Origin of the sequence: Methylomonas sp. MK1, assembly GCF_000365425.1 — a bacterium.
GTDB lineage: Bacteria > Pseudomonadota > Gammaproteobacteria > Methylococcales > Methylomonadaceae > Methylomonas.
The window spans coordinates 1-57,671 of record NZ_AQOV01000001.1 but is presented as its reverse complement, the minus strand read 5'-3'; the positions used below and the strand labels follow the sequence as shown (position 1 = coordinate 57,671).

At 54.4% G+C, this 57,671-nt stretch carries 39 protein-coding genes and 1 pseudogene (1 of these 40 running past the window's edge); 14 read left to right on the top strand and 26 right to left on the bottom strand.

All coding sequences use genetic code 11. From position 1 onward, the window contains the following. The 5 genes from G006_RS0100210 to G006_RS0100190 form a co-directional block, all read left to right on the top strand. Window positions 1-1,519: the 3' portion of a nitrate ABC transporter ATP-binding protein gene (locus G006_RS0100210; RefSeq protein WP_020481132.1), read on the top strand. The gene continues 242 nt to the left of window position 1, outside the view; 1,519 of the gene's 1,761 nt are visible here — the last part of the coding sequence; its start codon lies beyond the left edge, outside the window; the stop codon is at window positions 1,517-1,519. A gap of 31 nt (window positions 1,520-1,550) precedes the next feature. Continuing rightward, complete coding sequence (locus tag G006_RS0100205) at window positions 1,551-2,873, top strand: alginate export family protein (RefSeq protein ID WP_020481131.1); 1,323 nt, start codon at window positions 1,551-1,553, stop codon at window positions 2,871-2,873. A gap of 77 nt (window positions 2,874-2,950) precedes the next feature. Continuing rightward, the gene (locus G006_RS24545; protein WP_020481130.1) at window positions 2,951-4,174 is read left to right on the top strand and encodes an NAD(P)/FAD-dependent oxidoreductase; all 1,224 of its coding nucleotides are present in this window, start codon (window positions 2,951-2,953) and stop codon (window positions 4,172-4,174) included. A gap of 12 nt (window positions 4,175-4,186) precedes the next feature. Then, window positions 4,187-6,865, top strand: a complete 2,679-nt coding sequence (locus G006_RS0100195) for a nitrate reductase (protein ID WP_020481129.1) — start codon at window positions 4,187-4,189, stop codon at window positions 6,863-6,865. A 19-nt stretch (window positions 6,866-6,884) separates the two neighbouring features. Next, window positions 6,885-8,057, top strand: a complete 1,173-nt coding sequence (locus G006_RS0100190; RefSeq protein ID WP_020481128.1) for an EAL domain-containing protein — start codon at window positions 6,885-6,887, stop codon at window positions 8,055-8,057. 1 nt (window position 8,058) lies between these two features. On the opposite strand, the gene G006_RS0100185 is transcribed toward G006_RS0100190, so the two are convergent. The 11 genes from G006_RS0100185 to G006_RS0100135 form a co-directional block, all read right to left on the bottom strand. Beyond that, window positions 8,059-8,991, bottom strand: a complete 933-nt coding sequence (locus tag G006_RS0100185) for a VWA domain-containing protein (protein ID WP_020481127.1) — start codon at window positions 8,989-8,991, stop codon at window positions 8,059-8,061. A gap of 36 nt (window positions 8,992-9,027) precedes the next feature. Next, window positions 9,028-9,591, bottom strand: a complete 564-nt coding sequence (locus G006_RS0100180; RefSeq protein WP_020481126.1) for a hypothetical protein — start codon at window positions 9,589-9,591, stop codon at window positions 9,028-9,030. Then, entirely contained in the window at window positions 9,588-10,571 is a 984-nt protein-coding gene (locus G006_RS0100175; protein WP_020481125.1) for a vWA domain-containing protein, read from the bottom strand. The genes G006_RS0100180 and G006_RS0100175 overlap by 4 nt, the downstream gene beginning before the upstream one ends. Then, entirely contained in the window at window positions 10,568-11,488 is a 921-nt protein-coding gene (locus tag G006_RS0100170; protein ID WP_020481124.1) for a hypothetical protein, read from the bottom strand. Before G006_RS0100170 ends, G006_RS0100175 begins: the two co-directional genes overlap by 4 nt. Continuing rightward, window positions 11,485-12,339 (bottom strand): DUF58 domain-containing protein, encoded by an 855-nt coding sequence (locus tag G006_RS0100165; RefSeq protein ID WP_026146735.1) that lies wholly within the window; start codon window positions 12,337-12,339, stop codon window positions 11,485-11,487. Before G006_RS0100165 ends, G006_RS0100170 begins: the two co-directional genes overlap by 4 nt. Window positions 12,340-12,355: 16 nt before the next feature. Further along, on the bottom strand, window positions 12,356-12,982 hold the full coding sequence (locus tag G006_RS0100160) for a hypothetical protein (protein ID WP_020481122.1): 627 nt from the start codon (window positions 12,980-12,982) through the stop codon (window positions 12,356-12,358). Window positions 12,983-12,987: 5 nt separating this feature from the next. After that, window positions 12,988-14,007 carry an AAA family ATPase gene (locus tag G006_RS0100155; RefSeq protein ID WP_026146734.1) on the bottom strand — a complete coding sequence of 340 codons (1,020 nt, stop codon included), beginning with the start codon at window positions 14,005-14,007 and terminating at the stop codon, window positions 12,988-12,990. A gap of 362 nt (window positions 14,008-14,369) precedes the next feature. After that, window positions 14,370-14,651 (bottom strand): methanol dehydrogenase, encoded by a 282-nt coding sequence (locus G006_RS0100150; RefSeq protein ID WP_020481120.1) that lies wholly within the window; start codon window positions 14,649-14,651, stop codon window positions 14,370-14,372. A gap of 158 nt (window positions 14,652-14,809) precedes the next feature. After that, on the bottom strand, window positions 14,810-15,286 hold the full coding sequence (gene moxG, locus G006_RS0100145; protein WP_020481119.1) for a cytochrome c(L), periplasmic: 477 nt from the start codon (window positions 15,284-15,286) through the stop codon (window positions 14,810-14,812). 14 nt (window positions 15,287-15,300) lie between these two features. Next, the gene (gene moxJ / locus G006_RS0100140) at window positions 15,301-16,137 is read right to left on the bottom strand and encodes a methanol oxidation system protein MoxJ (protein WP_020481118.1); all 837 of its coding nucleotides are present in this window, start codon (window positions 16,135-16,137) and stop codon (window positions 15,301-15,303) included. A 129-nt stretch (window positions 16,138-16,266) separates the two neighbouring features. Then, the gene (locus G006_RS0100135) at window positions 16,267-18,075 is read right to left on the bottom strand and encodes a methanol/ethanol family PQQ-dependent dehydrogenase (protein WP_020481117.1); all 1,809 of its coding nucleotides are present in this window, start codon (window positions 18,073-18,075) and stop codon (window positions 16,267-16,269) included. A 502-nt stretch (window positions 18,076-18,577) separates the two neighbouring features. Here G006_RS0100135 and G006_RS0100125 point away from each other — a divergent pair. Both G006_RS0100125 and G006_RS24540 read left to right on the top strand, forming a co-directional pair. Next, entirely contained in the window at window positions 18,578-19,249 is a 672-nt protein-coding gene (locus G006_RS0100125; protein ID WP_020481115.1) for a response regulator, read from the top strand. Window positions 19,250-19,695: 446 nt separating this feature from the next. Continuing rightward, window positions 19,696-21,897: an Ig-like domain-containing protein gene (locus tag G006_RS24540; protein WP_020481114.1), complete on the top strand. Its 2,202-nt coding sequence runs from the start codon at window positions 19,696-19,698 to the stop codon at window positions 21,895-21,897. A 216-nt stretch (window positions 21,898-22,113) separates the two neighbouring features. Here G006_RS24540 and G006_RS0100115 read toward each other — a convergent pair whose 3' ends face one another. The 4 genes from G006_RS0100115 to G006_RS0100100 all read right to left on the bottom strand — a co-directional run bounded on the left by G006_RS0100115 (window position 22,114) and on the right by G006_RS0100100 (window position 35,010). Then, the gene (locus G006_RS0100115) at window positions 22,114-22,641 is read right to left on the bottom strand and encodes an SRPBCC family protein (RefSeq protein WP_020481113.1); all 528 of its coding nucleotides are present in this window, start codon (window positions 22,639-22,641) and stop codon (window positions 22,114-22,116) included. Window positions 22,642-22,841: 200 nt separating this feature from the next. After that, the gene (locus tag G006_RS0100110; RefSeq protein WP_020481112.1) at window positions 22,842-32,486 is read right to left on the bottom strand and encodes a YDG domain-containing protein; all 9,645 of its coding nucleotides are present in this window, start codon (window positions 32,484-32,486) and stop codon (window positions 22,842-22,844) included. Window positions 32,487-32,503: 17 nt separating this feature from the next. Continuing rightward, the gene (locus tag G006_RS0100105) at window positions 32,504-33,241 is read right to left on the bottom strand and encodes a SapC family protein (protein ID WP_026146733.1); all 738 of its coding nucleotides are present in this window, start codon (window positions 33,239-33,241) and stop codon (window positions 32,504-32,506) included. A 47-nt stretch (window positions 33,242-33,288) separates the two neighbouring features. Further along, window positions 33,289-35,010, bottom strand: coding sequence for a ShlB/FhaC/HecB family hemolysin secretion/activation protein (locus G006_RS0100100; RefSeq protein ID WP_020481110.1), 1,722 nt, complete (start codon window positions 35,008-35,010; stop codon window positions 33,289-33,291). Between the two features lie 264 nt (window positions 35,011-35,274). Between G006_RS0100100 and G006_RS28725 the strand changes: the two are divergent. Continuing rightward, window positions 35,275-35,627 (top strand): annotated as a pseudogene (locus G006_RS28725) (DDE-type integrase/transposase/recombinase); the annotation flags it as partial. Between the two features lie 182 nt (window positions 35,628-35,809). Here G006_RS28725 and G006_RS0100090 read toward each other — a convergent pair. Next, complete coding sequence (locus G006_RS0100090) at window positions 35,810-36,427, bottom strand: TetR/AcrR family transcriptional regulator (RefSeq protein WP_026146732.1); 618 nt, start codon at window positions 36,425-36,427, stop codon at window positions 35,810-35,812. A 107-nt stretch (window positions 36,428-36,534) separates the two neighbouring features. Here G006_RS0100090 and G006_RS0100085 point away from each other — a divergent pair, with 107 nt between their 5' ends. The 3 genes from G006_RS0100085 to G006_RS0100075 are packed head-to-tail and all read left to right on the top strand — an operon-like array spanning window position 36,535 to window position 42,446. Continuing rightward, on the top strand, window positions 36,535-37,782 hold the full coding sequence (locus tag G006_RS0100085; protein WP_020481107.1) for an efflux RND transporter periplasmic adaptor subunit: 1,248 nt from the start codon (window positions 36,535-36,537) through the stop codon (window positions 37,780-37,782). Between the two features lie 3 nt (window positions 37,783-37,785). After that, complete coding sequence (locus G006_RS0100080) at window positions 37,786-40,977, top strand: efflux RND transporter permease subunit (protein WP_020481106.1); 3,192 nt, start codon at window positions 37,786-37,788, stop codon at window positions 40,975-40,977. After that, window positions 40,974-42,446 (top strand): efflux transporter outer membrane subunit, encoded by a 1,473-nt coding sequence (locus G006_RS0100075; RefSeq protein ID WP_020481105.1) that lies wholly within the window; start codon window positions 40,974-40,976, stop codon window positions 42,444-42,446. Before G006_RS0100080 ends, G006_RS0100075 begins: the two co-directional genes overlap by 4 nt. 285 nt (window positions 42,447-42,731) lie before the next feature. On the opposite strand, the gene G006_RS0100070 is transcribed toward G006_RS0100075, so the two are convergent. Together G006_RS0100070 and G006_RS0100065 are read right to left on the bottom strand one after the other, a co-directional pair. Next, a complete protein-coding gene (locus G006_RS0100070) occupies window positions 42,732-43,271 on the bottom strand; it encodes a hypothetical protein (RefSeq protein WP_020481104.1) in 540 nt (179 codons plus the stop codon). Beyond that, window positions 43,268-44,119 carry a ParA family protein gene (locus G006_RS0100065; protein WP_020481103.1) on the bottom strand — a complete coding sequence of 284 codons (852 nt, stop codon included), beginning with the start codon at window positions 44,117-44,119 and terminating at the stop codon, window positions 43,268-43,270. The genes G006_RS0100070 and G006_RS0100065 overlap by 4 nt, the downstream gene beginning before the upstream one ends. Before the next feature lie 614 nt (window positions 44,120-44,733). Here G006_RS0100065 and G006_RS0100060 point away from each other — a divergent pair. Continuing rightward, window positions 44,734-47,901 carry a hypothetical protein gene (locus G006_RS0100060; protein ID WP_020481102.1) on the top strand — a complete coding sequence of 1,056 codons (3,168 nt, stop codon included), beginning with the start codon at window positions 44,734-44,736 and terminating at the stop codon, window positions 47,899-47,901. Here the strand turns inward: G006_RS0100060 and G006_RS0100055 are convergent. Further along, window positions 47,882-49,276: a glycoside hydrolase family 30 protein gene (locus G006_RS0100055; RefSeq protein WP_020481101.1), complete on the bottom strand. Its 1,395-nt coding sequence runs from the start codon at window positions 49,274-49,276 to the stop codon at window positions 47,882-47,884. The two genes, G006_RS0100060 and G006_RS0100055, sit on opposite strands and share 20 nt — an antisense overlap. Before the next feature lie 243 nt (window positions 49,277-49,519). On the opposite strand from G006_RS0100055, the gene G006_RS0100050 reads away from it, so the two are divergent. After that, window positions 49,520-49,759 carry a hypothetical protein gene (locus tag G006_RS0100050; RefSeq protein WP_020481100.1) on the top strand — a complete coding sequence of 80 codons (240 nt, stop codon included), beginning with the start codon at window positions 49,520-49,522 and terminating at the stop codon, window positions 49,757-49,759. Between the two features lie 107 nt (window positions 49,760-49,866). On the opposite strand, the gene G006_RS0100045 is transcribed toward G006_RS0100050, so the two are convergent. Beyond that, window positions 49,867-50,151 (bottom strand): hypothetical protein, encoded by a 285-nt coding sequence (locus G006_RS0100045; RefSeq protein ID WP_020481099.1) that lies wholly within the window; start codon window positions 50,149-50,151, stop codon window positions 49,867-49,869. Between the two features lie 230 nt (window positions 50,152-50,381). Here G006_RS0100045 and G006_RS0100040 point away from each other — a divergent pair, with 230 nt between their 5' ends. Further along, window positions 50,382-50,693: a hypothetical protein gene (locus G006_RS0100040; protein WP_020481098.1), complete on the top strand. Its 312-nt coding sequence runs from the start codon at window positions 50,382-50,384 to the stop codon at window positions 50,691-50,693. A 467-nt stretch (window positions 50,694-51,160) separates the two neighbouring features. Here the strand turns inward: G006_RS0100040 and G006_RS0100035 are convergent, their stop codons facing one another. The 6 genes from G006_RS0100035 to G006_RS0100005 form a co-directional block, all read right to left on the bottom strand. Beyond that, the gene (locus G006_RS0100035; RefSeq protein WP_020481097.1) at window positions 51,161-52,810 is read right to left on the bottom strand and encodes a phage tail tape measure protein; all 1,650 of its coding nucleotides are present in this window, start codon (window positions 52,808-52,810) and stop codon (window positions 51,161-51,163) included. A 17-nt stretch (window positions 52,811-52,827) separates the two neighbouring features. Next, window positions 52,828-53,145 carry a hypothetical protein gene (locus G006_RS0100030; protein WP_020481096.1) on the bottom strand — a complete coding sequence of 106 codons (318 nt, stop codon included), beginning with the start codon at window positions 53,143-53,145 and terminating at the stop codon, window positions 52,828-52,830. A gap of 213 nt (window positions 53,146-53,358) precedes the next feature. Further along, window positions 53,359-53,856 carry a hypothetical protein gene (locus tag G006_RS0100020; RefSeq protein WP_020481094.1) on the bottom strand — a complete coding sequence of 166 codons (498 nt, stop codon included), beginning with the start codon at window positions 53,854-53,856 and terminating at the stop codon, window positions 53,359-53,361. Between the two features lie 62 nt (window positions 53,857-53,918). Continuing rightward, complete coding sequence (locus G006_RS0100015) at window positions 53,919-55,256, bottom strand: phage major capsid protein (protein WP_020481093.1); 1,338 nt, start codon at window positions 55,254-55,256, stop codon at window positions 53,919-53,921. 25 nt (window positions 55,257-55,281) lie between these two features. After that, window positions 55,282-56,067 (bottom strand): head maturation protease, ClpP-related, encoded by a 786-nt coding sequence (locus G006_RS26740; RefSeq protein ID WP_020481092.1) that lies wholly within the window; start codon window positions 56,065-56,067, stop codon window positions 55,282-55,284. 748 nt (window positions 56,068-56,815) lie between these two features. Then, the gene (locus tag G006_RS0100005) at window positions 56,816-57,607 is read right to left on the bottom strand and encodes a primase-helicase family protein (protein WP_268743553.1); all 792 of its coding nucleotides are present in this window, start codon (window positions 57,605-57,607) and stop codon (window positions 56,816-56,818) included. Between the last annotated feature and the right edge of the window lie 64 nt (window positions 57,608-57,671).

Sequence of the window (57,671 nt, the reverse complement as noted above, 5' to 3'; positions counted from 1 at the left end):
TGCCGGTCTTATCCATGCCGATAGCGGCGAACTATTGAAACAAGGCCAAGCCATCACCGAACCGGGACCGGATCGCGGCGTGGTATTTCAAAACTATTCCTTGATGCCTTGGCTAACGGTTTACGAAAACGTGGCTCTGGCGGTGGATGCGATCTTCAAAGATTGTACGTCGGAGCAACGCCGTGCGCATACCGAGAAATACGTAAAGATGGTGAATCTGGGCCGGGCGATGGATAAAAAGCCTGCTGAACTCTCCGGCGGCATGCGCCAACGCGTCAATGTCGCCCGGGCGTTGGCCGCCAACCCGGATATTTTGCTGCTCGACGAACCGCTCAGCGCCCTGGACGCGCTGACTCGCGGCAACTTGCAAGACGAAATCCTGCAAATCTGGGAACAGGATAAAAAGACCGTCATTTTGATTACCAACGACGTGGACGAAGCCATTTACATGGCCGACCGGGTTATTCCACTCAATCCCGGCCCGGATGCCAGCTTCGGCCCGGCGTTTACGGTCAATCTGGAGCGGCCGCGCGACCGAACCGCGCTGAACCATAACGAGGAATTCAAACGCCTGCGCGCCGAAATCACCCGCTATCTGATGAATATCGGCATGGAAAAGGCGCAAGCCGACGCTGGCGACAAGCTCAAACTTCCCGATGTACGTCCCAATACCAGCAACGATTGGAAGCTCGACACCTCGGCACTGAAACCCAGCACTCGCGATTTGGGCAAGGCCCGTTATCTGGAGTTTGCCAATCTTTCCAAAATCTACCCCACCCCGGACGGCAACAGCACCGTGAAAGTGGTTGACGGCTTTGACCTGAAAATGAAAAAAGGCGAATTCATTTCCATCATCGGCCACTCCGGTTGCGGTAAATCCACGGTGTTGTCGATGACCGCCGGTCTGAACGAAATTTCCGAAGGCGGCATTATTTTGGATAACCGGGAAATCAACGGCGCCGGCCCTGATCGCGGCGTGGTGTTTCAGGCTCCCAGCCTGTTTCCCTGGCTGACCGCCTTCCAAAACGTGATGTTGGGCGTCGATAAAGTGTACCCACATGCCTCGCAAGACGAACGCGAGGACATCGTCGAATACTACCTGACACGGGTCGGCCTGGCCGATTCGATGTTCAAAAAAGCCGGGGACATGTCCAACGGTATGCGCCAACGCGTCGGCATCGCCCGCGCCTTTGCCCTGTCGCCAAAATTGCTACTGCTCGACGAACCGTTCGGTATGCTGGACTCGTTGACCCGTTGGGAGTTGCAGGAAGTGTTGATGGAGGTTTGGGAGCGCACCCACGTCACCGCAATTGTGGTGACGCACGATGTCGACGAAGCCATTCTGTTGGCCGACCGTGTGGTGATGATGACCAACGGCCCGCATGCCAAAATCGGCAAAATTCAAGAAATCGACCTGCCGCGCCCACGCACCCGCAAGGCCCTACTGGAGCATCCCGATTACTACAAATACCGGGAGAGCCTGCTGACCTTCCTGTCCGAATGCGATCACACCCATTAATTTATAACTGCTTGTTTCCCTAGGGGGCCTTATGCCGCAAACACTCAAACGTCCAACCGGCAAGTTACCGGTGACACTATTATCACTAACCTTCTTCAGCCTGCCGGCCGCCGCCGACATTACCAAAGAAGTGGAAGACGCCTTAAATTTCTACCATTACGGCAGTAACGGCGCAGTAAAAATGGATTTGAACTACCGCTGGGAGAATGTCGATAAAGACAACTCTGTCCGTAAACCCGCCAATATGGGCGGCCAGCCTGTGGAAACCGCCAACGCCAATACGGTGCGCCTGCGGCTGGGTTTCCTGACTCCGGTTTTTCACGATTTTCAAGGTTACGCGGAATACGAAGGCCTCTACGCGGCGCAAGCAGACTACGACCGCGCCGGCACTACCACGAACCGTGACCGCAACTATGCCGTTATCGCCGATCCGGCGCGCAACGAACTCAATCAATTCTGGTTAAGCTACAAAGGTATCGCCGACACCCTGATCAAAGTTGGTCGGCAGCGCATCAAGTTGGATGACGACCGTTTTATCGGTAACGTCGGTTGGCGGCAGATGGAAATGACCTATGATTCGATTCTGATCACGCACAACAATCAGACCTTGTTCGGGCTGACGGCAAACGTCGGCTATTTGGATCACGTGCAAAACATTTTCGGGGAAACCGATAACATCAACGCACCGATCTTGAATTTGAATTATAAAGTCGGCGATTGGGGCAACCTGATCGGCTACGGCTATTGGCTGGACTATCGGGAACGTGCCAACTACTTTAAATCTTCGCAAACCTACGGCTTGCGTTTCGACGGTAAATCGCCGCAGTTTTGGGATACCGTCAATTTCCTGTACACCGCTGAATGGGGCAAGCAGTCCGATTATGGCGACAATCCCAATCATTACCAAGCTGATCGTATCAATTTGATGGGCGGATTGACTGCGTTCAACGTCACCTTGCAAGGCGCCATGGAACAGTTGAATGGCTATGGTCTAAATAAAACATTTAACACGCCACTAGGCACCAACCACGCTTTCCAAGGCTGGGCTGACCTGTTCATCAATCCGGTCGGCGCCGATTCCCCCGCCACCCGAGCCATGGGCCAAGGTATCCGCGACGTATTCGCCACCGCCAGTTACAAGGCGATGAACGACAGTCTGATCGTAACTGGCGTATTTCATGATTTCTCCGACGATACTGGTGGAGTCAAATTTGGCACGGAATGGGATTTCTCGGCGCTGAAAAAATTTGGTAAACATTATTCCTTGTTGGCCAAATACGCAGATTTTAATTCCAATCACCCGGCGTTCCCTGACACCCAAGTGATTTGGATGCAAGGCAACGTCAGCTTCTAGGCAACAGCGACGCAAACTGTTTTGAACAGTTTGCGTCTGATTTCCCACCGATCTTCGCAATAACCACCGACAACATCATGAAACTCAAATTGGTAGTGATAGGCAACGGCATGGCCGGCATGCGCACCGTTGACGAATTGATTCAAACCGTACCGGATCGCTACGACATCACCGTGTTCGGCGCGGAACCGCACGGCAATTACAATCGCATCATGCTGACGCCGGTGCTGTTCGGCGCGAAAAGCGTTGCCGACATCATGATTCACGATTTTGATTGGTATCTGAAAAATCGGGTGACCTTGTATTGCGGACCGGACAAAGCGGTTGTGAATGTCGACCGCGAACGTCGCTGTGTAATTGCCCACGACGGCACCTGCGCGTTTTACGACAAACTGCTAATCGCTACCGGCTCTTTGCCGTTGATGCTGGATATACCCGGCCGCGACGTCGAGGGCGTATTGGGCTTTAGAGACATCGCCGACGTGGAAACCATGATAGAAAAAGCCGCCAGCAAACGCCATGCGGTGATTCTGGGCGGCGGTTTACTGGGTCTTGAAGCCGCCAACGGCTTGTTGCAACGCGGTATGCAAGTCAGCGTCATCAATCGTGCCGACCATTTGCTGAACCGGCAATTGGATCGTAAGGCAGCGGCGTTTTTACAGCGGCAATTGGCGGATAAAGGTATACAGTTTCATCTCGGCACGACTATCCAACGTGTAGACAGCCGGGACAGGCATATCAGCGCGGTAGAACTGAGTAACGGCGAGGTCTTACCGGCCGACATGCTGATCATGTCCACCGGCATCAAGCCTAATATCAGTCTGGCTAAACGCATTGGCCTGGATTGCCAGCATGGTATTGTGGTCGACGACCGCATGCGCAGCAGCGACCCGGCGATATTCTCGGTCGGCGAATGCGTGCAACACCGGGGCGAACTATTCGGTTTGGTCGCACCGGTCTACGAACAGGCTAAAGTTTGCGCGCAACAGCTGGCCGGCAAAGCCGACAGCCAATTTAAAACCTTATCGTCCGCCACCATGCTGAAAGTCACCGGCATTGATTTATTTTCGGTGGGCGATTTCGAAGGCGACGGCGAATGTCAGATTTTGCAACTGATCGATCACGGGCTGGGCATCTATAAAAAAATCGTGCTGCGCGGTGACATCGTCGTCGGCGTTATTTTGTACGGGGACACCAGCGACAGCGCCTGGTATCTGAATTTGGTTAAAGACAAAACCCCAATCTCCGCGATCCGCGACCGCTTGATGTTCGGCCAAATCCCGTTAGCACGCGCGGCTTAAATTCATCGACACATGAACACCATCAAAACCACTTGTCCTTATTGCGGCGTCGGCTGCGGCATCGAAGCCACGGTAGAAGACCGCGCGGCGCACCGGGTCAGCATCAAGGGCGACAGCAATCACCCGGCCAATTTAGGCAAACTTTGCTCGAAAGGCGCGACGCTGGGCGATACCGTGTCTCTGGAAAACCGCCTGCTCTACCCCAGCATCCACGGCCAACGTGTGGATTGGGATAACGCGCTGAACCATGTCGCAGAAAGCTTTAACGCAATTATCGCGCAACACGGACCGGAAGCCGTGGCATTTTATGTCTCGGGCCAATTGCTGACCGAGGATTACTACGTCGCCAATAAGCTGATGAAAGGCTTCATCGGCACGGCAAATATCGACACCAATTCCCGTTTGTGCATGTCGTCGGCGGTAGTCGGTTACAAACGCGCCTTCGGCGCCGATACTGTGCCCTGCAATTACGAAGACCTGGAACTGGCCGAATTGATTTTACTGGTCGGCTCCAATGCCGCCTGGTGCCATCCGATCGCCTTCCAGCGGATCCGCAAGGCCAAGGAAAACAATCCGAATTTAAAAATCGTGGTGATCGATCCGCGCGCCACCGCCAGTTGCGACATTGCCGATTTACACCTGCCGGTCAAGCCAGGCATGGATGGGCTATTGTTCAACGGTATTCTGGCTTATTTACAGCAAAACAACCGGATTGATCGGACTTATGTCGATACGCATACCGATGGTTTCGAACTGGCGTTAAGCGAGGCGATGAAAACCGCCGGTAGCATCGAGCAAGTCGCCGCCGGCTGCGGCTTGACTAACGAAGCAGTCGCCACCTTGTTCGATTGGTTTGCCAGCATCGAAAAAACCGTCACGGTCTATTCGCAAGGCATCAACCAATCCAGCTCCGGTTCGGATAAATGCAACGCCATCATCAATTGCCACCTGGCCACCGGCCGCATCGGCAAGCCGGGCATGGGACCTTTTTCCTTCACAGGTCAACCTAACGCAATGGGCGGCCGCGAGGTGGGTGGCTTGGCTAACACCCTGGCTGCGCATATGGATTTGGAAAACCCCGAACACGTCGATAGAGTCGGCCGCTTTTGGGGCAGTGACAAAGTCGCCGACAAACAAGGCTTGAAGGCCGTGGCCATGTTCGACGCCATCGCCGCCGGCCAAATCAAGGCCGTGTGGATCATGGCGACCAATCCGGTGGTCTCGATGCCGGATGCCGACAAAGTTAAATGTGCCTTGCAACAATGCGAATTGGTGGTGGTATCCGATTGCATCGCCAACACTGATACCGCCAAGCTGGCTCACGTGCTGCTGCCGGCTACCGGCTGGAGCGAAAAGGATGGCACCGTCACCAACTTGGAACGACGCATCTCCCGGCAACGGCCCTTGTTTCCGGCATCCGGCGAAGCCAAACACGACTGGTGGATCATCAGCCAAGTTGCTCAGCGCATGGGTTTTAGCGACGCGTTTAATTACCAATCCAGCGCCGATATTTTTCGTGAACACGCCGCGCTGTCGGCCTTCGAAAACGATGCCGAGCATCAGTTACGCGATTTTAATTTATCGGCCTTTGCCCACTTGGATAGGTCAGGCTACGACGCGCTGCAACCGGTGCAATGGCCGGTCACCAACGAGCAAACCGCAGGTGCAGCCAGAATGTTTACTGACGGCCAGTACTACACAAGCAATTGTAAAGCCCGCTTCATCCCGATTACCCCGCGTCCGCCGGTTAACGCGCCGGATACCGATTATCCATTTACGCTGAATACCGGCCGTTTGCGCGATCAATGGCACACGATGACCCGCACCAGCCTGGCCGCCAAATTAAACGCGCATCGCCCGGAACCCTTCGTCGAAATACACCCTGCCGACGCCGAACGCCTCGGTTTAGCCACGCGCAGTCTGACGCAGATAGAAAGCCGTTGGGGCTCTATGCTGGCCCGCGTCGAGATCAATCCGGGTCAACAAATCGGCAGTCTGTTCGTGCCTATGCACTGGACCGATCTAATCAGTAGTCATGGCCGTATGGGCGCTGTGGTCAATCCGGTGGTCGATCCGCATTCCGGGCAACCGGAAAGCAAGCAAACGCCGGTAAACATAAAAGCCTGGCCGGCGCGTTGGTATGCCACTATTTTGTCGCGCCGTTCCTTGCAAATCACTGGTGCCGAGTATCAAGTCAGCGTGCGCGGCGACCATTATTTTCGCTACGAATTGGCTTCCACCGATCCCGGGCAGGACTGGCGGGCATGGAGCCGTAGCCTGCTCGCAGCCGTCGAGCATCGCGACGAGGATAGCTGCTGGCTTGAGTACAGCGATCAGCAAGCCGGGCACTACCGCACGGCTTACTTACCGGACCACGAATTACAAGCCTGCCTGCTGGTCGGCCCGGATTGCGAATTGCCCGAGCCGGGCTGGCTGGGCAGTTTATTCGCTAAAAAGCAGCTAAGCCGAGCCGAGCGCCTGAGTTTGCTGAGCGGACTTCCGCCGAAAGGTGAAGCCGATATTGGCCGAATCGTCTGTTCGTGTTTCAATGTCGGCGAAAAAACCATCAGACACGCGGTGCAAGCCCAGCAATTGCAAAGCGTTGCCGACATCAGCGCCTGTTTGAGCGCCGGTAGCGGTTGCGGTTCCTGCGTCGCGGAGTTGAAGGAGTTTTTACCCAAACCCAGTTAAATTGATAGCCCAAGGGACGATGCAAGCTAAAACACAGTTATTTCCATATTTCCAACCCATCATTTCGGTGGCCAGCGGCAAAATCGTCGGTTACGAAGCCCTGGCCCGCCAATACGACGGCAAAGGCAAAGTCGTGTCCGCCGGCGCCCTATTCTCTTCAGCCGATGTCGATGCCAAAACCCGTATCGAACTGGACAGACAGGTGCGCTGGCAAGCCCTGGAAAAATTCTCGGCCTTAGCCGATACGCAAAGCTATCTGGCACTGAATATTTCCGCGGCCTGGATAGAAAATCTGCGCCAATTGAATACGCTGCCCACGTTGCGCATGTTGGACGAGCTGAATATCGACAGGCGGCGCATCATCGTGGAAATTTCCAACGCGCATGTCGATCCGCAGAAATTAAAACAAATCGTGCAGCGCTACCGCAAACACGGCTTGAGCGTGGCTATCGGCGATTTCGGCGCCGGCGCCTCGCAACTGGAACGGGTGATCGCCATTCAACCCGACATCATCAAAATCGACATGCGGCTGTTCAAGCTGGCCACCAAGGGCGGCATCGCCGGCGACATCATTCATATGATTTCGCGTCTGGGTAAACGCACCGGTTGCCGGATCATTTGCGAAGGCGTGGAATCGGATGAAGCGTTTTTATTCAGTTTGAACTGCGGCGCGCAATTCATGCAGGGGTTTTTGTTTGCCAAAGCCGAAGCCAATTTTCAGCCGGCAGAGCTATTCGAACAGCACATCGCCTCGTTACGCAATAAATTTCTGAAAAACACCCTAGCCAAGGTGCAAAAGAAAGTTAGCGCCATCAACACCACTAAAACCCTGATCTACAAGCTAGCCGAAACCCTGCAAGACGATTTCAACCTGAACGAACTGGTCAGCTGGAATTTTACCGATAGCGGCGTGATTCGTTTTTATCTGTGCAACAACCAGGGCGACCAGATTTCCCCTGACTTTAATTTCAAGGAAAATCAATGGTTTACCGATCCGCGCAAAATCGGCTTTAACTGGTCTTGGCGCCCGTATTTCTTTCAATTGCTGGCGCTGGAAAACTGCGATGATCGCGGCCGCATCGTTACGTCCGAACGCTATATGGATTTCGAAACCAGCTTGCTTTGCAAAACTTTGTCTCTGCGCCTGGACAGTGAGCGGATACTGCTCGTCGATACGGTGTCCGGCGATTGAGCTACTTTACGTACACCATCACCAGGAACAACAAGGCCAAACCGGCATAACGCCAACTGCTATCAACCGTGCGTGTGCCGGACTTGGCAAAAGCCGCTTGCTGCAAGGCTTGATCCAGGCTGTCTGCGTCAGTCAGCCGCCGATATTGCAAACCGCTTTCAGCGGCCAGCTGGCGCAGATAGCTTTCATGAAGCCGGCTCAAATGCTCGTCGCCGCTGGCCGCTTCGCTGCCGAACGGCGCGTTGCGGGCGTCGTAGCCCTGGATCTTCTCGGGATTCAAATCCGATTCGCCAAACGATGAGCGGTGCGGCACGTCTTCGGGTTTATAAAAACCCTGGCGTTGCCCCTTGGCGTCGAACTTGGGGATAGGCGCCAGTTGATCGCCGCCGACGCCGACGATAACACCTTTTACCTTATCTTTGACTGCCGACAGGTCGGGTTTATAACGCGGATTGGGCGGCGGTGCTTCCTGGCCGTCGCTGAAAAACACCAGGGTCTGGTCTTTACCTTGCAGCATCTCCAGCGTACTTAATAAGCCACTGGCGATACGGCTGTCGGCGGCCCAGGCCATGCGCCAATCCAGCGCCGCTAGCGCCGCGTCGATGTCGGCAAAGCCCGAGCACACCTCTATCGGTTCGAACAATAGCGTCGAACGCCGTTCGGTGAACACCCCCAAGCCCACTTGCGAACCGCAAGGCAATTTTAACAACTCCTGGCGTAGCGCTTGTTTGACAAACTGCAAGCGGCTGACCGGCTGCCGGTCCAGCTGATAATCTTCGGTATTCATGCTGCGGGTAATATCGACGATGAATGTCAAACGGTACAAGGCAGCTGGCGCAAGGCTTTGCGGATGGAAAAACACCACCGACAAGAACAATAAAGCCGCCGCCAGCAGCCAGAAACGGTAATCCTTGAAATGGGGCGTTATGCGCATGTAGTGAAGTTATGGATAGGAAACAAAGCCGTAGCGCTACGGCAAACCACGCGGAAACCCCGGCAAGGTAGTCCACAGCTGAGTCTTTTGGCTCAGATCGTCGGCATCGTCGCCGCTAGTGATTCTGTCCATCTCCGGCAGTAACCGCATCGCCACTTCCAGGTTGTATTTGGCATCCCAAAACTGATTATCCAGCGTCAAGGCTTCCCGATAAGCTTGCTTGGCTAGGCCAAGCAACGGCATCGCTTCGTTGAATTTGCCGGCTTGCGCTTTTTCCATGGCTTGGCGCAAATACAGATTACCCAGATTGTAACGGGTGTACGCCTGTGCTTCAGTACCGGTTTGTTGCAATAACAAATTCAGTGTCGCCAGGGCTTCGTCGTAGCGTTGGTGCTGGCTCAGATACACCGCCCTAGCCATGCGCACTTCCGGGGCCGATGTCGCCAATTCATCAGCACCGACATCCTTGCCGGCCAGCAACTGACTGACCAATCGATTTTGCCCGGCCAGCCCGTATAGTTGCAGCAGTTGCGTCAGCGTCGTTAATACGGCTACAGCCAGTGTGGCCCATAGCAACCCATGTTTTAGTGTGCGGATCACGGTCTGGCCTCGCAAAGTTTCACACCCAGCAAACACAGCAACATGGCCGTGGCCCAGGCATAACAGCGTGTCGATAAATCCTGCTTAGGAATCCGTTCGAAATAATGCAAGGGCCGGTTTTCCAGGCGGTTGATGTCGGCTATCGCCTGTTGCAAGGCACCCGGAGTTTCGGCTTCGTAGGCTTGATACGGAATATGCAGACTATTAAAAAACAGATGCAGATAGCGCTCCGGCATAGCCTGGGCGTTGTCGTCGCGCGGATCGTCCGGAATTTCGAACAAGCCGGGGCTGTTGGCGGTACGCAGGAATACCCAGTACAAACTGACTTGACGCTGTTTGAACAACTCGCGCAAGGCCGCTTCGCTGTCGGGATCGATCACCGCCGCACCGTCAGACACCAACAACACGATTCGCGAGCCGGTGACCGGTTGGCTATCGAAGAATTCCAAAGCCATGCTTAAACCCTTGCTGACGTTGGTGTAGGCCAAGGCCGGCAAGGCGGTGGCGTCTATCGCCGCATGAATGGCGGCTTTATTTTCGGTCAGCGGCAGCACGAATAGCGGCGACGTACTGTATTCGGCGATGCCGATCAAATCGTGCTCGCGGCGATCCACAAACTCATTCAATAAGCGGCGGGCAGCGCTGGCTTTCGATTCCTCGCCCTGGGTTTCCGGCGTCTTGCCGGCAAAAGTATTGTCCATGCTGTTACTTCGATCCAGCAGCATGACGATATGCGCACCGTGGCCGATGCGCTCCACCTGCTGTTCTTGCAGATAAGCCCCGGCCAAGCCCAGGATCAATCCGCCTATCGCTAAGCCCCCCAGCAAGCGAATCAAGGCGCTGAGAGCCAGCGATAGCGGATCGACAGGCAATATCGCCAGCCAGGGATAAGGATTGGCGACCGCCCCGATTCTCAACATTGGCAACAGGCATAAGCCCAAACCCAGCAAAACCCACGGATACTCGAAGCCCAAATTCATCGGCTGCCTCGCTCGATTTCCCGGCAATGCAGGCACAGAGTTTTGATTTTTTGCAGATCGTGTTCTTGCGGCATTGTCGAAGCATCACCGAAGAAGTAACGATTGGAATAATCAAAAAACCAGGACAATTCGGCGGCGATGCTGCGGTATTCCGGATGGCTTTGATAAAACTCGGTCAATTTGTGCAAAAACACCGGCTTGCCATGCAAACCGTTAAAAGCGGCATGCAGCGCACCCAGCGCCTGCGGCAATTGTGGCAGCCCAAGCGTTTGTAGTTGCCGCTGCGCGCGCTTAAACACCCGGCGTTGCGGTAGACCCGGCAGGTAACCGTACAGCCAAGCCAAGCGTAAAGCGATCCCGCATACCACGGCCAGCGCTATGCATAAGCGCCGGACAATGACAGCGTCGTCTAACAGCGGCGGCGCTTGGTCCGAGCGTAGGTATTCGCCGTGTTGATCCTGTCTGACCACCAGTTCCCGCAATGGCGCGGCCGTAAAAGTCCAGGCCGCGACCGGCTGTTCCAGAGTTTGCCCGTGTTGCTGAAAGCGCAAGGTGAAACCAGGTATGCTCAAGGCTTTCACTTCTAACGGTGCGTAAAATTGCTGATACAGCAGGTCGATTTGATAGCGCTTGCCGTCACCGCCGCCCCGTTCCTGCACAGTCACCGCGTTCAGTTGTAACCAGCGATTCAAGCGGCCCGGCGTCGGTAGACTGCTACGCTCCAACTCCATGCCGGCGCGGGTTTCAAGCACAATACGCTGCGGTAGGGTATCGCCGATCACATAACCGAACGGCCGCGGTGTTTGCATTTGAAAATCGCGGAGTGCTTGGTTGGACGTGCCGGCACACGCCACCAGCAGCAGCGTGACGAATGCCCAAGCCGAACCGCGAAAAAGCCGTTTCACGACCACTGTCACCCGGCTCTCCTTAAAAAATAATGCGCCAGCTGCTCTGCGCGGTAGCCGTTTTCGATAAACAGCGGCTCACAGCCCAAGGCGCGAAAATGCTGTTGCAATTGCGCCCGGCGCTGCGCAAATGCGTGTTCTATCTTGCGTTTCAAACCGGGACGCAGCCACAGCGTGCGGCGCTTGCCGGTTTCCAAATCCTGAACTTGAAACAGCCCCCAATCCGGTAAACGGCTGTATTCGGCTTGGTCCCACAACACCAGCGGTACCACATCATGGCGACGCAAGTTTTGTAAAAAGGCCTGCAACTGCGGCAACGGAAAATGAAAATCCGACGCCAAAAACACCAAGGCCCGATGCTTGGGTAGATAGCGTTGCGCTTGCTGCAAGCCGGCCGAGCCTGGTTGCAGGTCGATGTATTCCAGATGTTTTGCCATCGCTTGAATGCGGCCCAGGTGTTTACCGGCCGGCACATAGCACTCGGTGAGCACGCGTTGGTTAGCAGCAATAAACCCGACGTTATCGCCATACTCCAGGGCCGATGCGGCAATCGATAACAGCATATCGGCCAGCGAACGGCGCTTGTCATAGCCGCCAACGAAACGCATGGAAGCGGATAAATCGGCCAGCAAATACACGTCGATAGCACTGTGTTGCTGCTGCACCCGCACTTGATAATGGCCGAATGGATCGAGCAAGCTGGCCCGTAAATCGATACGCCTGGGGTCCGGACGGGCAATCAAGGTGTCATGGCGCTTGAACAACTGGCCGTTGCCGACCATTTGCCCAGGATGCGCGCCGGGGAACACGCCGACTGCCGGGCGCGGCAGGCGATATTGGAAAGGCTTTATCGTGTCCGACATCGTTTTAGCGCGTACCTTATTGACTGACAACCAAATTCGCCAGCACCGCCGTCACGACGAGGTAGCCGGGTAGCGAAAATCTCAACGGCACCCTCATCAATAAGGCCGCCACGCCTGAGTAAGACTGCGCATTGCGGCTATGGATGGCTTCGCCGAACAGCCACAGCAGCGAGTTAAGCAAGCATAAAGCCAGGATCGTGAAAAAGCCGACATCGCTGAACAAAAACGATTTGTTCGCCAACAGCGAGATACGCTCGCTGGTATCGATAAAATTGGCGGTCAAAATGCCTATCATCAAACCGCCTTCATCAAAGGCCACCAGGAAAAACGTGTAAGTGAACCGCCGCAAGCGCCGACTAAACCCGGTCAAGGCCGGATAGTGCAGCGCCAGATATAACACTGGCAAGCTCAGGCAAAACAGCAAGCTGCCGACGACCGCCAGCAAAATCCAAAATTTAAAACCCACCGCGTCGTTCAGAGCACTGGTGTAATACGCGGCATAGGGCACATCGGCATGCTTATCCAGCGTACTGGCGATAAACGCGCAGATAAAACCAACACCCGACCACGTGAGATAGGTTTCCACTAGGTGGCCGAGGCCGGCATGCGGCAGCATGGCGTGCAGAATCGATTTAATGTTCATGACTGTTACGGTGCGGCGATTTGATTGAGTATGCTGTCTATCAAGGCGGGAATAATGTCGTCTTGGCGATAGCTGTACATCGGGTTCAGAAATATCCGGTGCGACATGGTCACGGCGAAAACCGCCTGCAAATCTTCCGGCAACAGACTGTCGCGGTTTTCCAGCCATGCCCGGACTTTGGCGGCGCGAATCATATAGCTGATGCCGCGCGGACTAGCGCCGGCCTGCAGCAGGTTGTCCATTTTTACATCGGCTAAAGCGATGCCGAACGCGCCGGGATCGGCGGTGGCTTTCCATAAATCCAACGCGTATTGACGCAAAGCGGCGCTTGGCTGGATGCTGTTCTGAATCGCCACCGCCCAGTCGTTGAGCTGATAATAAGGAATCTGGCTGGCGGCCATTTCGCTGATCAAGACATCGACATCGTGGTAACGCGGATTGAACAGCAAATCGTCCAGCACGGTGTCGTCACTGGGTGTATTAATGTTGATTTCCATAAAAAACCGGTCGCGAGCGGCCGCCGGCAATTCAAAGGTTTCTTCTTTTTCCACCCGATTACGGTCGGCAAATACCTGAATGTGCGGCATCCGGTATTCGCTGTTGAACGCACCGATGCTGCGCTCGGCCATCACCCGCAACAGCAGCGAATGCACTTGCGGCCGGGCCCGGTTGATTTCGTTAAAGAAGAACACCGACAGCTGTTCGCCCTGCTTCAACAACGGGCCGGGGTCGACGCAGGGTCGGCCTTCGTTGTTTAAATAGGTGTAATAGATCAAGTCGGCCGGCATCAGGTCGATGGTGCCTTCGATACGCTGGTAGTGGCCTCCTAGCCCTTGGGCGATGGCCCGCAATAAGGTGGTTTTGCCCACCCCGACCTGGCCTTCCAGCAACACATGGCCACGGGCGAATACGGCTATCAGTAGATTGCGCACCGCCGCCTGCTGGCCGACGACGACATGATTGATTTGTTGTTCCAACTGCAACGCACTGGCGCGCCAGTCGCTGAGGGTTTGCTTGCTTGTCATAGCTAATTGAGCGCTGTTGATTAAAGCCAATACCGCAAAAAAAACTCCGGTGCTGGGTTGCAATACCGCCGAGTGTAGAAATTCGCACCGCTGACAACAGTCTGTAGCTGCGGATGACTGATCTAACCGGCATAGCAACGGCCCGGAGCCGTGAGGTTTCGTTTAGAAGCTGCTTAAACGCTACTGCACTCGCGCCGTATTTAAACAGCTTGCATGGGTTGAGCGTGCCGCTGCCCTGGGCATTCCCTGGTCTCCGATTCGCTCCGCGTTGTTAGTTACCGCCATCCCTGGCGGCGTCCTAAGGGTTCGATCTTCAGGGTAACTGTCAGGTAGCGCGATGCGCACCCTTACCTAACCCGTCTTTATTGGCCTTCGACGTCGTAAACAAACTTGCCGGTTTTCGCCATGAGCTCGGTGCGTTTAGCGTTGCGGGCTTCCATGTCCTTGATCGACTGCGCTTGTTTGTTCAGCTCGTTGGGATCGTGTTTCGGATCGTATTTGCTACCCGCCACTTGTGCCGGATAACCCGGTTTCGGTTCCCAGCAGTTGCCGGCTTCTTTGCATTTGGTGCCGTCATAAGCTTTTGCCGCGCCGGACAGGCCCAAAGCCAGTAGTACCGCGCCTAACATTACTAATTTGTTCATGTTGATCTCCTAATAAATTGTTGGATAACCCTCACCCTGCCCTCTCCCCAGGGGAGAGGGTTCAATACCTACTTCCAAGGCAAACTCAAGCCGCCTGGAGTTAGCTGTATAGTGGCTTTATTCCCTCTCCCTCCGGGAGAGGGCTAGGGTGAGGGCGTTTATTTCAACCACTCCGCTTTCTTCGGATCGCCTTTGTAAATGCTGCGCAAGAAAGCCATGATGTGCAGCATGTCGTCAGTGCTGAAGTTGACGTATTGCGGACCCATCATGCCGTTGGCACCGCCGAACAGGATTTCGAACAAGCCCTGGTCGCTCAGGCCGCGCGGATAAGTCCAGTAGTCGTCGGCCAAACCGGGGCCAAGCTTGCCTTCCGCTTCATGGCCGTGGCAGCCCGAGCAACCCGTCATGTAAAGACTCTCGCCTTTTTTTGCCGCTTCGGCATCGCCGTTGTAAGGGTTTTTGCCGGTTTGCATGAATTGCTTGAATTTGTCGGTGTTGCCGCCTTTTTTGGCAAAACTCAAATCCAGTGCTTCACCGGTCAAGGCATGGCGCAAGGTGATGTCGGCCTGGACAGTACTTGCCGCCACCGCTGACATCGACAGCACGGCGCCAGTCAAAAATGTTTTCAATTTCATTCAAGGTTTCCTGTTTAGTTCATGGACACGGCGGTTTCGGGTTGCTCCAGCAACGGAATGCCTTCCGCTTCCAGCAACTCTTCGATATTGTCCTGCCCGTCTTTGATGATTTTGTTCAATTGCGCCAGCAAAGCGCTGTCGTCCTTACGCACGCCGATGGAGGTGCTGTAGTGGAAACCTACCTTCTCGCCGTCGGCACGCTTGGCGTTGTCCGGAATAACCGTCATCGTCAGCGGCGTGGCCGATGCCTTCACATAGCGGGCCGCCGCCGGCCCCCACAAGATGGCAATTTCCGCTTTGCCGGAAGCCACTTCGTTGACCAGTTTGTCGTTGTCGTACTTAACGTACTGGTTACGCTTGGACTTGAAGCCCGCCAACTCTTGTTGGTAATTGAACATATCGTTGTAACGGCCGATGGCCCGTAGCATGGTTTCGGCGGGCGAACCCGGTGCGAAAGCAATCCGCTTGGCTTGCTTCAAGGCCGGGCTATCCCAGTTCTGTAGATCAAATCCGTCCTTCGCGCGGCTGATAAAGACATAGCCGGACCGGTAGTACGGTGCCGTGGTCAACAAGCGCGGATCGCCGGCATCAACGCCCATCACTACGTCGCACAAGCCTTTGTCCAGGTAATCGCGGATGAAGTAGCGCGGGTCAGTCCAACCTACGGTTTCCAGCTTTCGCCCCAATTGCTCCGCAACATACTGCGCCAGCTTGTTTTCGAAGCCTTCACCGGCTTGATTGGAATAAGGCATTTCGTTTTCCGCCGTGCAGACTTTCAAAGTTGTTTGTTCGGCATGCACATTTGCGATACCAAAAGCCAAAGCAGTAAAAATAAATATCGATCTTTTCATGGATGTCGTTCAACGTAGGGTGGGCATGCAATGCCCACCGATTCGGCTAACAAGGTGGACATTACATGCCCACCCTACGATTATGGGTTCTTGGGTTGTAGGGTACGTGATGCGTACCCTACGCCTGAGTTACAGCGCGAACACCATCACGCCGCCGCCCATTTGCGTGTAGTGCGCCAACTCTTTAAACGCACCTACCGCACCCAGACCGGCTGTCGGGTCGGCCAGGTCGAACACCAAGCCAACGCCGGGCCAGCCGCCGACACCGTAATAAATCGCAACGTATTGCTTGTTGTTGTGTTTATAGGTAATCGGGTGGCCGATAACGCCGGAAGGCAGTTTGAACTTCCACAGCTCTTCGCCGGTTTTGGAATGACGAGCTTTGATATAGCCGTCCAAAGTGCCGTAGAACACCAAGTCGCCGGCGGTTGCGGTAGTTCCCCCCCACACTGCGAATTTCTCCTGAACTTCCCATTCCATTTTGCCGGTCACCGCGTTCATGGCTTTGACTTGGCCCAAAGTGCCTTTTGGCCCCGGATACATGTTCAAAGTCGCGCCCACAAAGAACTGACCCGCGCGGTATGGCAACATGAACGGCTCCCAGTCCATGCAGATATGGTTGGTGCCCATGAAGAACAGTTTTTTATTGGGATCGTAAGACTCGATACCCTGGTTGTGATAACCCATGGCCGATGGGCAGATGCCGGTGGCTTGGTGATCCATGTGTGTGGAATATTCCGGATCGCGGATGGGCAGACCGGTTTTCAGATCGACTTTTTTCACCCAGTTGACGGTGTCGTCGATTTTGAAGGCGTTAACCAGACTGCCGTTTTCGCGGTTTAGTGTATACACCAAGCCGTTACGATCCGGATGGGTCAGCAATTTGGTCATTTTGCCGTCGACCATTTGCTCGGACAGACCCATGTAGTTGACGCCGGCGTAGTCCCACTCGTCGTGCGGGGTTTTTTGATAGCCGAATTTGGCTTCACCGGTATTGATGTCGCGGCCCCAGATGGTCATGGTCCATTTGTTATCGCCGGGACGCATGGTTTCATTCCAAGGTGCCGGATTACCGGAGCCGTAATACAGCATTTCCAGATCGCTGTCGTAAGCGTACCAGCCCCAGTTGGTGCCGCCGCCGATTTTCCAGGCATCGCCTTCCCAGGTTTTCAGACCCAGTCCGAACTGACCGTAATGCGGGTTGGCGCTGTTGAAGTCTTTGGATAATTTAATGTCTTCATCAGGACCGGTGGCATACACACGCCAGGCTTGCTTACCATCCTTAATATTGTAAGCGGTGGCGTAACCGCGGACCCCCAACTCTGCGCCGGAGGTGCCGACAATGACTTTGTCCTTAACCACGAACGGCGCGACGGTCAACGTAGAGCCCATCGCAATATCGGAGTTTTCCATTTTCCACAGCAGTTCGCCGGTCTTGGCATTTAACGCCACCACATGACCATCCAATTGGTTCAGGAAAATGGTAGCCGGATAATCCTTACCGGCCGGCGCATAAGCTAAACCACGGTTAACTACGTCGCAGCAAGCCACCGCGCGGGCGGCCGGATTTTGCTTGGGCTTGAACTGCCATAAAATCTTATCCGGCTCGTCCAAACTGATCGCAAACACATTGTTAGGATATGGCGTGTGGACGTACATGATGCCATCAATAACCAACGGACCGCCTTCGTGGCCGTTTAAGACGCCGGTGGAAAACGACCAGGCCACCTTCAAGTTTTTGACGTTGTTGGCGTTGATGTCGATCATTTCGCTGAAATGGGTCGAACCGTAATCCTTGGTCTGCATCACCCAATTGGTGTTTTGCTTGGACATCTGTTCCAGTTCTTTATTCGCTTGCGCCGATGGCGACACGGCCAAGGCCGCTGCCGTTACTAAGGCCGTGGTCGATACCTGCTTGGCAAACCGTGAAATTTGCATGAATCCTCCTATGTTGTTTATTAGGTTGCATGGCGCGGCAAATCGGTTGGTTAGGGGAGCCTTCCGTTAAAAGCGGATAACGCCATCGGCATTTCCGGGCAAAATCAATCACACGCTGCGCTTAATTTTGGCGTCAATCCGTGACGCGAGATTTTGCTTTGCGGCAGAAATCTCCTTCACTTTTCACATCAGCAATCTCGATCAAGTCGCACACAATATTGACTTAGACCTACCGGGCCATGCTGGCGCAAATGGTAAAGAAGGCGACCTATCGGGCGTTACGGAATAATCCACGAATAGCCTGGGAATTCAGCGAAAAAAGTCCTGGAAGTTTTCCCAGTACGGCGCAGCCGCACTCCGCGGCAAAACGGGAAAAGCTCCCATGGTTTCCCGGCATAAAAATCGGCATCATGGCAGGGCAAGAAACGCCAGCCAGGGATAGCACCGGCTCTGCCGAGGGCGTTTCTTGCTCTTCCACCCAACAAAGCAGGACACGTATTTAGTGGCGAATAAAATCAGCGTTTTATTAGTAGACGACCATGCGGTAGTCAGAGCCGGTTACAAGACTTATTTATCCTTGTCGGAACGGATAGGCGCCGTCTACGAAGCCGATAGGGGCGAGACCGCCTGCCAGGTGTATGACAAGCAAACGCCGGATGTGGTGGTGATGGATTTATCGATGCCCGGCCTGGGCGGTTTGGAATCGGTGCGGCGCTTATTAGTCCGTTACCCCAGCTGCAAGATCTTGGTATTCAGCATTCATAACGAGCTGGTGTATGTGACCAGAGCGATCAAAGCCGGCGCTAAGGGGTATATCACCAAGAATAACGAGCCCGACACTTTGGTAACGGCAGTCTGCACGCTCGCCGAAGGCGGCACGTATATCGAGCCGGCTCTGGCGCAGCAATTAGCGGTGAATATGGCCATAGGCCAGGACGAAGCTTATAAGGTCAAATCGCTGTCGCCGCGCGAATTCGATATTTTCTGCCTGCTCGCCAACGGTTTGAGTACCCGTCAAGCGGCGGAGAAATTATGTTTAAGCTACAAAACCGTCTGCAACCACAGCACGGCGATCAAGGAAAAATTGAATGTCAAAACCATGTCGGAACTAACCCTACTGGCTGGTCGCCAGGGTATCATCAAGACCGGCAGCGAACTATATGAGCACAGCTAGCGCGAAAAATACCCTTCCTTATTAGCCAGGCCCTATTTCTCCCCGGTGCTTCGCTCGGGCTGAGCGGGTCGAAGCCTGAATTGGTTGGCCCTTCGAGACTCAAGGCGAACGGTTTTTTAAGGGCCGTGTTAACAATGCTGTCAACAGACGCTTGCCCCCCCGGCTGTAACGCTGCAAATCCCACCTCCCCTGCAACTGCATAAAGACGCCCGATTCATGCCTGCCTGGTCTCGAAGCTGCGTCGATCTTAATCATTACTTCATTATATTTTCATCTTCAATTCATGTTGAATGGTTATTGTGCCAAGTGAATAACCTTATTAAAAAAAGTAATAAAGCACCACCGAGGAGCGACGCGGTATCGGGTATTGACCGTTTGCTTCCATTCATATGGGCAATTAATTAACGGTTACCCATCCGATCAAAACGTATTCATGGGAGGCATGTATGAATGCACGTCTATTTATTTTTCGGCTTTTGCTGATTTTTCTGGGTTTATGCGGATTAGGCAGCGCACAGGCACTTGAACTCAAACCCAATTCCGTCGAAATCTTAGTGGGTGAAATAGCCAAGGTTGCTGTCACGAAATCATCCGGAAGCATAAGTGTAAAATCCAGTAACACCAGCGTGGCGACAGTCAGTTACGCCAGCGGCATCGCCAGTATCAAGGGTGTAAAAGCCGGTTCGGCGACTATCACGGTAAGGGATCGTGAGAGCTCGAAACGCGTGGAAGTAAAAGTCATCAGCGCTCCCTCTTCCGTCTTGACGATTTCGCCCGCCGTGGTGGCGGTTAACGTTGGCGGCAGTACGACCGTCACGGTCACTAATGCCTCCGGGACCGTAAGCGTCCAATCCTCTGACAACTCAGTCGCCACCGTCAGCTATGCCAATAACCTCGCTACAGTAAAAGGCATTAAAGCCGGCTCGGCGACGGTGACCATCCGCGATAGCAAGACGTCAAAAACGGTAGCGGTAACCGTCTTAAATACCACGGCCATCGGCGAATACACCTTGCTGGCCTGGAATGACTTAGGGATGCATTGCATGGATGGGCTGGATTTTTCCGTCTTCGCCATCTTGCCGCCCTACAACACTTTGCATGCGCAATTAAAAGATAAAAACGGCAAGTTAGTCAGTAGCAACGTATTGTTGACTTATGAAGCGGTCGCCGACAGTAGCGGCTCCATCAATACCAGTAGCGCCAACAAAACCAATTTCTGGTCTTGGGTCGGTGAGTTAGTGGGCCTAAATCCGGCACCGGATGTCGGTGTTAACCTGGACGGACTCGCCAGCGGAAACCCAATGCCCGGCAACAAAACGCCATCCTTAAAACCAGCGCCCATGACCTACAACACAGCGTTCGACTGGTTCGAGGCCGAGGGCATTCCTGTGACGCCCTTCGACGACAAAGGTAACAAAAACTTCTATCCCACCGTTAAGGTCGTCGCCAAGGATGCGCTGAGCGGTAAAGTACTGGCTAGCGCCACCACCGTATTGCCGGTCAGCGACGAGATGACTTGCAAAGGCTGCCACGCGTCCACAGACGCCAATAACAATGCCGCGCAAACTGCTGCTAAACCCGTGGCCGGCTGGGTGTTCGATGCCGATCCTGACAAAGACTGGAAGCGTAACATTCTGCGTCTGCATGATGAAAAACAGGCGGCGAACACGTTATTTAAAGACGCACTGAGCACACTAAGCGCTAAAGGCTATAAAGCAAGCGGCTTATTGACAACGGCAGATGCCGGGCAACCGGTTTTGTGCGTGGCTTGCCATGCCAGCAATGCCTACTTTGACAAGGAAAACAAAACCACGGTGATGGGCGGCATGGCCGGCATTGCACCGTTTACCCAGTCATTGCATTTGAAACATGCCGACGTGAAAGATCCTGCCACCCAGTTGACCCTGGATAGCCTGGATAACCGCAGCGCTTGTTACCAATGTCATCCGGGATCGGTGACCCAGTGTCTGCGCGGTGCGATGTCCACAGCCAGCGACGCAAGCGGCGACCCGTCTATCAGTTGCCAAAGCTGTCACGGCAATATGAAAGCGGTCGGCAGCCCAACTCGGCAAGGCTGGTTCAACGAGCCAACGTGCGAGTCTTGCCACAACAGCGCCGCACCCGGCAAACGGGCCATCTCCGGCATCGACGCCAGCGGCAAAGCGATTGTGCCAACAGATCATACCTTTGCCACCAACGCCAATACGCCGGTTCCCGGATTGAACTTGTACCGCTTCAGTAAAGGACACGGCGGCTTGCAATGCGAGGCTTGTCACGGTGCGACACACGCGGAGTATCCCTCCACACATGCCGACGAAAACCTGCAAAGCATCGCCGTGCAAGGACACGCCGGTACGGTAGCCGAATGTAAGGCTTGTCATACAACGGTACCGAATACGGTAAACGGCGGCCCGCACGGCATGCACACCACCGGTGATGCCTGGGTTAAGCAACACGAAGACGCCAATAAAAACGGCACAGCTACCACGCCAAGCTGTAGCTATTGCCACGGTACGACCAGCGCCGGCACCCCCTTGAGTGCGGTTAAGGTTGCGAAAACCATTGATGCCGACGAGTTTGGTATTAAGAATTGGCCGGCTGGTTATCAGGTGAGTTGTTTTAGCTGCCATAACGGACCCAATCCGTAAAACCTCAGACAACAGATCGCCCCGCTAGGGGCGATTTTTTTAATGCTGAAGTAGGCAAGATAGACTTGATTCTACTTTTAAATGGCTTTTTGACAATTCATAGTCGTCGCTCCCGCGACAGCAGAAGCCCAGCGAAACCAATATACTAAAATCTCTGCGTGGTCTAACGGCTCCTGCATACACGGGAATTACGAGTTTTCGAGACTGCCTTTAGATTTATTTCTCCAACTTCGCTTTCAAGCCGCTCAAGCCGTTCTTGAAAAACTGCGTCATTGCTTTAACCGCCGCTTCGTCACTCAAATTGTCCGGCGGTGTGTTGCCGGTATCGCCTCGGTAGAAGCGGCTTTTGATGGTTACCACGCTGCTGTCGGCGGTCTCCCCTGCCGTGACTTTCACATCGACCGTATGCGAACTGGTCGGAATTGCTTTGGGATTTTCGGTTTTCAACCGGTAGCTGTATTCGTGCTCGGCTTCGTTGTAATAATCCAGTTCTTCAGTGATGGTTTCATCGTTTTGAAACGTCAATGTACGCAGACCGCCGGACTGATTTTTGCCGTCACCCGTGCTCTTTTTTAAGTCGGTATGCCAATTAGCAATGTCGTCGAAATTTTTTAATTCGCTCCAAACCTTGGCGAGCGGCGCTTGAATCGTCACCGATTCCTTGGCTTTTTGCGGCGTCGGGCCGTGAGCGTGAACTTGCCAGGAAAGTAGCAAAAAGCTGAATGAAAGCATGATGTGTCGCATGGGCAATCCCGAAGGGTGGTGAAAACCGGGTATTATCCAGGCGCACCGCCAGCGTTCATCGGGAATAAACCCCGAATAGATCCGGGGAAACTTCATTTAGGCTACTGCCATCAGCTGCCGAAAGGCACGCGCATAGCCAAGCCTATTCGGTAAAACCGATCAACAGCTCCCCGGTTCGATCAGCATTTATTGCTGTAGATTCAGATCGCTTGGTCTTGTTTTTCGATAGTCAATATAATCGATTTTTGTTGGCCGCTCGCGCTGGTCTGAGTGATCACGACTTGTAGCGGCAACTGCGCGGCGCCAACGCTGTCAGTACTGAAGCTTAACGATTGGCTATTAAAACTCAGCCAAGCGGGTAACGGCTCGCCGTTACCCATTTTTGCCGAAACCGTGCTGTCTCCCGCCGTTGTAGGCAGTACTCCGGCTGGTAGCGCAAAACTAAATCCACTTGAATAGTTATTAACCTCAACGTTGGCGACGATCTGCATCTGACCTCCCGCTACCAAGGTTTGGGACGCCAATAAATGCACGGTATTGCCTAATTGCGTAGGCGCCGTATCACCCGTCGTCAAACCGGTGGTGGTACTTCCACCGCCATTGATCCCCGAGTCCGCAATATTGAATTGCACGGTCCGGTTGCTGTCGGCACCGCGTAGCGCCGAAAGCGCCAAGCCGCCGGCTTTACCGCCACCGTTGGAGCCGTCACCCGCACTGCCATTTCCGCCACTGTTCGGTACAGCGGTACCGGCGTCGACGATATCGGTTGGCGTATCGACGGCAGGGCTTTGTAGGATGGTGACAACTGGATTGCCGCCGGCTAGCGTGTAATTGCTGGCCAAGCCGCCATTACCGCCGTCTCTCAAGGCCAATGTTCCAAGATCGACCGGTTTATCGATACCGGCGCTGCTATCCGACATTTGACCAGCCCCGCTTAGCGACAGAGTTTCATTGCCGACCAAGGTGCCTAAATTGAAAACATCGGCATTTACAAGGTTACTGCCGTCGAACAACCTCGAACCGCTTAAATGGATGACGTAAGGCAAAATGATGCTGGTAGTGTTATCGCTGTAACTGATTGCGTAGTTGTTGCCTCCGTTGCCGTCGGAAACGCTAATACCGCTAACCGTCACGGTGCCACCGCCGCTGACGTTCTTATCGATAAATGTGAACACACCGCCGGATAAACTGTCCGCGCCGAAGAGTTGGCTACCGCTGTCGGCTTTGATGATTGGGGTGCCCGAGGCGGACGTGGTGCCGTCGTAAGTTTTGATAATGTTGCCGGTGGTCAAAACCAGGTTGGCTGGGCTGATGTCGGCTCTAAGGTCACCGCCAATCAAGGTATAGTTGCTGGCCAGACCGCCGTTACTGCCATCGCTGAGAGCCAACGAGCCTAGCGCAACCGTTTTACCGGTGCCGACGTTTTTATCCGCGACCGTTCCGACTCCGGTCAGGGTCAGTGTTTCACCGCCGACCAGAGTAGAGGTCGTCAAACTGGCGGCATTGATGGCGGTGGTGCCGTCGTAACTACGACTGCCGGTGAGGTTGACCTGGTAAGCCGTAATATCCGCGGTATGCGTGCCGCCGCTCAGCGTATAGTTGCTGGCCAAGCCGCCGTTGCTGCCGTCGGCCAACGCCAAAGTCCCCAGCGTCACCGCTTTACCGGTGCCGACGTTTTTATCGGCGACCGTGCCGGTGCCGCTCAGGCTCAGGGTTTCGCTACCGAACAAGCTGCCGGTCGAGAAAATGCCGGCCGCCATGTTGGTACTGCCGTTATAGGCCCGATTGCCGGTCAGACTGACCACGAACGGCGTGATGGTGCTGCTGGTGTTATTGACGTAACTGATCGAATAGTTGGCGCCGCTGTTGCCGTCGCTCACCGTCACACCGCTGACGCTCACCGTTTTATTACCGCTGCCGACGTTTTTGTCGGTGAAAGCGAATGTCCCACCGCTCAGACTATCGCTGCCGTAAAGCGTACCACCGGTCAGCGTGGCGGTGCCGGCTGCACTGGTGCCGCCGTCATAAACCTTGCTGACGTCGCTGGTGCTGACGGTCACGCTGGCTGCTGAAATATCGGCCGTATGCGTGCCGCCGCTCAGCGTATAGTTGCTGGCCAATCCGCCGTTGCTGCCGTCGGCCAACGCCAAAGTCCCCAGCGTCACCGCTTTGCCGGTGCCGACGTTTTTATCGGCGACCGTGCCGGTGCCGCTCAGGCTCAGGGTTTCGCTGCCCACCAAGCTGCCGGTCGAGAAAATGCCCGCCGCCACGTTGGTACCGCCGTTAAAGGCCCGATTGCCGATCAGACTGACCACGAACGGCGTGATGGTGCTGGTGGTGTTATTGGCATAGCTCACCGAATAGTTGGCGCCGCTGTTGCCGTCGCTGACGGTCACGCCGCTAACAGTCACCGTCTTGTTGCCGCTACCGACGTTTTTGTCGGTAAAGGCAAAGGTGCCGCCGCTGAGGCTGTCGCTGCCGTACAGCGTACCGCCGGTCAGCGTGGCGGTGCCGGCTGCGCTGGTGCCGCCGTCATAAACCTTGCTGACGTCGCTGGTGCTGACGGTCACACTGGCGGCTGAAATATCCGCGGTATGCGTGCCGCCGCTCAGCGTATAGTTGCTGGCCAAGCCGCCGTTGCTGCCGTCGGCCAACGCCAAAGTCCCCAGCGTCACCGCTTTGCCGGTGCCGACGTTTTTATCGGCGACCGTGCCGGTGCCGCTCAGGCTCAGGGTTTCGCTGCCCACCAAGCTGCCGGTCGAGAAAATGCCCGCCGCCACGTTGGTACCGCCGTTAAAGGCCCGATTGCCGATCAGACTGACCACGAACGGCGTGATGGTACTGCTGGTGTTATTGGCATAGTTCACCGAATAGTTGGCGCCGCTGTTGCCGTCGCTGACGGTCACGCCGCTAACAGTCACCGTCTTGTTGCCGCTACCGACGTTTTTGTCGGTGAAAGCGAATGTCCCTCCGCTCAGACTATCGCTGCCGTACAGCGTACCGCCGGTCAGCGTGGCGGTGCCGGCTGCGCTGGTGCCGCCGTCGTAGGCCTTGCTGACGTCGCTGGTGCTGACGGTCACGCTGGCTGCTGAAATATCGGCAGTATGCGTGCCGCCGCTCAGCGTATAGTTGCTGGCCAAGCCGCCGTTGCTGCCGTCGGCCAACGCCAAAGTCCCCACCGTCACCGCTTTACCGGTGCCGACGTTTTTATCGGCGACCGTGCCGGTGCCGCTCAGGCTCAGGGTTTCGCTGCCCACCAAGCTGCCGGTCGAGAAAATGCCCGCCGCCACGTTGGTACTGCCGTTAAAGGCCCGATTGCCGGTCAGACTAACCACGAACGGCGTGATGGTTAAGGTGCCGTTGACATAACTGAAATCATAGTTGCTGGCAGTGTATCCGCTCCCGGTAATGGTGTAGCTACCCGCGTTGATCGCGCCTTGCGAGGTGCCGCCGTAGCTGACGCTGCCGCCCAATACGCTTGAGGTTTCGCTGTTGACGAAGCCGGTGATATTGACACCGTGACCGCCACTGTAGCCCAAGCCGTTGTAAGCGCGACTGTCGTCACTGGCGGTCACGGTCAGCGTTTTTTTGTTGACCGTTAAGGTTCCGCTGGCGCCTCCGGTGCCTATCGTCGTCGAATAACCGGCCCCGCCACTGATCGCGGCCGAACCGACCGCGCCGTTGACGGTATAGCTGCCGACCGCGCGGGCAGTGCCGGCCGTTCCGCCGACGATGCTAAAACTGGGCGTGCCACTTAAACCCGCAACGGTGGCGGAGTCCGTCACGCCGTCGTCGTTGACGTAACCCGAAAACGCGCTGCTCGCGCTCGGATCGGCGTCGCCGTAGGTTTTGCTAATGTTGCCGACGTCGACGCTCAGGCTAGGCTGGTAGTCATAGATCAGGTGATTGCCCGCGACGATTGTTGCCGGCGCGTTGCCATCGTAAGTTTTGTTGTATAGCCTGGGGAGAGCCGAACCCGCCGCCCCAGTCAGGCCGCCCTCGGTCGAGCCGGATGGACTGTGCATATACACCAGCCAACGACCGTTGGCGGCGGACAGTACGCCGTTGCCGACATTGTTGATCAACTCGCCGCCGCTGGCGGCCGCCAAAACCAGCGCATCCCCGCTGCCGCTGGCGGTCAAGCTCGCGCCGCTGTTCAAAACGATATTCTTGCTGCCGCTCGCGCCGCCGGTGCCGCGATGGATAATGCTGATGGTATCGGCCAGGATTTGTCCCGCCAGGGTGATGTTGCCGCTGTCGTCCTCGGTGTTGCCGGTGCCGTCGCGTAACTCCATGGTGACCGAACCGGCGCCGGCATCTATCGTGACACCGTTGGCAACTTCGATAACGGCATTGCCGGCCGCGCGATCAGCGTCGACAACGCCGTTGGCTGCCAAATCGTTGGCGTGCAGCACTAGGTTGCCGCCGTCGGTGGTGACGTCGGCATTGACGTAAATGCTGCGTCCCGCCTCCAATTTCAGGGTCGCTGACGAACTGAAAAGCCCGGCGACATTGAGCGCGCTGTTAACAGTGATGTCGTTGCTGGCTTGTAGCGTGACGTTGGTACCCCAGCCGAGTAGATTGGTCAAAACATCCGGGGCTATGGTCATGTCCTTGCCGACCGCCATACCATAAGTAATGCGACTCGGATCGGTAGCACCCGAGGTTACCCGGCCGCTATTTTCGTTGGCGAAGCTGACCACGAAGGTATCGCCGTGGTCATAAGCAAAGCCTGGCAGCAGGCTGAAATAGTTGGTGCCGGCATATTGATAGTAATCCACCCAAGGGCCGCCGGTATCGAAGCTGATGCCGCTGTTCGCCGTGGTGCCGACAACGCTGTTCGCGTCCGAAACCTCGCCGAAAATACCGTAGAAGGCATCGCCGTAGGTCACGGCGCCGGCGTTCGCCAAGCCGCCGTTGCGCCAATCGGTATCGATGACCAGATAGTCGTAATAGTAGGTATTGTAGTTAACGGTTAATCTAACCTGGTTCAGGCCGACGTCCTGATTGCTGTAACTACCGATCAAGCTATTGCTGGCCGACACCGCGCCGGCTCCGCCGATACTGGCGCGCGCCCAGGATAGCGCGCCGGCATCCGCCGCAGAACCGTTATGCCAGTGCCGGCTACCGACTAAATAAGATACGCCCAAGTCTATGACCCCGTCGCTGCCGACCTGATCGCCGGCCTGGCTGCCGACAAAGCTATTACCGATCCCGACCACCGCACCTTGGCTGCTCTCGCCGTAAGCGAAGCCGGTTTTTTCCGCGACCCAGGTCACCGCGCCGGCATCGGCGTTGGCGCCACTATGCCAGTGCGGGCTTAGCACCAAGTAGTTATAACTCGAGACGCCGTTGATAGGATCGTAACCGTTCGTCAAAACCGTGACGCCGCCGCTGCCGACCTGGTCGCCGGACGTGGCGCCTATCAGGCTGTTGCTGCTGCTCACCGCCCCTAAAGCGCCGGTCAGGCGGCTACCCCATGTCACCGCACCCAACTGCGTGTCGGTGCCGTTACCCCAGTTCGGGCTGATCACAACATAGCCCACCCGCGTCGCGTTGTTATATTCAGCCGGCAGTGCGACCACGCCGCCACTGCCGACGCGGTCGTTGGCGTGAGTACCGACCAAACTGTTGGCCGCGCTGGCATTGCCGGTCAACGGCGACGCCGCGCCGGCCGTCGTGGTGACGCTGCCCCAGGTCACCGCGCCGGCATCGGCCGTCGCGGCGTTGTCCCAATAAGGACTCGCAATCGAGTAATAATCCAGATGGTACTGTTTCTGACCTACTCCGCTACCCGTGGTCCAGTCGTACGGCAACAGCGTGACGCCGCCGCTGCCGATTTGATCGCCTGCGGTACCGCCGATCAAGCTGTTTGCCGAGCTAATACTTCCGGTTATGCCTGTGGCCGCCGCGGTTTTGGTAACGGCCCCAACGTTCGCGTTGCCGCCGTCGCTCCAATTGGGGCTGATAACCAAATAATACGCAGTGCGGGTGCCTGACCAAGTGCTTCCGTTGTAAGTCAATTCGGTATATTGCCCGGCTTTGACGCCGCCGCTGCCAACCTGATCAGCTGCGGTGTCGCCGACGAGGCTGTTACCAGAGCCAACGGTTCCTTGGATACCGCTGGCTTCGGCGCCGAATGTGACAGCTCCGCGATCACTGTCCCAATGCGGGCTGATCACGCCGTAAAAATAGGTGTAAGTCCAGTTGTTTGCGGTATCTACACCATTAAAAGCTGTTACTACGCCGCCGCTACCTACTCGGTCGTTGGTATGACTTCCAATTAAGCTGTTGCTGCTACTGATAGCGCCACTGACGCCGCTGCCGAAACTACCCCAACTGGCGGCGCCGGCATCGGCATTACCGCCGTTATCCCAGGTGGGGGTTAGGACCACGTAATCGGCCACGCCCACGTCGATAATATTATTCGCATCGCTGCCGACACCGTCGTTGGCGGTACTGCCGACCAGGCTGTTTCCCGCGCCGACCGCGCCGCTGACGCCGCTCGTTTTGCTGCCCCAGGTGACCGCCCCGGCATCGGTGGCTCCGCCGTTGTCCCAATCAGGGCTCAACACCAGATAATAACCGTCTTTCAACAAGATTCCGCCCCCTCCGACATGATCGTTGGCGGTCGTACCGACCAGACTGTTGGCCGAGCCCAAGGTGCCGGTCTTTGTGGCTGTGGCGTTCCAGAAGGTCACCGCACCGGCGCTGCCATTCCATAGCGGACTAAGTACCATGTAACCCGGATCTTGCCCTAGGTAACTGGCGCCGCCGCTACCAACCTGGTCTCCGGCATGGCTGCCGACCAAGCTGTTGCCGCTGCCGATGACACCGGATACGCCGCCGTTGTTGGTGCTGGTTTCGGTCGGGATATTCGTTAGCGTGTTTCCGAACAAGTCCGTCGTTGTGACAGTGCCGTAGGTGATGGTGCGGCCGTCGCCCCAGGTGATCGCGCCGGCGTCGGCGGTTGAGCCGCCATTGTTGAAATGGGGACTGAGTATCAAGTAATACGGATGAGTTGAAGTATAGCCGGTATCGGGGCTGCGGCTGGTGTAGTGGCTGAGTAACTGGATGCCGCCGCTGCCGACCAGATCGCCGGCGGTCGCGCCGACCAGACTGTTGGCGGACGATACCGCGAAACCGGCAGTCGCGCCGCCGGACGCGTAACCGGTGGCGGCATTGAGCCAGGTGACTGAACCTTTGTCGCCGTCCCAATGCGGGCTGGCGACCACATACGCCGCGTCGGTACGGTAAGTGTTAACGTGGCCGTGCGGCGGGGTGTCGCTGGGTTGACTGGTATAGTTGGTACTGCTGGAGTAATAAAGCGCTTTGATGTCTCCGCTACCGATCCGGTCGTTGGCATTGCCACCGACCAGGCTGTTCGACGAAGAAACGGTGCCGGTCAATGCGGCCAAGCCGCTGGCCCAAGTGACCGCACCGGCGTCGGCGCTGGCACCGTTCTGCCAATGCGGACTGGCGATCACGAAAAAATTTCGGTAATACTCGGTGCCGGTAATCAACGCGCCGCTACTGTTGTAATCGTGAAACTCGGTGACAAATTGCGTGATCCCACTACTGCCGACTTGGTCTCCAGCGGCACCACCTACCAAGCTGTTGGAAGATGAAATGACACCGGATATTCCGCTCAAAGCACTGCCCATCGTGACCGCACCGGTGCTGGCATTCCATTGCGGGTTCAGGACCAGATATTTCAAATAGCCGTTGTCGTTGCTCCAAGTGTGACCAGTCGCGCCGTAATAATTATCGACCAACACGATACTGCCGCTGCCCACGGCATCGCTGGCCGAGCTGCCGACCAAACTGTTGGCCGACGATACCGTTCCGCTTAAGCCGGCAGTGCCGCTGGACCAGCTTACCGCCCCCTTGCCACCATCCCAATGCGGACTGGAAATCAAAAAGTTGCCCAGCGAATTGAACGAGACGTTGACGTTGGTATTGGTATTTTGGCTAACCAGCTGGGTGATCCCACCACTGCCCAGACGATCATCGGCGTGGCTACCGGTGACCGTCGCGATCAGCGCCCCGGACCAGCCGTTGTATAAATAAACCGCGCCGGCATCCTGGCCGCCGAAGTCGTCATAGGGATTCGTGACGGCCACGTTGGTGCTCCACAGTACCGAAGTGCCGGTGCCGAAGCCGGATGTGACGCCCAGTGTGTTGGTCGGATTGGGGTCTTCGAAATCGAATTGCGGGTACTGGCCGCTGCTGTCGATGGTGATGTTGCGCGGATCGAGTAATAGACTGCCGTTGCGGCCCTGACTGGCCAAGGTGGTAACGGTTCCGCCAAACAACAGGGCGTCGTGAGACGAGACTTCAACGGTGCCGCCGTCGCCGCCCGCCGAACCGCCTTTGGCGGAGATCGTGCCATAAAAATCGGTTTTCTGATCCGACCAAACCACGACGTCACCGCCATCGCCCTTTTCAGTTGCGTCGGCTTGCAGTTGGGTGAAGGGATTGATTCGCGTTATCGTGGCATTGCGAACTGCCGCGTCCTTGCCATGAAAGCCGCCGCCAATGCTGATCTTGCCGCCGCCTTTGGCACCGTTGGCGGTGATCGTCGCAGCGGCCAACGTAACGTCTTTGCCGCCGGTGACGGTGATCTTGCCACCGCGTCCAGAAACGCCGCTAGCATCGATGGTGGCAGAACTGAACACGCCACCTTGGCCACCCGCGGTCACGGCGATGTCGCCGCCGTTTTGGCTTCCCTTTGTAGACAGCTTGGCGGATGCGGTCTGGATGACTCGACTGTCGGCGGCAATCGTAATTCGGCCGCCTTCGGAGACGGTACCTTCGGCGCTGAGCGTTCCGGTTTGCAGCACCCGGTCGCCGCTCAAGCGAATTTCCCCGCCGCTATTACCGTCGGCGCGGACGGTACCGGTATCGACGACCAACCGGCCGTGCTCGACGACATTGCCGCCTTGGGTGTTCTCGGCGGCGGACACGTCCAGTGTGCCGCTGTTGCTGACCTCGTCGCCGATCAGTTCTATCGAACCGCCGCGATTGACGAGGGATTTGGCCTCAACCACGCCGCTGTTGTTAATCGCGGCGCCGCGCAATTGGTCGGCGGCGCTGGCCGTCATGATCACCCGGCCGCCATCGGCGCGGATCAGCTGTTTGTTCTCGATCAGCGTATTGACGGTGGCTGGATCAACCTGAACATTGACCAGTTTACCTTCGTCCAATTCCAGTTTTACGCCATCGCCGCCGGCTAGCGCCACCGTGCCCAAACGGGCCTGGACCAGACCTTCGTTGCTGACGCTGGGGGCCAGCAACGCCACGTATCCGCCGTCCTTGGCACGGATGTCGCCCTGATTGACGACGCCGGCGTCGCTGCCCTCGCGCTTGAAATGGTAGTTGCCGGCACGGAAATCGGCATCGCTGATGTTCATCGTCGACGCCGCCATCGCGCCGACATCGACTTGGGCGCCCTTGGCAAACAGCACGCCGTTGGGGTTCACCAGAAACACTTGACCGTTAGCGGTCAATCGGCCGGAAATGACCGATGCTTCGCCGGATGTCACGCGGTTCAGCGCGATCGCGCTGGCGTTAGGCTGTTGATAATCCACATGGGCACTGGCGCCGATGTTGTAGCTCTGCCAGTTGATGATAGCTTTATCACTGCCTTGTACGACATCCATCCGTGCGCCATCTTGGTGGATTTGTGCCTGTCCCGACGTCACCTGGCCGCCATTAGGCAGCGCATTGCCGGCCAATTCGGCCAAGGCCGGCTGCCAAGCACCGGCCAAGGCGATTTGTATTGCCAGCACCAGCGGATGACGGTTGAAGTGCGGCGTGCGACTTTGGTAGGCATATCTGGTCATAAGACTGTCCTCTCGAATCAGTGCGGTTTTTCGGTGCTTGCGGCGGCTTTGCGTTCCAACAGGCGGGCAAAATTGCTCAACGACGCCAAGTGCAGATAGATCAATCCCAACCAGCCGGTTTGGAACAGGCTGTCCAACGCATCGCTACCGATTTTTTGGAAGCGCGCCTGGTCCACGACCCAAAGACCTGATAACGAGTAGCGCTCGCCGCTCGGCGATACCGCATCGGCCCGGCGTTCGGTTAAGAGGTCCAATTCGTGCAAGGTGGCGGCGAATTGTGCGGTCCGTTGCGATTCGGCGTGGAACTCCCGCAAAAAGCCGATGATTTGTTGCAGGTAAGCCGACGGTTCGCCGTCGACCAGCAACGGCTCACCGGCCGTTTCGTTAAAACGCGGGCTAGTCTCGTCAAAACAGACGACCAATTGCTTGTCTTCGGCCTGCTCGGCGGGTACGAACGGGTATCGGCGGACGAAGGCTGGTATGTAATGTCCGATCCAGCGACCGGCGCCGTTGACGAACAGGTTTTCACCGTCGTTCAAGCCCAGCACCGCGACCGGAACGAATTGGCCGTCGCCGGCTTTGGCGAAAGCGATCGGATATTCCTTGCCGGCTTCGCTGAATTCCGGACCAATCAGCGGCACCGAGTTACTGACTCGCGCGTAACCGACGTCTTCGGACGGCGCGATATGCAACCGACCATGAGCGGCGGGGTTCAGGCTGACGATGCGTTTGTAAAATAGCAATTGGTTATCCACGGTGGTGTCGCCGGTTGAGTTGGAGGAAAAATGGAAACTGAAGACGTTTAAAACGCTTTGCTCAAGCTGACCCAAAAATGAGGCGCTTTGTAAGTACCGTCCGAATCGTTGCCGTCTCCCGAGCGGGCTGGGTTGGCGCCTATGCGTTGGGCGACGCTGCCGCGGATGATGAAATTGCCGGGTACCACCCAGTTGATTCCGACGCCGCCGCCGCTGAGCGTGTAATGGTTAGGGCCGCCTTCGGTGGCATTCGGCCATAGTTCGTTGTGCAGCGTTATACCGCCATGGTCGATGAAGCCGACCAACTCAACATGCTCGTAAACCTCGTACCGTAGTTCGAAATTCATCAGATAGCCTTCGTCGCCCAGGGCCTCGTTGACTGGATAAGCTCTGATGCCAAAGGGGCCACCCAGACTGAACTTTTCGGAAGAATCCAGATTTTTAGTGGCCAGTTGTCCGCTGACGCCGGCATAGAAGCGTAATTTGTCGGTCAGGCTTTGTAGGCGGGAGGCGTTAAGTGAGAACTTTTGATAGGCACCACCGGCGCGGGCTGTGGCCCGGTTTTGAGTTTGGTCGACCAGGCTTCCCGACAAATCCAGGTTGCCGGCCACCATTGTTGCGCCAAATAGCGTTACCGCGCTGCCTAGCCAGTCGTCCTGATGATCGCCGCTCAGGCCGATGTAACCGCTTTGCACTTCCTTGTCGCTGACCACGCTACCAAGGCTGGTATTGTAGTAGTGGCGATCATCGAAACCGCTGACAACGTAAAGATTCGTGCTCACACCGCGAAGCAACGGATAGGTTGCGAAGGTGCCGCCGGTCCACGCCGAGCCTTGGGCGTCCAACGACTGAAAGGGCTCGCCTAGAGTATAGTCCAGCGCGGACGCGGCCAGGCCAATCCGCAACCCCGAGTAGCCTACCGGCAGCGAATAAGCAACTCGGCCATAAACGTTACCGCTGCCGCCTTGAACGCGTAACGAGGCCAGATCGCCGAGGCGCAAGGGATTATTCAGGTTTAGCGATCCGCCGAATTGGTTCATGCCGACCGAGCGCACGCCGGTATTGCTGTAATCTACAGAGCCGCTGATTAAATTGCTGGGGTCGATTTTCAGCAGCAGGTCGGATTCGCCGGCTCTTTCGCCGGCCTTCAAGGTGGAAGAAATAGTGCCGCCGGTCAGATCGTTCAGCAGGAGGATGCCGCGTTGCATATCGGCCAATCGCAAAGCGTCCCCTGCCGGCTGAGCCGCCAACATGGTTTGTCGGGGAATGTCGTTTCGGTAGGTGGCGGCCGGGTCGTCGACCTCGACTTTGCCTAATTTGGCTTCGCGGATCAGAATTTCGACGATGCCGTCGCGAATTTGCTGAGCGGGCAATACCGCGCGGGCGAAAAAGCCACGTTGCTGGTAATACTCCGCAATATCGCGAGTGATTTTGCGCAGTTCGGCCAAGCTCAAGTCCTTGCCGATATGGTCTTTCAGAAATGCCTGGAGTTCAGCTTCGCCAATCAACTCGGTGCCGCTGATTTTCCAACCCTTGACTTGGATACGGATGTCGCCTTCACCGGCAGGCGCCGGTTGCTCCGAAATTTCGAACGGGACGTTCGAGTCGCCAGGCAAAATCGGTTCGGGTTTGATATTTCGTAGAATCGACCCCGCCTCGGGAACCACTTCAGCCGCTTGTCCGGCAGCCAGACAACTGATTAGGAAAGCTAAGGCAGCGGCACTGAGCCGAATCCGGATGAGTTTGCGATTTCTTAGGGTCGGTTGCATACGATTTCAATTGCTGACATGAATGGAAATGGTCGCCTGTCCGCTTTATTTAGGCCGCGAGGCAAATAACGACTGCCCTGGCCTATCTTTGGTTACCCGATGCGGATTGGTGTGCCCGTACAATATAGCCGTTCGGTCATAACCGTTTAGCTCAGGGGCCGGAGAGTATCGAATCCGATCAGACCCCAAAAACGGTATGGAAATAATATAGTCGATAAAAAAAATTAGTCGAACGCAAAAAATCTCAAACTTTAATTCGGGCCCGTCATGGATCGCCGGTTTGAGCAGACCAACGCTAACCGGGCCTGGGTCTCGGACATCACTTACCTACGGACCGTGAGTGGTTGGCTGCTTATACCCTTGGATATAAGCAGGCGGTCGTGTTGGACTTGTATTCGCGCAAAATCGTCGGCTCGGCTATGGCGCCCAACATGCCGGCGGAATCGGTTTACACGGCCTTCCGGATTGCCATCGCTCAGCGCAGACCACCGCCGGGCGTGATTGTGCATTCCGACCGAGGTAGCCAATATGCCAACCACGCCGATGGCATCCGCGACGTGACCGACTATATCCTTAATTTCTACAACAATCGGCTCTTGCATTCGTCATCGGGCTAATTGCCGCTGAATGGCTATGAGATGAACATCGCAGACCAACAACCTATCGCGGTGTCCGAAAAAAGTAGACCACTACAACCTGGCCTAAATGAGCGTCACCGCAGGGAAAGTGGGAACCCCGTTGCCGGAATCGATTGACGGCGAGTTCTGACGGATGCCGCTTGCCTAGCACATGAAATGCGTTAACGGGCTAACCGACACCCCTGCAAAAACAAGCCAACAGACTGACGCACCCAAGCGTCTATCTCCGTTTCGTCGGGTGTCGGCTCCAAACCCAACTGTAACCGCTGTAAGCGTTCGCCACGCACCGCGCTGATGAATTGGTCGGCAAGGAAATACGGATCCATATCGATTATTCGGCTGGCCTGTTGATGGCGCATAAAAAACTGCGCTAACAAACCCAGAGTCCGGCGCGGTCCTTGTTCGTAAAACTGTGTCGCCAGATCCGGGAATCGGGGCGATTCGCCGATCAATATCGCCCGCATCCGCAATACATCCGGACGGGTGATACGAAACAAAAACTGCCGGGCAAAAATCGTCAAAGCCTCTTCCAATTCGCAATCGTCGGACAGACTACCGATAAACTGGTCGCTGCACCGCCTGATCAAAGCGCCGAACAGACCGGCCTTGCCACCGAATTGGCTATAGATCGTGCGCAGCGAAACTCGCGCATCGCGGGCGATGGTTTCCATACTCAGGTTTCCGTAACCGTTTTCCAGGAAAAGCTGCAACGCCGCATCGAGCAATCGGTCCCGACTTTGCTGCTCATCGCCCTTACAGGGACGCCCACATTTGACCATGCTGTGTGATTCGCGAAATGAATTGACTTGGGTGAAGATGATAACCTAGACTAAACGGTAATAGATATTACCATTTTCAGTTAACCGACGATTTAGGCAGTACGGCAATGGCAAAAAACGCGCGCATGACGCTTGCAGACAAACAGACCCATTCATCGCCGGTTACGGCTATTTTTCCAGGGCAAATGCATCGCCAAGCGTTGCGACGTGGGTTAAAGCTCGGCGTGGCCGGCGTCATCCTGCAACTGGCTGTGGCTGGCTGTGGCGATGCTGTAACCCCTGCCGACCCAATAGCCGCGCCACCGCCGCCCAATGTGAAAATCGCGCAGCCCCTGAACCGGGAAACCACCGAATGGGACGAATACACCGGCCGGATCGAAGCGATCAACTCGGTGGACATTCGCGCCCGCGTCGGCGGTTATTTAGACTACGTCAATTTCACCGCCGGTGCCAAAGTCAAGAAAGGCGACTTGCTGTTTCAGATAGACCCTAAACCGCTGAAAGCCCAGCTTAATTACGCGCAAGCCGAACTGGAGCGCGCCAAAACCAAACGCGAGCTAGCGAAAAACGATTTGAGCCGCGCCGAAAACCTGTTCAAAGCCAAAGCGATTTCCGCGGAAGAATACGATATGCGCACCAAAGGCTTGCGCGAAGCGGCGGCTGCGGTCGAATCTGCGGAAGCCAACGTCTACACCGCAAAATTAAATCTGGAATACACCGAAATCCGCGCGCCAATCAGCGGACGAGTCGGCCGCGAGATGATCACCGCCGGCAACTTAGTAAAAGCCGACGACACCATGCTGACCAATATTGTTTCCATCGATCCGGTATACGTTTACGTCGATGCCGACGAACAATCGGTATTGCGTTACCGTCGGCATGCTCAGCAACAAGGCCAAAGTGCCGCCGATTTGAAAGGTACGCCGGTGCAACTGGCGGTTGCCGACGAAACCGATTTTCCGCATCAAGGCAAACTGGACTACATCGCCCCGCGCGAGGATGCCGCTACCGGCACGCTGAGCTTGCGCGGCGTATTCGCCAATCCAGACGAATTACTCAGCCCCGGCTTCTTCGCCCGCTTGCGGGTGCAAGCCTCGGCATCGTACCCTGCCCTGTTAGTGCCCGACCGCGCCGTCGGCACCGATCAGGCGCAGCGGTTTGTCTGGGTCATCAACCAGGACAACCAAGCCGAGTACCGTCAAGTTACCCCAGGCTCGCGCATCGGCGAGTTGCGAGTGATCCGCAGCGGCGTGCAAGCCGGTGATTGGGTGGTAGTGGAAGGCGTGCAAAAACTCAAACCCGGCGCCAAAGTCAATCCGGAGCGCATCACTTTGACCGTGCCTGGAGCGCAATAAGCTATGGATAAATTCAGTCATTTTTTTATCGACCGGCCGATCTTCGCGGCGGTGTTGTCGATTGTGATCGTGTTGGTCGGCGGTCTGGCCTTAATCGGCCTGCCGATTGCCCAATACCCGGAAATCGCTCCGCCCACGGTCGTGGTCAGCACCAACTATCCCGGCGCCAATGCCAAAGTAGTCGCGGAAACGGTAGCAACGCCGATCGAGCAGGAAGTGAACGGTGTGGAAGACATGCTGTATATGTCGTCGCAGTCCACCAATAGCGGCGCGATGTCCTTGACCGTCACCTTCAAGCCCGGTGCCAATCTGGATAAAGCCCAGGTTTTGGTGCAAAACCGGGTGGCACTGGCCGAACCTAAGTTGCCGGAAGAAGTGCGTCGGCAAGGTTTGAGCGTGAAAAAGCGCAGCCCGGATTTAAGTCTGGTGGTTAACCTGGTTTCGCCGGACAAACGTTACGATAGCGTTTACATGAGTAACTACGCACTGCTGCAAATCCGCGACACCTTGGCGCGCTTGCCCGGCGTGGGTGATATTCTGCTATTCGGCGCCCGCGACTACAGCATGCGCCTGTGGCTGAACCCGCAAACCATCGCTGCCCGCAACCTGACCGCCGCCGAAGTGGTGAATGCGGTACGCGAACAAAACGTGCAAGTGGCGGCCGGCGTGGTCGGTCAGCAACCCTCGCCGAACAGCGCCGAATACCAATACACCGTCAGCACGCTGGGCCGCCTTAGCACCCCCGAGCAATTTGGCGAGATCGTCATCAAGCAAGGCGAAAACGGCCAAGTCACCCGCTTGAGAGACGTGGCGCGCATCGAACTCGGCGCCAAGGATTACAATTCCGGTTTGTATTTGGACGGCGACGAAACTGTCGGCCTGGCAATTTTCCAACTACCCGGTTCCAATGCCATCGACACAAAAAATGCGGTGATGGCGGCGATGGAAAAACTGAAGACCCGTTTCCCGGAAGGCCTGGATTACAAACTGGTGTACGACACCGTGGTCTTCGTGGAGCAATCGATAGACGCGGTGGTCGAGACCCTATTCGAAGCTTTGCTGCTGGTCGTCTTGGTGGTGATCGTGTTCCTGCAAAACTGGCGCGCGGCAGTAATCCCGCTGCTGGCGGTGCCGGTTTCGTTGATCGGCACCTTTGCGGTGATGTCAGCCTTGGGTATTTCCTTAAACACCCTGTCGCTTTTCGGCTTGGTGCTGGCTATCGGCATCGTCGTGGACGACGCCATCGTGGTGGTGGAAAACGTCGAGCGACATATCGCCGAAGGCCTGCATGCTCGTGAAGCCACACGCTTGGCCATGTCCGAGGTGGTGGGACCGGTGGTCGCCACGGCATTGGTGTTGGTGGCGGTATTCGTGCCCACGGCGTTTATCACCGGCGTATCGGGCGCGTTTTATAAACAGTTTGCCTTGACTATTGCGGTGTCCACGGTTATTTCGGCGTTTAACTCCTTGACGCTGAGCCCGGCATTATGCGCCTTGCTGCTGGACCGCGCTCACGACAACAAGGACGCGTTCACCAAAATATTCGACAAACTGTTCGGTTGGTTTTTCGGCGCGTTTAACCGTTTTTTCGAGCGTTTCAGCCTGGGCTATTCGCGTTTGGTCGGCCGTTTGATCCGCGTCACCGCTGTCGTTCTGGTGCTGTATGTCGGCCTGAACGGCTTGAATTTCCTGGCATTTGAGAAAGTACCGACCGGTTTTATTCCGCAACAGGACCAAGGCTATCTGGTTTTGTACGCGCAATTGCCTGACGCCGCTTCCCTGGCCCGCACCCAGGACGTGGTACAGCAAGCCAGCAAGATCATTCTGGATACCCAAGGCGTGCAGCACGTCAACGCCTACGCCGGCTGGTCGGTGTTAAGCGGGGCTAATCAGTCCAATGTGGCCACCATGTTCGCGCGCTTAGGTGAATTTACCGACCGGGCCGGCCACCCAGAATTGCACGCCGACGAGATCGTCAAAACACTTACTCAGCGCCTGAGCGTGATCCCCAACGCCCGCATCGCCGTATTCGCTCCACCGCCGATTCGCGGCATGAGTTCGGTCGGCGGTTTTAAACTGCAGATTGAAGACAGAAACAACGCTGGCGTGGACGAATTGCAACGCGTTACCAATGAAATGCTGGGCAAGGGTAATCAACAGCCCGGCTTGGTGGGTCTGTTCAGCACGTTTAGATCCGGCGTGCCACAGTTGTTTGTGGATGTGGATAGAACCCGGGTCAAGGCGATGGACGTACCGTTGAAAGATGTGTTCGACACCTTGCAAATTTATCTGGGCTCCTTATACGTCAACGACTTCAATGCCTTCGGCCGCACTTACCAAGTCACCGCGCAATCCGATGCGCCATTCAGGATGCTACCGGGCGATATTGACCAGTTAAAAACCAAAAATCGCCAAGGCGGCATGGTGCCCTTGGGCGCGGTCAGCGAGGTGAAAGAAATCGCCGGGCCGGACAAAATCACCCGCTACAACATGTACCCGGCCGCGGAAATCAACGGCGGCACCCTACCCGGCATCAGTTCCGGCCAGGCCATCGACACCATGAGCAAGCTGCTGTCCGCCGAATTGCCACCGGGCTTTGATTTCGAATGGACCGAACTGAGTTTGCAACAAGTATTGGCCGGCAACGTGGCCATGCTGGTGTTTCCGCTTAGCGTAATTTTTGTGTTCCTGGCCTTGGCCGCGCAATACGAAAGCTGGTCGCTACCGTTTGCGGTGATTTTGATCGTACCGATGTGTATTTTGTCGTCGATGGCCGGAGTTTGGCTGAGCAATATGGACAACAACATCTTCACGCAAATCGGCTTTATCGTCTTGGTGGGACTAGCCAGTAAAAACGCAATTTTGATTGTCGAGTTTGCCAAGCAGCGGCAGGAAAGCGGTTTAAATCGCTTTGAGGCAGCCGTAGAAGCCTCGCGGATTCGGTTACGGCCGATTCTGATGACCTCATTTGCTTTCATCATGGGCGTGTTCCCTTTGGTAATAGCCCAAGGTGCCGGCGCCGAATCCCGGCGTTTGCTGGGCACAGCGGTGTTCAGCGGCATGATCGGCGTCACCGTGTTCGGCTTGTTACTAACGCCAGTGTTTTATGTGGTGGTGCAAGCCATCGCCCAGCGCCTGCGACCCGCAACCACCGATTTAACTACTCATCAACCGGCAATCGAGGCACACAAATGAGTCAGCGTCCATCCAAACTCCGGCATCACCCGCTTAGTGCTGCGGGCCTGATCGGCGTGCTGTTGAGCGGCTGCGCGGTCGGCCCGGATTACGAAATCCCGGCTACTGCCGATTTGCCGGCGAGTTTTGCTAACGCCCAACCGGCCGAATTTTCCGATCGCGGCATCGAGGAACAATGGTGGAAGCTGTTCAACGATCTGCAATTGAGCGGTTTAATAGACAACACCATCAGCCACAACTACGAACTAAAAGCCGCTCGCGCCAACCTGGCTGAAGCGCGGGCCTTGTATCTGGAAACCGGGCTGAATCTGTTACCGACGGTCACCTCGCACGCCAATTACACCGAGCAGAAACGCAGCGTGGGCGCGTTCAATAACCGCGCGGTGTTTCCGCGCGAACTGAAGCTCTACAACACCGGCTTCGACGCCTCCTGGGAAATCGATTTCTTCGGTCGAGTAAGACGCAATGTCGAAGCCAGCAACGACGAGGTCGAAGCACAGGAAGCCAGTCTGCGCGACATTGGCGTCAGTCTAATTGCCGAAGCAGCCCGGAATTATTTTGAATTGCGCGGCCTGCAAAACCAGTTGGCCGTCGCGCAAAAAAATGCCGACAACCAGGCCCAAACCCTGGAACTGACCCAAGTGAAACTGGAGAACGGTCGCGGCACCGAGTTAGACACTTCCAGAGCACTGGCACAATTGGAAAGCACCAAAGCGACTATTCCGCGTTTGGAAAGCGCGATAGCGCAAGCCATCCATAGACTCAGCGTATTAACCGGGCAAATGCCGGACGCCTTGACCACATCCTTGGTGCAGTCAGCACCCTTACCGAAAGCGCCGAATGCCATCCAGATTGGTAACCCGGAACAACTGTTGCGCCGCCGACCGGATATTCGGGTTGCCGAACGCAGCTTGGCCGCCGCTACTGCCAGAATCGGCGTTGCTACCGCCGACCTATTTCCTCGCGTCACTTTCGTCGGCAGTCTTTCGCTGGAAGCCAGCACCCTATCCGGCATCGTGGCGCCCGGATCAGAATCGTATTCTGTCGGCCCAAAAATCAGCTGGGCCGCGTTTGACTTAGGCCGAGTTTACGCCCGCATCAAGGCCGCCGACGCCCGCGCCGAAGCCAGCCTGGCGCAATATGAACAAACCGTACTCAACGCTCTGGAAGAAACCGAAAACGCCTTGGTCAACTATAGGCAAGAACGCGCCCGCCGCAGCTCCTTACTAATGGCTGCACAGGCCAGCGAGAAAGCCTCGGAACTGGCACATCTGCGTTATCAGGAAGGCATAGCGGATTTTCTGACCGTGCTGGATAGCGAACTGCGCTTATTGCAGGACCAAAGCCAATTGGCGCAAAGCGAAACCGCCACGGCAACAGCGTTGACTGCCGTTTACAAGGCTTTGGGTGGGGGTTGGGTGGAGTCATCCGACACGCAGGGCAAGCTGGAAACCAGTCTTGTCCAATAGTCGATCAGATCCTTCGGACGATAATAACCGTAGTTTTGCCGGTCACTGTAAACGGGTGAATTAACGAAAGTAGGATGGGTAGAGCAGAGCGAAACCCATCAATGCAAGTTATAAAAGAGGTATACAGTGGTAGGTTGGGTTGAATGACAATGAAACCCAGCTTGGAAATGCTTGATTTTCGAAGCCCAAGAGCTGTTTGCTTATAAAGGAATTGGATTATTAAAGCCCATTGCTGGGTTTCGCGTTGCTCTACCCAGCCTACGGCCCTAATGCGCTCTACGTGGACTAGTCACTATTCTGTATACGGCCTTTAATTAAAAATTGTGCAAGCCGCTGATACTCGTCGGTATCTCCCGAAACCCCGAAAGAAGCAGCAAATTCGATGAGAGATTCGATTTCAGTCAACGAGCGATCTGATAGCATAGTCAGAAGAGGGCTAATTGTTTCTTTTCTTGATTTACGGGGCTCAAAATCTTTACTGATATGCTCTCCAAATCGCTTCATATGCTCCAATGTGGTCAGTGCTTGACCGCGCCTAACCATCTGATCAAACTCAAGAAGTAACTTATATTTTTCTGGGTCTTTGTCCTTGAGATTGACAACAGCTTTTGATACTGAGTCTTCCAGCGTTTGCCGGGATGATCGAGTACTCGTTTCTTTATTCTCCGCTACTGGCGAACTAACTTTACGTGAAAGGTACTCTAAAAGTCCTGATTTAAATCCGTGAGACTCCAATAGCGCAACTGCCGCCAGAATATCTTTGTCTGAGTTATCTTCAAGTAGTTGTGCAATTTGGAGTGCTATTCCTAGAGGTGATTTAGTCATATCGCACCGATACTGGTTAGGAAGTTTTGTGCAGTATTTGCAAATTCACCGATGACATAGTCGCGAGCATAGTCAGTAAGGAAAATTGGTACGCCTTGCCGTGATCCAGTTGGATACGAATCGGAGTGGTGGGCTGCTTCTTTAAACACTGGCCATCCAAATGTGGCAGCGAGCCTTTCTACATTAGATTTCGACTTTAGCTGTTCAGGTGGCGTATTTGATCGCCGCATATCGTTGAAGATGATGCCGGCCATGTCCAATGTTTGATCTTGGTGCATAAGCCTGAATTCCTCCAGGGATCGCGCTAAAAGTGGTAAACCGATTGTAGCGAGAAACTCAGGTTTAACAGGAACCACAACGTATCGGCTTGATCTATAGGCCGCAGTTGTGAGGATGGATTCAGTCGGAGCGCAGTCAATCAATATCAGATCATAATTAGAACTAACTTTTGCGAGAAACTGAGGCAATAAATGGGCTTTTTCGGTTGGGTTCTTTAGTGTCCAGGCTAGCTCTAAGCGCGATGGTATCAGATCGAGAACGCTTCCATCTTCCCAGGCTCTAAGATGATGTATCACTTTCTCGGGTTCAATAAGCGTTGGTGATCCATTCTTTGGCTTTGGCGCTGAGAACTGCTCGAATATTTCAACGACAGTTCCTTTATCGGCATCCAAATAATCCAAATACTTATTGGCCCCCATAAAATATTGGCTAAGGTTTGCCTGTGGGTCAAGATCGACTGCAAGAACTCGGAGGTTCGCTCGCCAAGCCGAATACCAAGCCAAATTAAATGCAAGTGTAGTCTTACCGACACCACCTTTCATGTTTATTAGTGACACTGCAACAGTCATTATATCTTCCTTTGATTATTTGATAAGTTATTAAATTTTATAGCTAATTAGAATTGAAATAACGTCCCACTTTCAACTGCGTACTAAAAAATAAAAATTCATTACATGCCTTAACTCAATACGTTGGCATATGTCTTTTTAGTGAGTAGTGCTGATTCCAATTCTCTAACGCTAGTTGTAAGTTTAATTGATTGTATGGATTCAGCAACAGCCGATTGACACCCTTCGCCCACAGCCCGGTGGGATGCGGTAAACAAAGCGCACCGCATCGTTCGCGATTGGTGCGGTAAGTAAACTCACCACACCCTTGTATCTACGCCTGTTTTTTCGCTGGGCAATTGCCAATGTTCATTGCGCAGCAGATTTTAGCCGGCGTTCGCGTTACTCGGTGGGTATAAGTGCCACTTGAAGTTATTAACCGTTTTTAAAAACGGTCTTTTCAGAATCTTTGTCACCTGACAGCCAAATCTCCACATAACAATCCCTACCAACCCGCCTATCCTTATTACATGTTTTCGGCTTCTGAAAACATGATTTGTTGTCTATGATTCAGGTCCGGTAACGCCCCCGCTGCTGGATTTACCGTATTTTTCTTTGACCACGATGACCCCACCATGACCCAGCCACACTATTTCCACGCCGGCGAAAACTGTTTCGTCATTGAGCAATATAACGATTGCGCGCCTTTCGCCAGTTTTTTGCCGGGGATTGCCGGCATGCGTGGGCGGCCGGCGTGGGTGTTTTATGTCAATCGTGGTCAGGCGATTGCTAGTTTTGGAGTGCGGAATAAAGACGGCGCGTTTTTGGAGTTTTTTCCGGCGGATAAGGCTTATCAACTGACGCCGTCTCGGGGTTTCCGCACCTTCCTAAAAATCGGCGATGGCGAGAAAGCTCTAAATTACGAGCCGTTTCAGCGCGGCGCCGGGCCAGAGGTGACGCAACGCCTTTACGTAACGCCGCACGAGGTAGGCGTGGAGGAAGTGAATCCCAAGCTCGGCTTGCGCTTGCGCGCCGATGTATTCACCTTGGCCGAAGCGCCGGTGGCCGGTTTGCTGCGGCGGGTGGAGATCGTCAACTCCTCCGATAAAGCCAGACAAATCGAGATCGTCGATGGCTTGCCGCAAGTACTACCCTATGCGATGAATCAATGGATACTCAAATTCATGAGTCGCACTTCGGAAGCGTTTATGCGGGTGGAAGGCGTAGCGGAGAATCTGCCGTTTTATCGCTTGAAAGTCTGGCCCACCGACAACCCGCAAGTGGAGCCGGTGGTTGCCGGCAATTTCTTCATCGGCTTTTTGGATGGCCAGCACAATCAAGTCATTGTCGATCCGGAGCGGATTTTTGGCTTGGCCGAGGATTTTTCTCACGCGGAACGGTTTTTTTCAGACCAACCGTTGGACTTTGTCGAGCAAGTCAGCGGCAATCAGACGCCGGCGGCGTTTCAACATCTTAAGCTGTATTTGCAGCCCGGCGAAAGTCGGTTGTTTTACGGGGTTTACGGTCACGCCGGTTCCAGTGAGATTTTGGATCAATTCCTGATGGAAGCCGCTCAACCGTACTATTTTGAGGGCAAACGCGAAGCCAATCGCCGCTTGGTAAACGACATCAGCCAAAAGGCTTTTACCGCGACCGCCAAACCGTTGTTCGATGCTCATGCCCGGCAATGTTATCTGGACAACGGCTTGCGCGGCGGCTTTTCCACATCTGTACCCGGCGGCGCGCATTTATATTTGTTTGGCCGCAAGCATGGCGATCTGGAGCGGGATTACAACGATTTTTTATTGCAAGACACGCCCTATTCCGAAGGCAACGGCGACTTTCGCGACGTGCTGCAAAATCGGCGTATGGATCTGTTCTTCGATCCGGCTTTGGATGCAAAAAACATTCGCTATTTTTTCAATCTGATCCAGCCGGACGGCTATAACCCCTGCTCTTTACGCAACTCGCGGTTTGTCTTAGAAGCGCCGCACGATTTTGCAGAGTGTTTTCCGCGCTTTCCTACCCTGGAAGCTTTACTGGGCAAAGCGTTTAAATACGCCGAGCTGTCGCAAGTGCTGGAAACGGCGACAGATGCAGAAGCCATTCTGACCGCGATATTGGCGCAAGCCCGAGAAGTGGAGGATGCCGAATTCGACCGCGGCTACTGGTCGGATCATTGGACGTATCTGGTGGATTTATTGATTAGTTACGCGGCCATTTTTCCGGAACGGCTGGCCGGTTTATTTCAGGACAAGACCTACAGCTTTTTCGACCCCACGCATAGGGTGGCGCCGCGCGCGCAAAAGTATGTGAAAACCGCAAACGGTGTGCGCCAATACAACGCCGTGCAGTATTGTTCGGAGAAAAAGGCGCTGATCGAATCCCGCAAGCAACGCCCTTATCAAGTGCGTTCGCAAGCCGGCCAAGGCGAGATTGTCTACACCAGCTTATTAGGCAAAATTCTAACGCTGGTCGCCAACAAGCTGGCTACGCTCGATCCGGCCGGCGTGGGCATCGAGATGGAAGCTGATAGACCAGGTTGGTGCGATGCCTTGAACGGCTTGCCAGGGATTTTAGGCTCATCGGTGAACGAAACCATCGAGCTAAAGCGTCTGGTGGATTTCACGCGCACAGTGCTGAGAGAATTAGATGCAGCTTGCACAGTGCCCGTCGAATTGGCGGATTTTGTGACAGCCTTGCATAAGTTGTTAACCCGCACCGATTTGACGCCGGAGCTGTTCTGGCAGGAAAGCGGCGCGCTGAAAGAAGCGTATCGGGAAAAGGTATTCATGGGTTTTGCCGATGCCGAACAGGCGCTTGCGCTAGCTAACATCCAAACCTTCCTGAGCTTGGTGGCAAATTATCTGGATACCGCGATAGACAAAGCTCGCACACCCAAGGGCATTGTCACCTATTTTGCTTATGACGCTGAACACTATCACGAGCTGGAAATCGGCGGCATTGCCGTCACCCGCTTTCAGCAAAAACAGTTGCCTTTATTCCTGGAAGGCTTTGTGCATGCCTTACGCATCGCCGATCCGACACAGGCGCAGACACTTTATCAAGCCGTGCAAAACTCCGAGTTGTTTGATAGCAAACTGGGCATGTACCGAGTCAACGAACCCTTGGCCGATAACGCGCTGGACTTAGGCCGCATTGGCGTATTTAACTATGGCTGGCTGGAGAACGGTTCGATCTTTTTGCATATGCATTACAAGTTTGTGCTGGAATTGGTGCGAGCAGGCTTGGTCGATGAGTTTTACGCCCACATCGAATCACTATTGGTGCCTTTTCACGACCCGGGCGAATACAAACGCAATCCCATCGAAAACTCCAGCTTTTTGGTCAGTAGCGGCTTTACAGTCGATGCCCGGCAGCACGGCCGCGGCTGCGTGGCCCGATTATCCGGCGCTACCGTGGAGTTTTTGCATTTATGGACGCATTTATTTGTGGGGCCGACACCGTTTGTATTTGCGGATGACCTGTTGGCGTTTAAACCGTCACCGCTGTTAGCAGCCACGTTTTTTACCACCGAAGCAAAAATTGTCACGCCGTTTGCCGAGACTGAAACCTTACCTGCCGATAGTGCGACTTGTGCGCTGTTTGGTTCGACACTGCTGGTTTACCTGAATCCGCAGCGCCGCGATACCTTTGGTCAGGATGCAGCCAAACCGATTCAATACCAGTTATTCGGCCGGGACGGCACGACACAAACCGTGACCGCAGATTCGCTTACGGGGACTTCGGCAGAAGCGCTACGTTCAGGTCAATTTCGCAGGATCAACGTGTTGCTTGGCTAACATAGCTAGCCACCGCTCTGGCCGGAATTTCAAGGACAGCATTTTTGCCTTGGTATTGAATCGCAAACGCTTGGGGTGCAGCCGTCTCGTTTAACACGATCAGCACGATAGACCCGGCGGGCGTCAGGAAGGCCACGTTGGGTAAATCGCCTTGATCGCTGGAGTGTATTCTCACAGAACCCGGCCGCACAAACTTGGCCGCGTGGGCAATCACGTAATACGCAACATTGCGAGTGACCTGGTCGCCGTCGATGGTTAAAGCGCCCACACAGCGGGCCTCGCCGCCCGGCGTATGCGGGCCGCAAAACGGGTCGGACGCCAAATTCCATTCCAGCACTGCCCTGCTCCAGTTTCGCAATGAGCCGATCAACACGTGCCGGGCGTGCCACATTAAATCTCCACCAAACTCACCGTCCGAGCCAACCCATTGTTCGGTGAAATACAATTTCATGTCGGGATAGGCCTGATGCACTTCCGATAACACCGAAATATCGCCGCCGTACAAATGCCAAGCCGAGCCGCTGAGATACTGCCGCGCATCGGCGTCGGCGAACACCGTCAACGGGTATTCTTTGACATCGCAATTGTGATCCCAGCAAAACAGCTCTACCTCAGTTAAGCCAGCGTCGCGTAAGGCCGGTCCCAAATGATGTTTGATAAATTCGGCTTGCTCAGGCGCTTCCATCACCATGCTCGGTTCGTTTTTATGATTCAGCGGCTCGTTTTGCGGGGTAATGGCATGAATCACGATGCCCCGCTCGCGCATGGCTTGCAGGTATTTAACCAAGTAAGCGGCGTAGACCGCATAGAATTCCGGCTTGAGTTTGCCGCCGATAAACGCCTGGTTGGTTTTCATCCAGCGCGGCGCGGACCAGGCGGTGGCGATAATTTTGAGCGATGGATTGAGCGCCAGAATGTCTTGCAGTAGCGGAATAACATCCGTATCGCCGGCGTTCAGATCAAATTGGGCAAGTTCCAAATCGATCTGGCCGTCGGGCAGGTCGTCATAGCTAAAGCAACGCTCGCTTAGATCAGAAGCGCCGATGCTTAGCCGCAAACAGCTGATACCGAGTCCGTCGCCATCAGGCAAAAACAGCTCACGTAACAAAGCCTGCCTGTCAGCGTCGGGTAACGCAGCAATCAGCATCGAGCTGCCGCCGGTCAACGAGAAACCAAAACCTTCAATGGTTTGATAACTAGGGTTGGTATCGAGCGCTATTACCGGCAAATCAGCGGTATTGTCGTTAAATCCGAATTGGCTGGATTGCCGGTCAAACAAGGCCTGCTGGTCAGCGCTGGTCAGCCAAACCCCGATAGGTGCCTGTTCCTGGTTTTCAGAAGATAGTGATCGAAAAGCCTTGGTTTGCTCAGACATATCAGCCCTCGTGGTTAGCGCGGAAGCGGCTCCGCCGGATTTAAGACAAACAACATCCTGCCTATATTAGCGGTGCTTTGCTCTTGCTCGCCAATTTAATCTTCTCGGCGGATTCTGGTCATAGGCAAAGCTGAACAATCCAGCACATTGTGCGAAAGGTCTCAGGCTTTTTGTTTGGCATTGTCATAAAACCGTCAAAATCACTTATACTGACTTTTCTGTTTTAACGCATGGAGATTGGATATGAAAAAGTTGGTATCAATTCGCGCGCTAACGGCTCGGCTTAATCGTAAGCTGGCTAAAGAGTCAAAAAAACTATTAAAGTACAAGCCCAGATTGCAGAGCAACGACCCGATTGTCGAGTACGCGGTTGTCGACTTAAAGACGAACTCCATCATTAATTTTCATATGGCGAGCGAGTTACAGGAATTTGCCAGAGGACTAGGCTGTTTGGCCAGTCTGGAAGAAGTTTCTTTTGAATAGCAGCTGTTTATAGCGCTGAAATTCCATAAAGCCGGGTACGCCCGGCTTTTTTGTGCCTATATCCAGCACCCAACTGGCACCTTATCCAAACTTAGAGCGCCGGCTTTTTAAGTTTTGACGTTCATCTGGTTATGTAAGGCGCGTTCCGAAATTTCGTTGTACAAGTTGGCTAATTCAGCGATCAATTTTTGGTATTCAGGGTGATGCTTTAGGAGAGGCATCATGGTGCTGGCTTCTGAAAGCATTTGTTCAAAATGCATGATTTCAATCTCGTTCAACGTATCACCATCTTCCACTCTTTTTTTAACGGCCAACGCGCGCGGGATCGACTGCTCTTCCAATTGCTCTACAAAGGCAGTAATAATGCCGATTTCATCATCTGACGAATACATTTATATTTCCTGTTTGTCGCGACGAGAAGCCATCGCTGCTGAATTATGCCATAGTCAGGAAGAAGTCTCTGACCTTCTGGGTTTCTCGGAGAATAGCGTTTCCTTTAGTTCTTAGAAGTTGCCTTCCCTGAATATTCGGTATTTTGCGTAAAAAATCAGATGTAAATTTTGACTTTGAACATGGTAAAGCCGAATATTGAAACTACTCTTTAGCATTTTTGGATAAAAAGATGACATTTCTTAAAAAAATATCTGCTCTGGCCCTTTTATCTCTGACAACGAATACAGCCTGGTGCGAACCTGTTTACTTTTGCAAAGTGGAAAGAGTTTATGACGATGACGTCAGCGTTCCAGCCAAGATTGTTCATGAAGACTGCTCGGGCGTGGCCTTTCTTTGGTATGCAAAGTCTTATGTTGAGGCATCTTGCTGGCCCGGTGCTATCGAATTATTGAAGGGCAAATGCGAGCAAACTGATGTCGATTCTAAAGACTATGCAACCGAGCCAACGATAACCGAGACGCAAGAAGAAAATCAGGAATAAAGGTATTGCAACGCAATGATGCCTCATCAAGCTAAAACGGTTGACCGGCGTTGTAGTCCGTATCGTTCGATATAAGTTTGCTGTTGGATCGACGGTGAAGAAGTGCTTGGACGTTCTAACTGGGTTACATGAAACGTACAAGCAACAAAAAAGGCCTAGGTCGTTAAACCTAAGCCTTTGATTTGTCTGGTAGCGGGGGCAGGATTTGAACCTACGACCTTCAGGTTATGAGCGCCAACCAATAACAGGCGAACACATCGGGACACGCTGAAACGTCCTATGGATCAAAAGGATAACAGAAATTGCCCGAAGGTCAAGCGTGTTTCGATGCGTTTGGTTTGTGTCTGAATGTGCCCTAATATGTGCCCTGCCTTGCGCCCTCGGGCAAAAAAACCGATGGTCTATAGTGCCAAAAAAAGCCGCCTGCATTACTGCCAGGCGGCTTTTGATCCGGCTAACCGATCAAGTTACGGCATGCCTAGATACATAGCATGGGTAAACCCATAGCCCACATCCACATTCGACCGAACCGGCCCATGAGTTTTACTCGGAGCCACTCGCATCGTTGCGGGTGAATTGTCGAACCGGACATTGACATCAACCCCGCCTTTCACCGACCCAACAATATTTTTTTGGTAGCCCGGTGCCCGCATGCCTTCGCCGCTGGGTAATTGAACCCCCGAGAAATCAGGCAACAACGAGGCAACCGATTTACCCAAGAACATGGGCACGCTGCCAACCAGTTTTAACAGCGGATCGTTCGAAACCCAGTTACCGATATATTTGAACATATCGATTAGCGGCTGGAAAAAATCCTTGATCTTGCCGAATCCCTCCTTAAGCCGGTTGACGATACTATCCCAATTATCGATTATCAACGGCGCCGCGACGATGGCCGCTTGTGCCAGCAACATCAACGGGTTTAACTTCATGGCCGCCGTTATTGCGCCGATACCGCCCGCCAAACCCCAGGCCGCAACTTTCAAGCCGACAAAGGCGCCGGCCATCTTCGCTGCTGTCATCACCGCCGGCCCGTTTTGATCAATAAAGCCGGTGAGATTTTCCGATATACGGTTGACGGAATCGGCGGCCGCCTTGAGTTCCGGCGCATACTGGCTGCCGAATTTCGCCATGAAATTTGACCAGGTACCGCCGGCTGTCTCCACCTTGTTAGTGAGCGTGCCGGCGGAGTTGGCTATTTTGTCCATCAGACTGCCTTGGTTGGCCATCGCCTGCACTTGCCGGTTATAGCTTTCCAGGGTGATCAGCGCGGCTTTGCTGGCGTGCTCCTTGCCGAACAGGTTTTCCAATTTCGCAAAGCGTAGCTTGCTCGGTAGGTGGTTTATTTTATCCAGGTCGGCAATCAGCTTTGGAATGCCGGAGAATTTATTCAGCTTGGTGGCCTGGTTGATAATCTCACGAATGCCGGTACCGGCCTCTTCACCTGAAATACCCGTGCTGGTAAAGACCGAGACCAACGGCAGCATTTGGTTTGCCGCCTTTAGGCCTTCTTCACCAGCGACTTTCAACGGGCCAGAGACACGGGACATGGCATATTGCAATTCATCCAGCTTGGTGCCGTTGAACAACACCCTTTGAATAGAATCGGCAAACGGCACCATATCACTGTCGGCAATGTTAAACGCCCGGCTGAGCTTACCCATTGATTCCGCCGCACTGTCATAAGTCACATTGATGTCTTTGCCAACGACGCCAAGGTATGAAGTGGCCCTCAATACGCCATTGGCGATAGAGTCAGCATTCACGCCAAAGGCTTTTAGTGTTGACGACATCGCGTAAAAGTCGGCTGTTGTTCCGGGTAACTGAGTTCCCAGCTTTATCGCTTCCTCGCTGATTTTCTGGAATACCGCCGGGATACTCCCGTTCTTATCCATCAAGGTGTTTTGCAGGTAGGCTGCGGAATTCTCTAAATCCATAAACGCTTTGGCCGGTACCGCCATCGACGCGGCAAAACCCGCGCCAAACATCGGCGCACCATCGCCGACAACTCTTAACTGTCTTTTGAATACATTAAGGTTTTTGGTGATGTTTTTCAGCGCTGGTGACATCTGATCTACCATTCTGATAACTGCTTTTAAATCGAAATCTTTTGACATGATAATTCTCCTGTCAGCTACTGGACTGAATACAAGCGGCCGTTCCGTTCGTGTTGGGTTTTAAACCAAGGTGGCGCGTCGCTCGTTGCCGACCGGCAGAACGCTTTGCCTTGATCTTTAAATAACTCGACCGCCCAAAGTTTTATCTCGGGATGAGCGGCTTCAAGTTTCTGCTTAATTTCGGCTAATTCTTTTAGCTTTCGCACCGTTACGCTTTTCACAACATCCTTTTCAAATGTTGTGTCCAGATAGATGCCTTGGCCTTCCTGCCTAAGCTCGCAGCGCGTCAAAAAATGCCCTTCGGCAGTGGTAATGGAAAATCCCATTTTTTTCATAACATAATCCTCGGTTAACGCTTAACCATTGGCTAAGCGTGGCTGACATGCCCGCCCTTGCGCGTGATTTAATGTCTTTAGCATTTGTCTGCTCAGCCAATAGTCGCCATAGGTAAAGAATCCGGCTCGCTGCCAGGGTGGCCTGTCAATAACGCCAAAGTGAATTAGCTCGCTTTTGATATGATCGCCAGCGAGTTTGTTGGACTGGCGCATTTAGCTAAAAATCGCTTGGATGCGGCCGTCAATATCGGCAATACATGAAAGCAATCGTTTGTCATCGACAACCAGGGGCAAGGCGCGCAATTCTTCATATATGCCGTTGAGCAGGCCCGTTTTATTGGGCGTTAACGGACCGGCAGACTGTACCCGTTCATGCAGATTATTGACGGCCTGTTGGATGATCAGGGGTTTCAACTGCTGTAGCTTTTGTTCCTCGGCCTGAATAGTGGCCAACAGTTTGCGCCTTCTGCCTTCGATCTCCGTGGCCAGCTCACTATATTTGCGCTGGGCTTGCGCTAGTTTAAGCGTCGATTCGGCAACCTCTTTCTCGGCTTGCGCAAGCTGATCGGTTGGCAAATCACGCAACGCTTTGGATAAACTCTGGATTTTTTCAGCACAAGCCTGTCTGTCGTCCGAGCGTTCTTGCAAATCGTTCTGAAACAGCTCATCGATAATTCGCGATTTTTTCAGGATACTTTCTAAGAATTTCATATTAGCTCTCCATCCATTAATGGCCGGGCTACGACCTAAGCCATAACCCGGTTGGGAGTTGATTACGCTGGTGTTAAATCACCGCCGCGAATCGCACCTGTTTGCTCGATAGCAAGCGCCAGGCGGCGCTCGGCTTTCACAGTAAGCAAGCCCTTGGTGAAGTTGTCGCCATCGCTATCTGACACTTCAATCCCTACATCCTGCCGATCAAAGATCGACGCAGCGGCTAAGGCATCAAGAACCGCGAAGGTATCGATTGTCACGGAGCTTGTCTCTACGACCGGCACACCGAACAACATCTGCTGGAAGCCATTGGCAATATCACTTGAGCTGACAGCCGCTGGCGTGGAGGACAACAGATCTAAGTCAAACGCTAGCCAGTCCGCCGGATTAAGCAATATGGCGCTCGGCGTATAGCCCGCTGAGCGCAAATCTGCAATCACCTTGCGGATTAAGCGATGCTTTGGCAACGGCGTGCCGACCTGTGCGGCGGTGTAGCCGTGCGCGCTGAAATTCCCAGTTTGCAGCAACCCGCTCATATTCGGCGCCGTACCGTTACCGTTCACAATTTGTGCATCAACACGGCGTTGAACGCCGTACATCAGGCGGGCGTTGATGTACGCGGCCATGAGGGCGTTATCCGCGGCCAGTTGTTTGCTGACCTTCATAAAATGCGTGACGCTCGATACGGGTTGTTGAACCAGGGTGACAGTTAAGCTAGATTCACTCGCCGATCCCCCTTCAGCGGTCTCTGCTGCGGCATTGGTGAACACGTTCTCACGGCTGTATTCAATCAACGGCGAATCTGTCGGAAAATGCTGGAATAAATCCTCAACGCGCAGCGGCGCAAAGGCCCCCGGCACCATGCCGGGGCGACGGTCGACGCCGCCAATATTACCGCTCCCGGTTAACGTGTTATTCTGAATATCGAATTTCGCACGCGCCCGGCCCCCGCGCATCATCTCGTTAAAGGCAGCGTTGTTAATGATTTGACCGCCCCAACCTTGAGAACGCCCGCTAAAACTGCCGCCATCGGCACTGGCTACGCCTTTTTGCTCTAACATTAACATCCTGTCAGCAAACTCGCGCTGCCTCAACTGGACATCATCTAGTGCATTTTTAGTTTCGGTAGAGACCCGACCAGATTCCTGAAGCTCGCGCTGGGCTTTCATTTGGAAGTCAGCAATCGATTTTTCCACGCCGTCTAGCATTTTCATAACCGCGTCGGAGTTGCCGACCGTGCCCGCCATCAGCAAGCCAGTGAATAACGGGCTATGATCCAGCGAGGCCAGTCCGGACAGTCCAGCGGCGACCTCATGAGGTGCGGCACCGACATTGAACGCCAGGATTAGCAATCCAAAGGAAGCCATGCAAAGGCCGATAAATTTAAAAGTCTTCATAAAATAATTCCTGTAAAAAATTTGTTTAGTTGAGGATCGATTTGGGTATTTTTAAATTTTCCAATCGCTCCACAATTTCGTCGTCGGCGTTGTCGACTGCTTGACGATTGACCACGTTTTTCAATCTGCTCACAAAGGCGGTTGCTTCACGCTTGGTGAAATGCAAGTCTCGAAGCAGTCGCTCAAAGTCTCGCTCATTCTCCACTTCATCGAAGTCCGGCTCACTCATGGGCGACATCTTGAAGCGGTGGTCAAAGGGCCGGGATTTGGCTGCCAAGCCAACCCGGCCTATAACCTCATCGCAGAAGCCTAACGTCTTAGCTTCTGTTGCTGATAACCAGCTCTCTTTGGCCATCATGTCAAGAATGGTCTGGCGGTCCAGGCCGGTGCGCCGCACATAGATGTCGGCGGCACTGCCCTGGAGCTTTTCCATTAATGCGGCCATGTCGCGCAGTTCCGCCGCGTCGCCGAAGGCACCGCCTTGGGCGTTGTGGATCATGAGGTAAGCATCTTCCGGCATGGTGATCCGGTCAGCGGCCATCAAAATAATTGAGGCCGCGCTGGCCGCCAAGCCATCGACGTGGCCCAGCACTTTGGCGGGGTGATTTCGCAATGTGGAGTAAATTGCCAAGCCGTCCAGCAAGTTGCCGCCCGGGCTGTGAATATGCAGCTCGATAGTGGTCACATTGCCTAGCGCCTGTATTTCGTTGATGAATTCGGACGCGGAAATACCACCATAGCCAATCTCGTTGTGAATAGAGATTTTGGCGGTCGTGGCCGTTAGATTTTTAGTGTTGTACCAATTCTTCATAGGTTTTCTCGCACAAAAGACGACAGAAAGCCGTCGATTAAAATCGTGGTTTAAAAAATACGATTGACATGTGCTGTTGCTGCATCTCGCAGCAGAAGGTTTGTCTGATCGCGGCCAGCATCTCACTGGTTCGCTAGCCTTACCGGAATCACTCCGGTAGAGGTTGATGCCAATCTAACACGCTGGATTGCCGATAACAGAAAGATATAGGCAAAATATGCACGCTTATCTTTCCTTAATAATATCAATAACATAATGGGCTTTTTCTATTCAAAAAATCCTAAATAAAAATTTAGCTGGCTAACGGGTCACGGGTAACGAACCACACGACTTTTCACCCCCCCTCCCCCATTGCTATACCCCCCTCCCAAAACTCGCGCGCCTGCAAGAAACTAATTGCTATCGGTCTAGGCTGGGGTTGCTTTTGACTTTTCACCCGCCCCTCCTGGACAGCAGTCCAAGATAACGGGACGGATTACTCGTATTTTTTCAACAAGGGGACGGCTGCAAGCCGCGTGGTGAGTGGCTTTGGCGGCAATCCGTCCCCTTGTCCCCTGGTTTTTTTGATACTGCTTTCTTTCGTGTGTTTGCATAAGTGTCCTGTTATTACCGTTACTCTCTATATCTCTAACATGTGTGAAAAATAAGGGGACAAGGGGACACATGGTCCCTCAGCCCACGGATAGCAAGGTCTGAGCGCGTCCCGTTATCTGTCCCGTTGACAATAATAAATATGGGCACATGGTGACTAATCTCTTCGTGCGTCATACTCATCCAGCCACTTGATGGCCGACTGCTGCCGCCACTCCTCAACATCCCGCACCGCAAATAAGGCAACCTTCTCGCGCTTGCCCGTCGAGCGCTTACACATCATCGGCAAACATCCGAGCTCAGCCATCACCACCCCGATAGATTTGGCGCTGTATTTATCGCGCATGGCTTTAGCCACATCGATAGACCGCACACAATCAACGTTGAACGGATAATCGCCCGCAGCAATCATGTCCTCAATCTGGTGTTTGAGCGGTGACTTGCTTGTGCCGATCAGCTCTGATTTGAACCGGGTCAATGGTGCTGGTTGCTTGGGATTGAAGTCGCTAAGGTCTCGATCCAGCAACCAACGGACCACCAGACCATTGCCACCACCATCAAGCCAGACTCCTAATTGATCGTAATAGTCTTTTGGCATTGGTTTCGCGTCAGTCCACACCGCAAAGTATCGCCTATCGTTTTCAGATATATGCAGAGCATCTTTGTAGTTGCTCATAAAGATGGCCTGAACGATGTTTGGTGTTTCGTAAAAACCACGACCAAACAACCGAACCCTCAACATTTCGGGCGGCGATGCCAGCATGGGCTTTAATTTGTTTTCAAGGTTCAACCCCTCGAAAATCTGAATTTCTTGAAAAATAACCAACTTGGAATGGTGTAAATAATCGGTGAATGTCTCTTTCAATTCCCCCGCCGGCGGCTCACAGATATTGGCTTCCCCAAGCCCGTACCGCAGCGGGTTTAACAACATATCCTTACCCACTCCCATGTTCCCAGCGAGTAAAGTATCCCCCGGCAAAGCCGGGGGCTTTATGTTGTGAACCGCTCAAAGC

Bases quoted from the DNA above. Each gene is read 5' to 3' on its own strand.
- G006_RS0100205 (WP_020481131.1), top strand. From the start codon at position 1,551: ATGCCGCAAACACTCAAACGTCCAACCGGCAAGTTACCGGTGACACTA.
- G006_RS24545 (WP_020481130.1), top strand. From the start codon at position 2,951: ATGAAACTCAAATTGGTAGTGATAGGCAACGGCATGGCCGGCATGCGC.
- G006_RS0100195 (WP_020481129.1), top strand. From the start codon at position 4,187: ATGAACACCATCAAAACCACTTGTCCTTATTGCGGCGTCGGCTGCGGC.
- G006_RS0100190 (WP_020481128.1), top strand. From the start codon at position 6,885: ATGCAAGCTAAAACACAGTTATTTCCATATTTCCAACCCATCATTTCG.
- G006_RS0100185 (WP_020481127.1), bottom strand. From the start codon at position 8,991: ATGCGCATAACGCCCCATTTCAAGGATTACCGTTTCTGGCTGCTGGCG.
- G006_RS0100175 (WP_020481125.1), bottom strand. From the start codon at position 10,571: ATGAATTTGGGCTTCGAGTATCCGTGGGTTTTGCTGGGTTTGGGCTTA.
- G006_RS0100165 (WP_026146735.1), bottom strand. From the start codon at position 12,339: ATGTCGGACACGATAAAGCCTTTCCAATATCGCCTGCCGCGCCCGGCA.
- G006_RS0100160 (WP_020481122.1), bottom strand. From the start codon at position 12,982: ATGAACATTAAATCGATTCTGCACGCCATGCTGCCGCATGCCGGCCTC.
- G006_RS0100155 (WP_026146734.1), bottom strand. From the start codon at position 14,007: ATGACAAGCAAGCAAACCCTCAGCGACTGGCGCGCCAGTGCGTTGCAG.
- G006_RS0100150 (WP_020481120.1), bottom strand. From the start codon at position 14,651: ATGAACAAATTAGTAATGTTAGGCGCGGTACTACTGGCTTTGGGCCTG.
- moxG (WP_020481119.1), bottom strand. From the start codon at position 15,286: ATGAAATTGAAAACATTTTTGACTGGCGCCGTGCTGTCGATGTCAGCG.
- moxJ (WP_020481118.1), bottom strand. From the start codon at position 16,137: ATGAAAAGATCGATATTTATTTTTACTGCTTTGGCTTTTGGTATCGCA.
- G006_RS0100135 (WP_020481117.1), bottom strand. From the start codon at position 18,075: ATGCAAATTTCACGGTTTGCCAAGCAGGTATCGACCACGGCCTTAGTA.
- G006_RS24540 (WP_020481114.1), top strand. From the start codon at position 19,696: ATGAATGCACGTCTATTTATTTTTCGGCTTTTGCTGATTTTTCTGGGT.
- G006_RS0100115 (WP_020481113.1), bottom strand. From the start codon at position 22,641: ATGCGACACATCATGCTTTCATTCAGCTTTTTGCTACTTTCCTGGCAA.
- G006_RS0100110 (WP_020481112.1), bottom strand. From the start codon at position 32,486: ATGACCAGATATGCCTACCAAAGTCGCACGCCGCACTTCAACCGTCAT.
- G006_RS0100100 (WP_020481110.1), bottom strand. From the start codon at position 35,010: ATGCAACCGACCCTAAGAAATCGCAAACTCATCCGGATTCGGCTCAGT.
- G006_RS0100090 (WP_026146732.1), bottom strand. From the start codon at position 36,427: ATGGTCAAATGTGGGCGTCCCTGTAAGGGCGATGAGCAGCAAAGTCGG.
- G006_RS0100085 (WP_020481107.1), top strand. From the start codon at position 36,535: ATGGCAAAAAACGCGCGCATGACGCTTGCAGACAAACAGACCCATTCA.
- G006_RS0100080 (WP_020481106.1), top strand. From the start codon at position 37,786: ATGGATAAATTCAGTCATTTTTTTATCGACCGGCCGATCTTCGCGGCG.
- G006_RS0100075 (WP_020481105.1), top strand. From the start codon at position 40,974: ATGAGTCAGCGTCCATCCAAACTCCGGCATCACCCGCTTAGTGCTGCG.
- G006_RS0100070 (WP_020481104.1), bottom strand. From the start codon at position 43,271: ATGACTAAATCACCTCTAGGAATAGCACTCCAAATTGCACAACTACTT.
- G006_RS0100065 (WP_020481103.1), bottom strand. From the start codon at position 44,119: ATGACTGTTGCAGTGTCACTAATAAACATGAAAGGTGGTGTCGGTAAG.
- G006_RS0100060 (WP_020481102.1), top strand. From the start codon at position 44,734: ATGACCCAGCCACACTATTTCCACGCCGGCGAAAACTGTTTCGTCATT.
- G006_RS0100055 (WP_020481101.1), bottom strand. From the start codon at position 49,276: ATGTCTGAGCAAACCAAGGCTTTTCGATCACTATCTTCTGAAAACCAG.
- G006_RS0100050 (WP_020481100.1), top strand. From the start codon at position 49,520: ATGAAAAAGTTGGTATCAATTCGCGCGCTAACGGCTCGGCTTAATCGT.
- G006_RS0100045 (WP_020481099.1), bottom strand. From the start codon at position 50,151: ATGTATTCGTCAGATGATGAAATCGGCATTATTACTGCCTTTGTAGAG.
- G006_RS0100040 (WP_020481098.1), top strand. From the start codon at position 50,382: ATGACATTTCTTAAAAAAATATCTGCTCTGGCCCTTTTATCTCTGACA.
- G006_RS0100035 (WP_020481097.1), bottom strand. From the start codon at position 52,810: ATGTCAAAAGATTTCGATTTAAAAGCAGTTATCAGAATGGTAGATCAG.
- G006_RS0100030 (WP_020481096.1), bottom strand. From the start codon at position 53,145: ATGAAAAAAATGGGATTTTCCATTACCACTGCCGAAGGGCATTTTTTG.
- G006_RS0100020 (WP_020481094.1), bottom strand. From the start codon at position 53,856: ATGAAATTCTTAGAAAGTATCCTGAAAAAATCGCGAATTATCGATGAG.
- G006_RS0100015 (WP_020481093.1), bottom strand. From the start codon at position 55,256: ATGAAGACTTTTAAATTTATCGGCCTTTGCATGGCTTCCTTTGGATTG.
- G006_RS26740 (WP_020481092.1), bottom strand. From the start codon at position 56,067: ATGAAGAATTGGTACAACACTAAAAATCTAACGGCCACGACCGCCAAA.
- G006_RS0100005 (WP_268743553.1), bottom strand. From the start codon at position 57,607: ATGGGAGTGGGTAAGGATATGTTGTTAAACCCGCTGCGGTACGGGCTT.